This is a genomic window from Rhizobium mayense, assembly GCF_030272705.1.
GTDB lineage: Bacteria > Pseudomonadota > Alphaproteobacteria > Rhizobiales > Rhizobiaceae > Rhizobium > Rhizobium mayense.
This window is the reverse complement of the sequence record NZ_JARFYM010000008.1, coordinates 1-57,671: the sequence shown is the minus strand read 5'-3', so window position 1 is coordinate 57,671 and position 57,671 is coordinate 1. Positions and strand designations below refer to the sequence as shown.

General features: G+C 59.0%; 50 protein-coding genes, 2 tRNA genes and 1 pseudogene (1 of these 53 running past the window's edge). 35 read left to right on the top strand and 18 right to left on the bottom strand.

Annotated elements, in window-relative coordinates; translation table 11 throughout:
• The 3 genes in view from PY649_RS12520 to obgE are tightly spaced (each overlapping or abutting the next) and all read right to left on the bottom strand, a layout consistent with a single transcriptional unit that may run on beyond the window.
• Positions 1-271 carry the 5' portion of a glutamate-5-semialdehyde dehydrogenase gene (locus PY649_RS12520; RefSeq protein WP_285868738.1) on the bottom strand. The gene continues 1,013 nt to the left of window position 1, outside the view, so only the first 271 of its 1,284 coding nucleotides appear in the window; the start codon lies at positions 269-271; its stop codon lies off the left edge, out of view.
• Positions 264-1,433 (bottom strand): glutamate 5-kinase, encoded by a 1,170-nt coding sequence (gene proB, locus PY649_RS12515; protein ID WP_285868737.1) that lies wholly within the window; start codon positions 1,431-1,433, stop codon positions 264-266. The genes PY649_RS12520 and proB overlap by 8 nt, the downstream gene beginning before the upstream one ends.
• The gene (gene obgE / locus PY649_RS12510; protein WP_285868736.1) at positions 1,430-2,551 is read right to left on the bottom strand and encodes a GTPase ObgE; all 1,122 of its coding nucleotides are present in this window, start codon (positions 2,549-2,551) and stop codon (positions 1,430-1,432) included. Before obgE ends, proB begins: the two co-directional genes overlap by 4 nt.
• Before the next feature lie 181 nt (positions 2,552-2,732).
• Between obgE and PY649_RS12505 the strand changes: the two genes are divergently transcribed.
• On the top strand, positions 2,733-3,584 hold the full coding sequence (locus tag PY649_RS12505; protein WP_285868735.1) for an endonuclease/exonuclease/phosphatase family protein: 852 nt from the start codon (positions 2,733-2,735) through the stop codon (positions 3,582-3,584).
• Between the two features lie 46 nt (positions 3,585-3,630).
• On the opposite strand, the gene PY649_RS12500 is transcribed toward PY649_RS12505, so the two are convergent.
• The 4 genes from PY649_RS12500 to rplU form a co-directional block, all read right to left on the bottom strand.
• Complete coding sequence (locus PY649_RS12500; RefSeq protein ID WP_285868734.1) at positions 3,631-4,221, bottom strand: GNAT family N-acetyltransferase; 591 nt, start codon at positions 4,219-4,221, stop codon at positions 3,631-3,633.
• Entirely contained in the window at positions 4,218-4,853 is a 636-nt protein-coding gene (locus PY649_RS12495; protein WP_120706115.1) for a GNAT family N-acetyltransferase, read from the bottom strand. Before PY649_RS12495 ends, PY649_RS12500 begins: the two co-directional genes overlap by 4 nt.
• A gap of 127 nt (positions 4,854-4,980) precedes the next feature.
• The gene (gene rpmA, locus PY649_RS12490) at positions 4,981-5,250 is read right to left on the bottom strand and encodes a 50S ribosomal protein L27 (RefSeq protein WP_283056450.1); all 270 of its coding nucleotides are present in this window, start codon (positions 5,248-5,250) and stop codon (positions 4,981-4,983) included.
• Between the two features lie 32 nt (positions 5,251-5,282).
• On the bottom strand, positions 5,283-5,600 hold the full coding sequence (gene rplU, locus PY649_RS12485) for a 50S ribosomal protein L21 (RefSeq protein WP_285868733.1): 318 nt from the start codon (positions 5,598-5,600) through the stop codon (positions 5,283-5,285).
• 308 nt (positions 5,601-5,908) lie between these two features.
• Between rplU and PY649_RS12480 the strand changes: the two genes are divergently transcribed.
• From PY649_RS12480 to PY649_RS12470, 3 genes are all read left to right on the top strand, one after another.
• Positions 5,909-5,998, top strand: a tRNA-Ser gene (locus PY649_RS12480).
• A 663-nt stretch (positions 5,999-6,661) separates the two neighbouring features.
• Entirely contained in the window at positions 6,662-8,695 is a 2,034-nt protein-coding gene (locus PY649_RS12475) for an STM2767 family DEAD/DEAH box helicase (RefSeq protein ID WP_285868732.1), read from the top strand.
• Positions 8,682-9,311, top strand: coding sequence for an STM2766 family helicase-associated protein (locus PY649_RS12470; RefSeq protein WP_285868731.1), 630 nt, complete (start codon positions 8,682-8,684; stop codon positions 9,309-9,311). The genes PY649_RS12475 and PY649_RS12470 overlap by 14 nt, the downstream gene beginning before the upstream one ends.
• Before the next feature lie 18 nt (positions 9,312-9,329).
• Here PY649_RS12470 and PY649_RS12465 read toward each other — a convergent pair whose 3' ends face one another.
• The 4 genes from PY649_RS12465 to PY649_RS12450 all read right to left on the bottom strand — a co-directional run bounded on the left by PY649_RS12465 (position 9,330) and on the right by PY649_RS12450 (position 15,151).
• On the bottom strand, positions 9,330-10,397 hold the full coding sequence (locus PY649_RS12465) for an acyltransferase family protein (RefSeq protein ID WP_285868730.1): 1,068 nt from the start codon (positions 10,395-10,397) through the stop codon (positions 9,330-9,332).
• Positions 10,398-10,640: 243 nt separating this feature from the next.
• Complete coding sequence (locus PY649_RS12460) at positions 10,641-11,489, bottom strand: galactosyl transferase (protein ID WP_285868728.1); 849 nt, start codon at positions 11,487-11,489, stop codon at positions 10,641-10,643.
• A 106-nt stretch (positions 11,490-11,595) separates the two neighbouring features.
• Positions 11,596-13,107 carry a lipopolysaccharide biosynthesis protein gene (locus tag PY649_RS12455; protein WP_285868727.1) on the bottom strand — a complete coding sequence of 504 codons (1,512 nt, stop codon included), beginning with the start codon at positions 13,105-13,107 and terminating at the stop codon, positions 11,596-11,598.
• A 1,126-nt stretch (positions 13,108-14,233) separates the two neighbouring features.
• Positions 14,234-15,151 (bottom strand): DUF1003 domain-containing protein, encoded by a 918-nt coding sequence (locus PY649_RS12450; RefSeq protein ID WP_285868726.1) that lies wholly within the window; start codon positions 15,149-15,151, stop codon positions 14,234-14,236.
• 391 nt (positions 15,152-15,542) lie between these two features.
• Between PY649_RS12450 and PY649_RS12445 the strand changes: the two genes are divergently transcribed.
• The gene (locus PY649_RS12445) at positions 15,543-16,499 is read left to right on the top strand and encodes a phytanoyl-CoA dioxygenase family protein (protein ID WP_285868725.1); all 957 of its coding nucleotides are present in this window, start codon (positions 15,543-15,545) and stop codon (positions 16,497-16,499) included.
• A gap of 92 nt (positions 16,500-16,591) precedes the next feature.
• Here PY649_RS12445 and PY649_RS12440 read toward each other — a convergent pair whose 3' ends face one another.
• Positions 16,592-16,894, bottom strand: a complete 303-nt coding sequence (locus PY649_RS12440) for a putative quinol monooxygenase (protein ID WP_285868724.1) — start codon at positions 16,892-16,894, stop codon at positions 16,592-16,594.
• A 175-nt stretch (positions 16,895-17,069) separates the two neighbouring features.
• Between PY649_RS12440 and PY649_RS12435 the strand changes: the two genes are divergently transcribed.
• The 10 genes from PY649_RS12435 (at position 17,070) to PY649_RS12390 (ending at position 24,424) form a co-directional block, all read left to right on the top strand.
• Positions 17,070-17,669, top strand: coding sequence for a TetR/AcrR family transcriptional regulator (locus PY649_RS12435; protein ID WP_285868723.1), 600 nt, complete (start codon positions 17,070-17,072; stop codon positions 17,667-17,669).
• 118 nt (positions 17,670-17,787) lie between these two features.
• Entirely contained in the window at positions 17,788-18,354 is a 567-nt protein-coding gene (locus PY649_RS12430; protein WP_285868722.1) for a sigma-70 family RNA polymerase sigma factor, read from the top strand.
• Complete coding sequence (locus PY649_RS12425; protein WP_285868720.1) at positions 18,341-18,976, top strand: NrsF family protein; 636 nt, start codon at positions 18,341-18,343, stop codon at positions 18,974-18,976. The genes PY649_RS12430 and PY649_RS12425 overlap by 14 nt, the downstream gene beginning before the upstream one ends.
• Before the next feature lie 255 nt (positions 18,977-19,231).
• Positions 19,232-19,305: transfer RNA gene (locus PY649_RS12420), tRNA-Gln, on the top strand.
• A gap of 63 nt (positions 19,306-19,368) precedes the next feature.
• The gene (locus tag PY649_RS12415) at positions 19,369-19,590 is read left to right on the top strand and encodes a hypothetical protein (RefSeq protein WP_285868719.1); all 222 of its coding nucleotides are present in this window, start codon (positions 19,369-19,371) and stop codon (positions 19,588-19,590) included.
• A gap of 55 nt (positions 19,591-19,645) precedes the next feature.
• Positions 19,646-20,713: a dTDP-glucose 4,6-dehydratase gene (gene rfbB, locus PY649_RS12410; RefSeq protein ID WP_285868717.1), complete on the top strand. Its 1,068-nt coding sequence runs from the start codon at positions 19,646-19,648 to the stop codon at positions 20,711-20,713.
• Positions 20,710-21,615, top strand: a complete 906-nt coding sequence (gene rfbD / locus PY649_RS12405) for a dTDP-4-dehydrorhamnose reductase (protein ID WP_285868716.1) — start codon at positions 20,710-20,712, stop codon at positions 21,613-21,615. The genes rfbB and rfbD overlap by 4 nt, the downstream gene beginning before the upstream one ends.
• A 78-nt stretch (positions 21,616-21,693) precedes the next feature.
• Entirely contained in the window at positions 21,694-22,581 is an 888-nt protein-coding gene (gene rfbA / locus PY649_RS12400) for a glucose-1-phosphate thymidylyltransferase RfbA (RefSeq protein WP_285868715.1), read from the top strand.
• 48 nt (positions 22,582-22,629) lie between these two features.
• Positions 22,630-23,178 carry a dTDP-4-dehydrorhamnose 3,5-epimerase gene (gene rfbC / locus PY649_RS12395; RefSeq protein WP_285868713.1) on the top strand — a complete coding sequence of 183 codons (549 nt, stop codon included), beginning with the start codon at positions 22,630-22,632 and terminating at the stop codon, positions 23,176-23,178.
• Between the two features lie 136 nt (positions 23,179-23,314).
• The gene (locus PY649_RS12390) at positions 23,315-24,424 is read left to right on the top strand and encodes a glycosyltransferase family 4 protein (protein WP_285868712.1); all 1,110 of its coding nucleotides are present in this window, start codon (positions 23,315-23,317) and stop codon (positions 24,422-24,424) included.
• Positions 24,425-24,499: 75 nt separating this feature from the next.
• Here PY649_RS12390 and PY649_RS12385 read toward each other — a convergent pair whose 3' ends face one another.
• Together PY649_RS12385 and PY649_RS12380 are read right to left on the bottom strand one after the other, a co-directional pair.
• On the bottom strand, positions 24,500-25,891 hold the full coding sequence (locus PY649_RS12385) for an O-antigen ligase family protein (RefSeq protein ID WP_285868711.1): 1,392 nt from the start codon (positions 25,889-25,891) through the stop codon (positions 24,500-24,502).
• Between the two features lie 169 nt (positions 25,892-26,060).
• Complete coding sequence (locus PY649_RS12380) at positions 26,061-26,636, bottom strand: sugar transferase (RefSeq protein WP_285868710.1); 576 nt, start codon at positions 26,634-26,636, stop codon at positions 26,061-26,063.
• A gap of 189 nt (positions 26,637-26,825) precedes the next feature.
• On the opposite strand from PY649_RS12380, the gene PY649_RS12375 reads away from it, so the two are divergent.
• A complete protein-coding gene (locus PY649_RS12375) occupies positions 26,826-27,758 on the top strand; it encodes an NAD-dependent epimerase/dehydratase family protein (protein ID WP_285868708.1) in 933 nt (310 codons plus the stop codon).
• A gap of 4 nt (positions 27,759-27,762) precedes the next feature.
• Here the strand turns inward: PY649_RS12375 and PY649_RS12370 are convergent, their stop codons facing one another.
• Positions 27,763-29,049, bottom strand: a complete 1,287-nt coding sequence (locus PY649_RS12370) for a nucleotide sugar dehydrogenase (protein WP_285868706.1) — start codon at positions 29,047-29,049, stop codon at positions 27,763-27,765.
• A 237-nt stretch (positions 29,050-29,286) separates the two neighbouring features.
• Here PY649_RS12370 and PY649_RS12365 point away from each other — a divergent pair, with 237 nt between their 5' ends.
• The 4 genes from PY649_RS12365 (at position 29,287) to PY649_RS12350 (ending at position 32,812) form a co-directional block, all read left to right on the top strand.
• Positions 29,287-29,853 carry a cytochrome b gene (locus tag PY649_RS12365; RefSeq protein WP_285868704.1) on the top strand — a complete coding sequence of 189 codons (567 nt, stop codon included), beginning with the start codon at positions 29,287-29,289 and terminating at the stop codon, positions 29,851-29,853.
• 129 nt (positions 29,854-29,982) lie between these two features.
• Positions 29,983-30,171: a hypothetical protein gene (locus PY649_RS12360; protein ID WP_285868703.1), complete on the top strand. Its 189-nt coding sequence runs from the start codon at positions 29,983-29,985 to the stop codon at positions 30,169-30,171.
• Between the two features lie 123 nt (positions 30,172-30,294).
• Positions 30,295-31,278: a UDP-glucose 4-epimerase GalE gene (galE, locus tag PY649_RS12355; RefSeq protein WP_285868702.1), complete on the top strand. Its 984-nt coding sequence runs from the start codon at positions 30,295-30,297 to the stop codon at positions 31,276-31,278.
• Complete coding sequence (locus PY649_RS12350; RefSeq protein ID WP_285868701.1) at positions 31,256-32,812, top strand: alkaline phosphatase family protein; 1,557 nt, start codon at positions 31,256-31,258, stop codon at positions 32,810-32,812. Before galE ends, PY649_RS12350 begins: the two co-directional genes overlap by 23 nt.
• Before the next feature lie 26 nt (positions 32,813-32,838).
• On the opposite strand, the gene PY649_RS12345 is transcribed toward PY649_RS12350, so the two are convergent.
• Both PY649_RS12345 and PY649_RS12340 read right to left on the bottom strand, forming a co-directional pair.
• On the bottom strand, positions 32,839-33,345 hold the full coding sequence (locus PY649_RS12345) for a DUF1993 domain-containing protein (RefSeq protein ID WP_285868699.1): 507 nt from the start codon (positions 33,343-33,345) through the stop codon (positions 32,839-32,841).
• A gap of 107 nt (positions 33,346-33,452) precedes the next feature.
• Complete coding sequence (locus tag PY649_RS12340; protein WP_285868698.1) at positions 33,453-33,752, bottom strand: hypothetical protein; 300 nt, start codon at positions 33,750-33,752, stop codon at positions 33,453-33,455.
• On the opposite strand from PY649_RS12340, the gene PY649_RS12335 reads away from it, so the two are divergent.
• The 15 genes from PY649_RS12335 (at position 33,739) to PY649_RS12265 (ending at position 57,236) form a co-directional block, all read left to right on the top strand.
• Positions 33,739-34,668, top strand: a complete 930-nt coding sequence (locus PY649_RS12335; RefSeq protein WP_285868697.1) for a sugar ABC transporter substrate-binding protein — start codon at positions 33,739-33,741, stop codon at positions 34,666-34,668. The two genes, PY649_RS12340 and PY649_RS12335, sit on opposite strands and share 14 nt — an antisense overlap.
• 71 nt (positions 34,669-34,739) lie before the next feature.
• Positions 34,740-36,281 (top strand): sugar ABC transporter ATP-binding protein, encoded by a 1,542-nt coding sequence (locus PY649_RS12330; protein ID WP_285868696.1) that lies wholly within the window; start codon positions 34,740-34,742, stop codon positions 36,279-36,281.
• Between the two features lie 32 nt (positions 36,282-36,313).
• A complete protein-coding gene (locus tag PY649_RS12325; protein ID WP_285868695.1) occupies positions 36,314-37,339 on the top strand; it encodes an ABC transporter permease in 1,026 nt (341 codons plus the stop codon).
• Between the two features lie 177 nt (positions 37,340-37,516).
• Positions 37,517-38,584, top strand: coding sequence for a dipeptidase (locus PY649_RS12320; protein ID WP_285868694.1), 1,068 nt, complete (start codon positions 37,517-37,519; stop codon positions 38,582-38,584).
• Positions 38,585-38,621: 37 nt separating this feature from the next.
• Positions 38,622-40,262, top strand: coding sequence for an ABC transporter substrate-binding protein (locus PY649_RS12315; protein ID WP_285868693.1), 1,641 nt, complete (start codon positions 38,622-38,624; stop codon positions 40,260-40,262).
• Between the two features lie 21 nt (positions 40,263-40,283).
• Complete coding sequence (locus tag PY649_RS12310; protein WP_285868692.1) at positions 40,284-41,351, top strand: ABC transporter permease; 1,068 nt, start codon at positions 40,284-40,286, stop codon at positions 41,349-41,351.
• On the top strand, positions 41,348-42,277 hold the full coding sequence (locus PY649_RS12305; RefSeq protein ID WP_285868691.1) for an ABC transporter permease: 930 nt from the start codon (positions 41,348-41,350) through the stop codon (positions 42,275-42,277). The genes PY649_RS12310 and PY649_RS12305 overlap by 4 nt, the downstream gene beginning before the upstream one ends.
• On the top strand, positions 42,274-43,107 hold the full coding sequence (locus PY649_RS12300) for an ABC transporter ATP-binding protein (RefSeq protein WP_285868690.1): 834 nt from the start codon (positions 42,274-42,276) through the stop codon (positions 43,105-43,107). Before PY649_RS12305 ends, PY649_RS12300 begins: the two co-directional genes overlap by 4 nt.
• Positions 43,104-43,853, top strand: coding sequence for an ABC transporter ATP-binding protein (locus PY649_RS12295; protein WP_285868689.1), 750 nt, complete (start codon positions 43,104-43,106; stop codon positions 43,851-43,853). Before PY649_RS12300 ends, PY649_RS12295 begins: the two co-directional genes overlap by 4 nt.
• A 164-nt stretch (positions 43,854-44,017) precedes the next feature.
• On the top strand, positions 44,018-44,206 hold the full coding sequence (locus PY649_RS12290; RefSeq protein WP_285868688.1) for a hypothetical protein: 189 nt from the start codon (positions 44,018-44,020) through the stop codon (positions 44,204-44,206).
• A 168-nt stretch (positions 44,207-44,374) separates the two neighbouring features.
• On the top strand, positions 44,375-44,533 hold the full coding sequence (locus PY649_RS12285) for a hypothetical protein (protein WP_285868687.1): 159 nt from the start codon (positions 44,375-44,377) through the stop codon (positions 44,531-44,533).
• A gap of 336 nt (positions 44,534-44,869) precedes the next feature.
• On the top strand, positions 44,870-45,550 hold the full coding sequence (locus tag PY649_RS12280; protein ID WP_285868686.1) for a helix-turn-helix domain-containing protein: 681 nt from the start codon (positions 44,870-44,872) through the stop codon (positions 45,548-45,550).
• Between the two features lie 426 nt (positions 45,551-45,976).
• On the top strand, positions 45,977-54,490 hold the full coding sequence (locus tag PY649_RS12275; protein WP_285868685.1) for a glycoside hydrolase family 94 protein: 8,514 nt from the start codon (positions 45,977-45,979) through the stop codon (positions 54,488-54,490).
• 93 nt (positions 54,491-54,583) lie between these two features.
• A complete protein-coding gene (locus tag PY649_RS12270; protein WP_285868684.1) occupies positions 54,584-55,798 on the top strand; it encodes an OpgC family protein in 1,215 nt (404 codons plus the stop codon).
• A gap of 346 nt (positions 55,799-56,144) precedes the next feature.
• Positions 56,145-57,236 (top strand): porin, encoded by a 1,092-nt coding sequence (locus PY649_RS12265; RefSeq protein ID WP_285868683.1) that lies wholly within the window; start codon positions 56,145-56,147, stop codon positions 57,234-57,236.
• A gap of 319 nt (positions 57,237-57,555) precedes the next feature.
• Here the strand turns inward: PY649_RS12265 and PY649_RS12260 are convergent.
• Positions 57,556-57,671 (bottom strand): annotated as a pseudogene (locus tag PY649_RS12260) (IS110 family transposase); the annotation flags it as partial.

Sequence of the window (57,671 nt, the reverse complement as noted above, 5' to 3'; positions counted from 1 at the left end):
CGGCCATCTCAGTGACGCGCTTGTCGTTGAGCGTCAGGCGGTCGACGAAGGAAGCAAGAATATCCGTGCCCTCGACATCTTTCAGATCCTTGGCATTTTCGGCCAGGATATGGTCCTTGCGCGCAAGAATGGCGTCGGCCATGGCGGCGAGTGCCTTATTCTTGCTCTCGGTCGAAGCGAAGGCCAACGGTCGCGACGCAGCCCGGGCCTTGCGGCCGATATCGGTCATCAAGCTGTCGATGTCGGGGCTTTGTGCGACAGTATCAAGCATGAGCTTCATCCCTCTTCAGTTTCTCGGCCTTCGTCTTGACGGGCGCGGTCATGACGAGGTCGTCGCGATGCACCATGGCGGCGCGGCCGGGATAGCCGAGAATGGCCTCGATCTCCGCCGACCTGCGGCCCGTGATCTGGCGGGCCTCCTCGGCATCGTAGCCGACAAGGCCACGGGCAATTTCCCGGCCTGATGGGCCGATGACGGCAACGGTGTCGCCGCGGCCGAAATTGCCGGCAACGTTACGCACGCCGGCGGGCAGCAGGCTCTTGCCGGCGCCGAGCGCGGTGACGGCGCCCTCATCGACATGCAACTCGCCGGCCGGCTGCAACTGCCCGGCAATCCAGGTCTTGCGGGCGGTGACGGGCGTACCCGACGGGGCAAACCAGGAGGAGCGCGCGCCGTTTGCTATGGCGTTCAGCGGCCGGTCCGTCTTGCCCGAGGCGATGATCATGGCGCAGCCGGCGCCCGTGGCGATCTTGCCCGCATCGATCTTGGTGCGCATGCCGCCGCGCGACAGTTCGGATGCCGCGCCGCCGGCCATTGCCTCGATCTCCGGCGTGATCTCGACGATCGTTTCCAGGAATTTCGCTTGCGGGTCGAGATGCGGCGGGGCGGTGTAGAGCCCGTCGATGTCGGACAGCAGGATCAGCAGGTCGGCGCCGGTCATGGTAGCGACGCGGGCGGCCAGCCGGTCATTATCGCCATAACGGATTTCGCTCGTGGCCACTGTATCGTTTTCGTTGATGATCGGCACGGCGCCGATCTTTAGGAGCTGGTTGATGGTGGCGCGCGCGTTGAGATAGCGGCGGCGCTCCTCGGTATCGCCGAGCGTCAGCAGAATCTGGCCGGCGACGATATCGTCATGCGACAGGCTTTCCGACCAGGCGCGCGCCAGCGAAATCTGGCCGACGGCGGCAGCGGCCTGGCTTTCCTCCAGCTTCAGCGCACCGGAGGGCAGGTCGAGCACCGAGCGTCCGAGCGCGATGGCGCCGGAGGAGACGACCAGAACATCGACGCCCTTGGCCTTCAGCCCCGCAATATCGGCGCACATGCCGTCGAGCCAAGCCTTCTTCAACCCGGTCTTGCGGTCGACCAGAAGGGCGGAGCCGATCTTGATGACGATGCGACGGTAGCGGTCGAGCGGCTTACGGGCAGTCATCCCTGATGATCCCCGTCGTCACTACGGCGTTCGTGATCGCCTTCATCTTCGCTTGCTTCGTCGGAGACCAGCATATCGCGATGACGCAGCTTCGGCGCTTTCGCCGGCTTCTCTTCGCTTTCGCCGGCGTTTGCTTCGACAATCACGTCGCGCAAAGCACGCAGCACCTCGGTCATGCCGCTGCCGGTGACGGCGGAAATGCGGAACGGCGTCTTGCCGCAGGCCCGCGCCAGTTCGCGCGTCTTCTTCTTCAGCGTCTCGTCGTCCAGCACGTCGATCTGCGACAGCGCCACGATCTCCGGCTTGTTGGTGATGTCGTTGCCATAGGCTTCGAGCTCGTGCTTGACAGTCTTATAGGCCTTGCCGACCTTCTCTTCCTGCGCGGAAACGAGATGCAGCAGCACACGGGTGCGCTCGACATGGCCGAGGAAACGGTCGCCGATGCCCACGCCTTCATGCGCGCCCTCGATCAGACCGGGAATGTCGGCCAGCACGAATTCCTGGCCGTCGATGGTGGCGACGCCGAGGTTGGGATGCAGCGTCGTGAACGGATAGTTGGCTATCTTCGGTCGAGCGCGGCTGACGGCGGAGAGGAAGGTCGACTTGCCGGCATTCGGCAAGCCGACGAGACCGGCATCGGCGATCAGCTTGAGCCGCAGCCAGATGGTCTTTTCTTCGCCCGGCAGGCCGGGATTGGCCCAATCGGGGGCCTGATTGACCGAGGATTTGAAATAGGCGTTGCCGAAGCCGCCATTGCCGCCGGCCGCGAGACGAAAGCGCTGGCCCTCCTGCGTCAGGTCGCAGATCAGCGTTTCCTCGTCTTCCTCGAAAATCTGCGTGCCGACCGGGACCTTCAGCGTCACGTCGTCGCCCTTGGCGCCGGCGCGGTTCTTGCCCATGCCATGCATGCCTATCTTGGCCTTGAAATGCTGCTGATAGCGAAAATCGATCAGAGTATTCAGCCCGTTGACGGCCTCGACCCAGACGTCGCCGCCGCGGCCGCCATCTCCGCCATCCGGACCGCCGAACTCGATGAATTTCTCACGCCGGAAGGAAACGCTGCCTGCGCCGCCATCACCAGACCGAATATAGACCTTTGCTTCGTCGAGAAATTTCATTTTACTTCCGTCACTCGGTATTGGCGCGTGGTCCCTTGGATCGAATGGGATTCAGGAAAGCCTATGCGCTCTTTTCAATCGTTACCGCGTCCTCTGCATGTCCGCCAGGACAGGCGGCGCGGTCATTTGCCCGTCATGTCGCCTTCGATATAGGCGGTTCAGCCGGAGGTCAAAGATTATCGTGAAGTTGGTCAGCTATAACATCCAGTACGGCTTCGGCCTCGACGGCAGATATAATCTCGAACGCATCGTCGCAAACCTTGCCGGCGCCGATATTATTGCCCTGCAGGAAGTAACCCGCGGTTTCGCGAGCAACGGCCATGTCGACATGGTCGCCGCAGTCGAAGCCCTGCTGCCGGATTATTATTCCATCTACGGGGCTGGGCTGGACGTGCTGCCACCAGGCGCTGGCCCACGGGATCGTCGGTTTCAGTTCGGCAATATGGTGCTGTCGCGCTCGCCGATCCGTGCGGCACGGACGCTGCTTTTGCCGCGGAGCCGCACGCTTTCCAAACTGAATCTGCAGCGCGTTGCCGTGGAAGCGGTGATCGATGCACCGGGTGGCGCTATCCGGGCCTATTCCGTGCATCTCGATCACGTCTCTCCGGACGAGCGTATCCGCCAGATTCACTATCTCAAGGAGCATGCGATCAACTTTGCGCGCGATGGTGGCTCGCTGACGGGCGGCATGGAGATCGGTTACAGCGATCCGCCGCTGCCGGAGGATTTTGTCCTGATGGGCGATTTCAACATGGTGCCGGAATCGCCGGAATATTGCGCGCTTGCCGGCGTGAAGGACGCCTTCTATGGGCGCGTGCCGCGTTTCGACATGCCGATGGACGCGCTCGATGCCGTCGGCTGGCTGACGCCCGAAGCCTACAGCTGGATGGACCCGAAGGATCGTAACAAGCGCATGCATCTCGACTACTGCTTTATCAGTTGCGGGTTGAGTGATCGTCTGCGGTCAGCCCATGTGGTTATCGATGCGGAAGGTTCCGATCATTTTCCAGTCTGGGTCGAGATCGATGGATAAGGGCGTCATCGCCGGCCTTGCCCGGCGATGACTGGTTTTTGGGACCTCACGCGGCCTGCGAGAGCCGCAGCGCGCCCGGCTTCAGCACGGTTTCGATATGCGGAACCATGGTGTTGCGGGCGAAGCTGTAGACCTCCGCGCAGCCGATGATGTCGAAGCCGAGCTTCTGCTGCAGCTTCAACGACGCCGGATTGTCGGCGAAGACACCGGAGAACACAGCGACCTCGGGCATGCGGCGGGCGAAGCGCTCGAGCGCGGCCGTGACTGCCTCGGTCATGATGCCGCGCCGCCAGTAGTAGCGGTTCAGCCAGTAGCCGAGATGCCAGCGGCCGTGCCTGAGGTCGATGCCGACGCAGCCGATATGGACATCGTCTCGCTCGGTGATGGCCAGCATCCAGTCACGGTCGAGATCGCCGCAGCTGCGCGGGACCAGCCAGTCCAGCGCATCCTGCCGGTCGTATGGCACCGGCACGCGGGCCAGCATGCGGGTGACGGCGAAATCCGACAGGGATTCCGTGATCGCGTCGGCATCGCCGAGCCGGTGCGGGCGCAGCGTCAGCCGTTCGGTCCGGATGACCGGCGTCGGCCCGGGCGTCAGGGTCCTGACGTCGCGGCGGTGCAGGATGGCGGCGTTCATCTCAGACCTCCCCAGCTACGCAGTGATATCCAGGTCTTGCGATCGAGCCGGTACCATTCGACCGATACCGTGCTGCCGAGCGCCAGCGATGCGGCAAGGCCGGATCCCTGGAACTGGAAGCCGCACTTCTGCACGACCCGGCGTGAGGCAACGTTCATCACCCGGCAACGGGCATCGATCTGGGCGACGTTCTCGCGCGTACGGAAGACCATGTCGATCAGGGCATGGGCCGCTTCCGTCATATAGCCCTGGTTCCAATAGGGCTCGCCCAGCCAATAGCCGATCTCGACGGTCTGCGGGTCGGCCGTCGGCTCGACCCCGCAGCAACCGAGAAAGGCGCCGTTGTCGGCTTTGGTGATCGCATAGACGCACTTGCCAATCTCGCCAAGCTTCGTGCGTCGCACGAAATCGGCGGCATCGGCGGTCGTATACGGGTGCGGCATACGCGATACCATTGTGGCGACGTTGGCGTTGTTGGCGAGATGGGCAAGGGCGTCGATGTCTTCTTCGTGGGGCGCGCGCAGAACGAGCCTTTCCGACAACAAGACAGGGCAATCGGTCCTTAACCGCTCCGGCCTCAGCCGTTCTTCGGGAGACCTCGATTGGCCTTCCCTTAACAATTCGCCTTGCATGGTTCAGTCCTCCTGGTTGGGGTAAAGAAAAAGGGGAGATGGCGCCCCATCTCCCCTTTTTTCTTGACTGAACCTGATGCGATCAGCCGGGTCGATGAGACGCCGGCTGTTTTTGAGCGCTACCGGCTTATTCCGCTGCTTCCGCTTTCGGCATTACAGATACGTACACGCGGCCATTGGCCTTCGTACGGTAGTCCACATTGCCGGCCGTAAGCGCAAAAATGGTATGATCTTTGCCGAGGCCGACATTGGCGCCCGGATGCCACTGCGTACCGCGCTGACGCACGATAATGTTGCCTGCAACGACGGTTTCGCCGCCGAACTTCTTCACGCCAAGGCGCTTGGATTCGGAATCGCGACCGTTACGCGAGGAACCGCCAGCTTTTTTGTGTGCCATTGGAGTTCTCCTTTAAACCTTGATCCCGTTACTTACTTGGCAGCCACGATGTCCGTGATGCGGACGACCGTGTGATGCTGGCGATGGCCGCGCGAACGCTTCGAGTTCTGACGACGGCGCTTCTTGAAGGCGATGACCTTCTTGCCGCGGTTGTGCTCGACCACTTCGGCCTTGACGGAAGCGCCCTGAACGAAGGGAGCACCAATCGCAGCGTCGGCGCCTTCGCCGATAACGAGGACTTCGGTGAATTCTACGGTGTCGCCGGCGGTGGCTTCCAGCTTCTCGATGGTCAGCACGTCGTCGGCTGCCACACGGTACTGCTTACCGCCGGTCTTGATGACTGCGAACATTTTTTATCCTTTCATGTTCGTTCCGGCTCTCTCGTCCGAAAGGACAAGCGGCCGTCTTTTTATCAGTCTAGGTTTAGCAGGGATTCCAAAGGCTTGCGGCCTCGAAAAAGATCTGCCGGTGAAACCCCGCACAGAGCGGGGCGGCCAAGGCACGGACTTATCCACACCTATTGCGTCGCACGGGATATATAAGGGCCTGTGATCTGTCAAGGCAAAAGGATGAAAACCTTGAATATTCACCCTTGCCATCCCATCCTTCTCTCGCTATGAGAACGCCCGCGCCGAAAAACGCGCCGACCAGCATAACCGGAGAGGTGGCAGAGTGGTCGAATGCACCGCACTCGAAATGCGGCATACCTGCAAGGGTATCGTGGGTTCAAATCCCACCCTCTCCGCCATGCTTCTTTGTGTAAGCGATTGAAACGTCTTGAGTTTTTTAAAAGCTATTGCTATCGCCTCGATTGCGCTGGGAGCAGGTCGCGGGGTAGTTGATCACGCAAACTGTTAACATTGCGACAGCTGCATACGAAAAGCGCAGAGCCTCACAGAGTCCAGCAGATCCGAGCGGCACGCCCTTCAAGCCACCACCCACCTTCGCAAGTTCAACGCCAACTTGCTAAACGAGGTGCGCGCTTCGAAGTCATCGATGATTGCGTTCATTAGTTCGTCTCGTAGGGTCGGCGAATATGGCGAACTGGGCCATAGCGTTCTTCGCAGCCCGCGTCGCCAGAGCCTCGGACTCAAGCATCTTGTCCCGCAAAGTGGTCACGTAGCTTAACTCATCGCCGTTTGTTGCGTCCGCACCGAAGAGGACGTTCACCTGCGCGATGATCGCGGCAAGTGGCGCTTTTTTTCTTTTCCTGGATCGAGTCCGAACCATCTCAGCATTGGTGTGAGCTTCGTCTTCTCCAGGTCTAAGACGTCGAGCCCGCGCCGGTCTTCGTTCTTGAGGCTGTGGTGGTATAGCGATAGATATTGCGCAACCAGCCATGGTGCTTATTGCTCATCTGGTTGCAGATGGATAAGTTTGCCTCCTATCAATTGCTTAGTGGATTCGGCGGATGGCCAGCAGCTTTTTCTTTCTTCAGGTAGAGAAGAACGACACGAACAAAGAACTTATCGAGCAAATCGAGAAATGGTCTGATGAGGAAAAAACTCAAGCTTACGTGATAGATCGGCCACTGGGCGACAGTAAGTATTCTTATGAGCATAACGACTTCATTGTTTTATTGTCGCCGAAATGCAGGATAACTTTTATAGATTTTTCGGGAGACGGAGATTCATTCGATTCCTTAGTCGATGACTTTGTTGAAGACCTGGGATCGATTTCGGACAAATATCGTTACAAGGAGTCGATCGGTCGACCGCGATCTTGGAAAAAAGATCTAATTCACGCAGTATATGATGGATATTCAGTAGAACTCGGCGAACTTCAAAGTGAAATCGCGATTGACGACCCGGCGAAACAGCGGATTGTCGAACTGCTCGTTTCACTTCTGACGGGTAGCATAAATGACATCGAAAGAGTTCGTGCCGATCCGCCCGAGAACCTACTCGATAAAGTGAAGCGAAAAATTCTTCTATTTGACGGCGATCAAACGCGCTTCGTATATCAGAAGCTAAGGAAATCGCCTATCCGCATTCAAGGCTTGTCAGGAACTGGGAAGACTGAGCTTTTGCTTCATAAGCTCAAAGAGCTGTTTATTCAGAGCCCGGACAGCAAAATTGTGATGACGTGTCACAACCGTATCCTCGCTGACAATCTTAAAAGGCGCATTCCCGACTTTTTCAACTTTATGAAAGTAGAGCAGCAGATCAAATGGAATGAGCGTTTATGGTGCGTACATGCTTGGGGTTCTTCTAACGATCGCGACTCCGGCACTTATAGGTACATCTGCGATTTCTACGGTATTCCGTTTCAGCGGTATAGCTACACCTCACCATTCGAAAGAGTATGCGCGACTGCGCTGGCGGCGATAAAGCAGAACAAAGAGCGAAAATATGCTTTCGACTACATATTAATAGATGAAAGTCAGGATTTTCCTGATTCATTCTTCCAGCTCTGCGAGTATGTAGCAAAGGAAGCAGTGTTTGTCGCCGGAGACATATTCCAGAGCATTTTTGACGAAACGATAACGGCATCTATTTCCCCGGACTTTCTGCTGAGCAAGTGCTATCGAACTGATCCCAAAACCCTCATGTTTGCACACTCGGTCGGCATGGGCCTTTTCGAGCCGCAAAAGCTCCGTTGGCTAGAAGACGACGAATGGGTGAAGTGTGGGTACAGTGTCGAAAAAACTGCAGGGGATTCGTTTTACCGACTAAAGCGCGAACCCCTTCGGCGTTTCGAGGATATTGAAAAAGAAAATATCGATTGCGTCGAAATCATCTCTAGCAGTGGTGAATTCATCAGTTCCGCAGCAAATGCGATCGTGGATACTGTACGGAGAATTTCACATGAGAATCCCACTCTCACAGCTGACGACGTGGGGATCATCCTGCTCGATAACAACAATCGCACTTATGCTCTGGCGGATATGTTGGAGCAAATGGTCCCCCGCGCTACTGGCTGGACGGTGAACAAAGCGCACGAGACGAAGCAGAAGATTAACGGCCAACTGTTTGTTAGCAATCGCAACAACGTAAAGGGTCTTGAATTCCCGTTCGTTATATGTGTTACGGAGCAAATTGGTCGCTCGTATGCTTACAGAAATGCACTGTACATGACGATCACACGTTCGTTTATTAAGTCCTTCCTCATCATTTCTGATGCGCTGAACGCCACTGTCTTGGCTAATCTTCGCCAGGGACTTAGAGGCATAAACGAACTCGGATACATTGAGGTACAACCTCCTACAGAGGCTGAAAAGGAAAGAATCCGCACCACGATCAAACATTCAAACGCTAACGAGTCGTTCTACGACTTCGTTCAAAAGGTGTTCGACGACTTAAATGTGCTGCCGCTCTTCAGGAGCAGGTTGCTTGAAGTAGTAAAGAAAACTGTTGGCGAAGATTTTGATAGAGACAATGTATATAGGGTTGCAGAATTCAACTACAAAATGATGCTGGAACGAGGCGATCTTGAAGACTTTTGATTTCGACCTCGATAGGTTTCAAACAGAACAGGTATTTTCTGCAATCCGCACAAAGGAAGACGTAATCAAACTCTGGATGCGTGCAGTTAAGATTGTGTCGGCCTACGTCAAGCCGGAAGCCGGTACAGCCGTCAGCCAGATGCGCCTCCATGTCGACAAGATGAGCCGGTTGTTCTTCATCGACGCAGATAAGGTATTTTCGGTAAACTTTCCTTTCTTCACGCAGGAAAGCGATGGGTGGTTCTATTTTAGCTGTTCCTCTTGCAGTAGCGTGGACAGCAGAGTTACATCTGAAGTGCTATCACTGATCTCGACGCACAATGTTTTGGCGCTTGATGATTTATATCTATTTCTCGATCCTATTGCCGCCGCTGTTGAGATCGACAGCTCGGTATGGTCGCTGTTTAAGTACCTGATGACGTGCGACGATGGGTATCTTCGATTTGATCACGATGTCGCTCGGGAAAACGGCGATCTCCACCCGAAAAATCATATAGACATATTCTATTCGACCGCCACAACTTTCAAGATAGGGTTGTCGGACCGAATGTCCGTGATCGAATTTGCAGACCTGCTCGATGTCGGCACCGATTGCCACTTTCTTCATCGAAAGTAATTTCAGCTAATCCCGAATCTACGGGGTCCGCATTCTTGCAGGTGCAAGTTTCTGCACGACAGCGACGATCTGGGCGGATAGGAGCGATATCACCGTGATCAATGCCAAAAAGCCGCCGATGTAGAGCAGCGGGGGCACCTGGTCGCTATGGACGAAGTGGGCGTAGATTTCCGTGAAGCCGCGGTGGCACATGTAGATCGGGTAGGAGAGGTAACCGAGAAATATGCCAAGTGGCTGAATGCGCTCCGGAATTTCCAGAAACGTGCCGGCAAGGACGACAAGCGGCGAAATGACGATGCAGGAGAACAGGGCGAATTTCAGCGAGTAGACCGGCAGAAACAGCAGGCCGAAAATCAGGACGATCGGCAGGAGTGCGAAATAGGTGGTGACGGGCGGGTTGCCCTTGCGAAGCCTGAATATGATCATTCCGACGACAAAGGAGAAGAAGACCCGCGCCAGTCCGCCGTCGACCGATCGCCATTCCCAGCCGAGGTCGAGGGATCGGTGGATGGAGACGGACGCCACCAGGCCGGCAAGCGCGACGGCGACGATGAGAGCCAGATGTCTCGTTCTCATCCGGAAAAGCACCAGGGCGAACACGAGGTTGACGAGCAGCTCCCAGAACAGCGACCAGGCCGGTCCGTTCAGGGGATAGAGCGGCAAAATATCCGTCGCGGATCTGGTCAGAAAGCTGGGCGAGGGCAGCATGAACAGGGTCGTTATCAGGCTAGCGAAGAGATCGCCGACGGTGTCGTTCGACGATTTCCAATGGGCGAGCAGCTGCACCAGCCCGTAGAGGGTGCCGAGCAGGAACAAGGGATAGAGGCGCGCGTAGCGGGCTCTCATGAAGGCTCTCAGCGGCATGCCGCTGGCGAGCTTTTCGCTGTAGGCTCGCGCGATGACGAAGCCGCTCAAAACAAAGAAGAAATCGACCGCGACATAGGCCAAAGGCGCATAGGGTCGTTGAAGATGATAGACAACCACTGAAAACGCCGCCAGGCCGCGCATGGCGTCCAGCGATGCATATCGATGACCCGTTCGGCTGGCCGGCTGCGAGAGTGACTGCCCCCGGGGAGGGATAGTCACGGGGTCCCTTTCCCTTACCGATATCTCAGATTCGTTGCGCACTGGCCACCATTCTGCTTTGTCTGATGTCGTTAATGCCTAGAGCGGTTCAGCGTTTCACGGAAACGATTTCCCGCTCTATCCCTTTGTTTTCACGTAATTCCGGACGGAAAACCGCTGCGCACTTTTCCTGGAATTGCTCTGGAGCGCCCTGCGTTCGTTCGAACGGACAAGGACGCTCCGGTTTTTTGAGTTCAGCGCATCCTATCCGCTTACAGGTGCTTCCACCTGAAAGCGGGGTTGCTCGACGGCGGCGCCAAAAAATTCGTTGCGCAGGGCGCGATCGAGCGGGCGGACCCGCAGAAGATTGCGGACAAGCTGGCGCGGATGCCGAAGCGCATAGGGGTTCAAGAAATGCGACGTCAGGAGGTTGGAAGACTGGCTGTGCGCGCCGCTGTGCCCGACCCTGTAGATGGCGCCGCGAAATGGCAGCGTCTCCAATGGCGCGCCTCGTCCGGCCAATATCCCCGCGATGCGCACATGGCTGCCTAACATCGACTTCACATAGTCGGCGCTGGCGTCTTCGAAGGTCGCCGGCAGCTCATAGAGACGCGACCGCACGATCAATGACGTGCCGCAGAAATTCGCGAAGTCATCGTGCTGCATGACCAGCCGGCCGCCCTCATTCCAGAGGTAGCCCTTGTCGATCTTCCAGCCATTTGCGTCGGGATGTTCGGCAATATGATCGGCGATGTTGGCGCTGACGAAATCGTCATCGTCCACGATCATGAAAAACCGCGAATCGCGGGCCGCAAGCATGCCGCTCAGCACCCGGCGCCCTTTGTCGAGGCGGAAGGCGTCGTAGACCTTTTCCTTGTCGGCGCTTTGCATATCGTGGTGCTGGTTCGGCGGAAACGTAACCCGCGCGACCGAGAATTGCGCTGGCAGATCGGGCAGGTCCGCCCCCTCATTTGCGACGATCACGCCGCGCCAATCGCGATGGGATTGCCCGGCTATCGACGCGATCGTCTGGGACAGCCGCTCTTTCAGGGCAGGCCAATCCTTTGCATTGGCCTGGTGTCGAACCGGAATGATGAAGGTGATGAGTGACATAAATTCCCTCCTTTGCGATCACACCGGCCTCAGCTGGTCCGATAGAGACATTGGAATGGATATCGTTCGGCGCCTTGCTCACGCGTCGAACGACGTTTCAGGACGGCTATCCGTGGCGGTGCCGCAGCGTTGTCTGCGCCAGGAAGAGCACTCTCTCCCGGCACAGGATGAAGATCAGGCCCGTGTAGACGATCGCGCCAACGGGGATTTCGATCGCCAGTCGCAAGGCCGGGCTCCAGTCCTGCAGCAATGCGGACGTGCCGAGTACGGCGGCCAGCATGCCGAGATAGGCGGCGATCGGTCTCAGAAACTGGGCAAAGTAATTGCCGATGCTGAGCGCGATGAGGCGGGACACCATCCAAAGCGTGACCGGCCAAAGGATGAGCACTTCGAGCATCAGCACGAAGACGATGGTGGTGACGCCGTATCGGTAGAGCAGCAACACGGTGAGGATCGTCACGATGTTTCGCACGAGCTGGTAATAGAACCACCAGTCCGACTTGCCCTGGCTGGTAATCAGGGATGCCTGGACAACGCCAATTCCGCTCATCAATCCGATGACGCAGAAGAAGCGAACCGGCCAGATTGCGGCGGCCCAGTGCTGCCCGAAAATCAATGGGATCGCGTCATCGGCCACGGCCGCCAGACCCATGAAAGCCGGAAACGACACGAGCGAGCAGCCGAAGGTCGCCATGAGGAAGGCCTCGCGGACCTTGTTCTGATCGTGCTGTAGCGATGACAGGAGAACGTGGGTGACCGAGGTCAGTCCGCCGGCGACGACGTTGTTGATCATTTCGAAAAGCCGCCGGGCGAAGTTGTAGATGCCGAGCGCGGCCGGGCTGACGAGTGTGCCGATGATGAGCTGATCGAGGCTCATGGACTGAAGAAAACGGTTGCCGGAGGCAAAGATGCCGTAATGCAGGAGCTCGCGAAGACTGCTCCACCGAATCCGCAGCCCCGGCAGCCACCCAGCGCCCCAGAAGGCGGCTATGCATCCGGCAGCGGGCGCGGCGATCTGCGCGATCGCCAGTGCCCAGAGGCCGAAGCCCGCGAAAATCAAGGCAAGGCATACCAGGCCGGATACGACCGTGGCGATCGCGGTGCGGACGGCGGCAAGATGAAAAGACATCGTGCGGCCGATCAGCGCATTGGGAACGATGATCATCATGTCGAAGAAGATCTTCAAGCCGATGATCATCAGCAGGCCGACGATTTCGTCATGGCCCAGACTATGGGCGATGTAGGATGAGCCGGCGAAAATTGCCGTGTAGAGGATCGCCGCCGACGCGAAGGACAGCCAGAACACCGTGTCAAGGTGGCTGCGTCGGATGGTCTTTTGCTGGATCAGCGCCTCGCCGAACGCCGTCGGCCCAAGGCCGGCGGCAAAGCTGACGATGCTGAAAGCAAGCGCCACAAGTCCGAAATCATGCGGCAGCAGATATCTCGACGTGACAATGAAAACGAGGCTGTTCAACGCCGTCGGTATCAGCGTATCCAGGGCCGACCAGAACGCGCCCTTCACCGCCGCGCGAGATCGGTTTTCACTCAAGTGTTCGAAGACGATTTCATCCGCCTCGGGGATCACGCTTTCGCTTTCCCAGGAGGGCGGCAACTTCAAGCCTTCATTCGATTCGCTAGCGATGTTGCAACTCCGTCTGGTTTGCGCCGAGGCAGTTGTGCATGGTCAAGAATTCGAACGCAGTCGTCTCAAATGGTTCCGAAATGGATTAGGTCAAGCAGCTGATGTTGCCGCCGGTCCGGCGTTAAGACGAAAAAGGGGCGAGTTTTTGACGCGCTGCGATGTAGTTTCCGTTTTTTGTTGCGGTGCACATTTTTAGCGGGTGTTGACCGCGACAACTTTCTTCACAGGCGAGTCCCGCGCGCCGACTTGGTGAACCCTTGCGCTACGCGCTCGTGCCCACAGCCATATCATCGAAAGTGCCAGTTTCTGCGGATTGGTGGCGCGATCGCGGATGAGTTCGTAGGGCGCAAAGGCGCCACGCACCGTGCAAAGGCGGCGGGTTACGCTCGGACGCCGGGGATCAACTGACCGCAATCAATTGATGTGAAGCTTGCTGCGGTTTCGACGAAGATTGCTGCTGCCGGTCATTTAGGACGCTTTTCCATCATCGCGTCATTCGCAGCGCAATGCGCAACGACATGTTGAATTGGCATGGAGAGAGGTCTCCATAAGTATCCGCGTAAGCTAATTCTTGACTCTTCGCCAAGCGCCGGCATCACCCATTCTAGCTACTTTAAGAGTGCTTAATTGACGATAAACAACTTAAGGTTCATTGTTGCTTCCCTAACATAAGGGAGGGAGACATGAGAGCGTTCGTGTGTTTTCTCGTCTTAATTTGGAGTGGTGTGGCCGCAGGCGCAGCGGAAAACGTTATACATGTGTCGTCGTCGATAATACCCGCGGCCCAGATCGCACAAGATGCCCTGTTGCTGCCCGGCAGAGGGGACGCTGCGTCGTGTGACTATAACGGCTATCACAAAAAATATGGTACGGGCGATGTTCGATCATGCTGCCGGCGGGCTTCCGGCTTATCGTCGATCGGGCCCACGTCCGCAGGAGCGCGAATGGCCATTCGTCCGTGACGCCGCTCACATTGCTTGAAATCGGACGCTTTTACGCAATCGGGCAGACTGGCAGCGACAACGGTCCGCACCGTTCGTAGATCTGCCGAGATATGGGCTCGGCCGAAGCCGTGCGCCGCGCCGATGGCGGCCGCTAGACCCTACTCCGTCGAATCGTCCGTCTCTTCTGGCTTGGGCTTCCCGCCGAAGAGGCTCTTCAAGGCATTGGTCTTTGCCTTCGATGCTTTGCTGGCCTTCAGCGCGCGCGTGGCCGCCTTGGCTTGCTCCAGCATCATCTCGATCTGAATTTGCTGAATTTCCGTCAGCCGCTCCCATTGGCGATTGAGGAGATGGTCGACCTTTTCGTGGAGGTGGCGGATTTCCAATTCGGCTTTCAGGTTGACCTTATAGTCGTTGAGGGCGCGCAGCCGGTCCTTCGCTTCCTGCCGGCGCTGGCTCATCATGATGATGGGCGCCTGCAGGGCGGCGATCGTCGAAAGGATCAGATTCAGCAGGATGAACGGATAGACGTCGAAGGCCTTGCCTTCGCCCATGGCAAGATTGATGCCCATCCATACTGTCAGGAACAAGCAGAACGAGATGATGAAGGTCCAGCTGCCGCCGAAAGACGCGACCATATCGGCCATGCGGTCCCCGATGGAGCGACGATCTTCGTAGTCCTCCTCGATGTTCTCGGCCAGGGTATCGTGCGTCTTCAGGCTTTCGACGACCTCATCCTCTAGGTTCGAAAGCTCGCCGCGCTCGTGTGTCAACAATTCGGCGATATATTGGGCGCGATAGTCGTCCATCCCCTTGCGGCTGATGTAGTCGTCGGAGCGAATGCCCGGATGTTTCTGGCGCACGAACTCTGCGAGCGATGGGCGCAGGTCGTCGAAATGCACCGCATCCTTCTTTTTGAGCGTTGCGCCGGTAATGGCATCGACGAGTTTGACGGACTTGGCCTTAGCCTGGGCAAGGCTTTTGGTATAGTCGTCCATCTCCACGGTCGCTGCCTCGCCTTCGCCCGCGTCAAAGTCGACTATTCCTTCGGCCGGATCAAAGGTCTTCGTCTCTGCCATATGTCGCCCCTTTTGCTGGTGCTCGTTCGTCTAGCCAATGATCGGAACAGGATTGTGACTGTAGATTGGCGGCCTCAGCCGGTCATCCGATTATTGCTAATGATTTGTAGCGAACTTCCCCTAAGCAATGGCAAATAAGCTATGCCGAAGACGCGTCGGCGCGCCGGATATTATTGACAACTGATCCGAGAGATCTTGAAAACATTTGCAAAATCGGAGCGTGTCTGCGTCGCAATTTCCCATTTTCATGTCTTGACCATGGGAGACACTCTTCTATTTGCTGCGATGCAACAGATGCCTCGCAGGCCGATTAAGTGATTAGATACAATGAGTTTGTCAACAAGACTCGGTCTGTCGCTGCGGATTCTGTACGCGTGCGGAAAGGAGACCTATGCAAAACCCTTCGGCAAATGACTTGGAGTCCGTCGCCCGACAAGGCGGCCGTCTTAAGCGAATGGCTGTTCGCATACCAACCTATCTGGCAGACGTGAAAGAAAATCCTTCCTGGCTGCCTATGTTCCTGCTGGCCCGGACGATGCCCTTTCGGCGCATCCACTGGTTGGCGACCAGGCGCCCTGTGGCGCGTCCGGAGCCCGGCGAATCGATGTTCTCAGGGATTGAGTGCAATTCGGTCGTCAACGCGCTCCGGACGGATGGGGTTTTTCCCGGCTTGATGCTGCCCGAAAACATTCATCAGGAAATTGCCGGGTTTGCAGGGTCCACAGGCTGCTTCGGCAATTTCAGCAGGAAGCTAGAATTCATTGCGTCCGAACACGCGGATGCTGAAGCGAGATTTGGGCGGCCTCTGCTCAGCGGGCATTTTTTCGAACGTTCGCTCGATTGTGCCTCGGTCCTTGCGGTCCAGCGCGACCCTTTGCTTGCGGACGTCGCCAGGCACTATCTCGGCGGGCAGGCTCAGGTGATCACCACCCGCATCTGGTGGAGTTTTCCGACAAAATCGGCCTCCGAGGCCGATCTAAGCCGTGCCTCGTTCAGATATCATTTCGACCTGGATGACTGGCGGATGCTGAAGTTCTTCTTCAATCTGGTTGATGTGGATGATGGTACCGGGCCGCATGTCTTCGTCAAGGGCAGTCACAGACGGCGGCGGATGAAACATCAGTTGACGCTCCTTGTCGGCCATCCGGAGGAGGAGGTTCTCGGATTTTACGGGAAGGGAAGCGCCGTGACGCTGACGGGCAAAGCCGGTTTCGGCTTCGTCGAGGATCCCTTCGGTTTCCACATGGGCACCGTGCCGACGCAGAAGCCACGGCTAATGATGGAAGTTGGCTTCGGCGTCTCGAAGCCATCGCAACGCCGCTTCCATGGGGAGCCGGTTCTGCGGTAGACGACTATCCGCCCGGCTCTGCCGGGCCTCTGCTCATCCGGCCAACTACCGGTGATGAGTGTTGTACCGCCGTCGCGCGTGTGGAGGCCGGCTCAGCCCGGCAGCCGGTCCGCCAGGACATCCGGCTTCTTGATGGCGAGCGGGCCTTCGAACAATTCGTCGTAACGGGCCATCAGCGCGGCCGCGATCGGCCCGTTGAGGTGGGCCTGGCGGCCGTCCTCGCCGTCGAAGGCGTCGAAGATGGCGAAGGTATTGAGGTCGAAACGGACGGCGAACCAGGCGACAGTCTGCGGTTCCTGCGTCAACAGGCCGACGGCGCTTTTCAAGAAGGCGGCGACCTCTTCCTCCTTGCCCGCTTTGGCTTTCAGTTCGACATAGAGCGCGACCTTAGTCATGGCATGTCTCCTCTTTGGATTGCCGGATCGGCTTCGGATCGTTCGATGCGAAGATGGCAGCACCTTCTCTTAGGCTCCGGCATCGTCTTGCGTTTTAGAACGGTCGTTTTAAATTACGGCAGAAACATTATCCGCGCCATTCGGGCAGGGATCAACTTCTTGGGAGATTTGGGCCATGGCCCGGCCGAGGGAATTCGATGAGGAGGCCGTGCTGCTGCTGGCGGTCGAGCGTTTTTGGGAGCGCGGTTACGAGGCAACCTCGATCCGCGATCTCGCCGAAGTCATGGGGCTGACCAGCGCCAGCATCTACAATACCTTCGGCGACAAACGCTCTCTCTATCGACGCGCGCTCGATTTTTATGTCGACCATAGTTTCGGCGATCGCGTCGGCCGCTTCGAAGGCAATCTGCCGCCGCGCCGGGCGATCGAGGCTTTCTTCAACGAGATCGTTGCCCGTTCGCTGGAGGATGCGAAGCGCAGGGGTTGCATGCTTGTCAACTCGGCGCTGGAGGTCGCGCCGCACGATCCGGAATTTCAGCGGACGGTTGCCAATGTCCTTGTTCAGGTAGAGGCCTTCTTCCGCCGCTCTGTAGAAGCAGGCCAGCGAGACGGCACTATCAGCAACGGACAGTCCGCCGACGACCTGGCTCGGATGTTGCTCGGCATGCTGCTCGGTATCCGCGTCCTGGCGCGCACCCGGCCGGAAAGGCCCCTTCTGGAAGGGCTCATTCGTCCCGCCTTTGTGCTGCTTGATCCGGGGAGCGTCGCGCATTGATGGCCGCCAGTGGTCCGGTTTATACGTTCAGTGTGGCAGCGGGGGGAAAGCTTCTGAAAAAAAGAGGGACCTTTGCCGGTAACGAAATCGTGCTGTCGCGCGTAGGAGGAAGTGTCGAGTGAATTATTCGGCGCGCGAAGAGGAATGGGCAGTCTTGATGCGAGCCGCCGTCGATGGCGATGCGCAGGCCTATCATCGCTTCCTTTCCACCGTCACTCCGCATTTGCGCGCCATGGCGCGCCGGCGTTGCGATCAGTACGGCGCGCCGGCAAGCGAGGCCGAGGACGTGGTCCAGGAAGTATTGCTGACGATGCATCTCAAACGCGGAACCTGGGACATATCCCGTCCCATCGGTCCGTGGATTTCGACCATCGTGCGCAACAAGCTGATCGACAGCCTGAGGCGGCGCGGGCGGCATGTGAGCGTGCCGATCGATGATGTCATCGATATATTGGAGGCGGAAGCGCAGACGGATGCCTTGGATCGTCTCGATGTCGATCATATGTTGGAACAATTGAGAGATCCGCAGCGAACCATCGTACGTTCTATTTCCGTCGAAGGAACCAGCGTGCGTGAGACGGCCGACCGGCTGAAGATGACGGAGGGTGCGGTGCGCGTGGCCCTGCATCGCGCATTGAAGGCGCTTGGCGCCTTATATCGGAGTGAGACAAGTGAAAACCGATGACCTTATCAACCTTCTGGCGCAGGATGCGCCGGTCCGCTCGCGGATCGGGCAGACACTGTCGCTGGCGGTCGTCGTCGGCATACTCATCAGCGGGGCGATCTTTTTTACGGCGATCGGCTTTCGCGCCGATATCGGCACCGCTATGGAAACGGTCCGCTTCCCGTTCAAATTCGTCGTCACCATTGCGCTGGCCGTCACCGCCGGTGCCGTTGTCTTCCGCATCGGTCGCCCAGGCGTATCGCTGCGTCTCTGGGGCTGGATGCTGCTCGCCGCGCCGCTGCTGCTGGCCGCTGCCGCGCTTGTCGAGCTGATGGTCATGCCGACCGATAGCTGGGGTGCGCGCATGATCGGGCACAATGCCCGCTTCTGCCTGACCTTCATCCCGCTGCTGTCGATCGGCCCGCTTGCCTGTTTCCTTTTCGCTCTGCGCCAGGGTGCGCCAGAAAAGCCGGGGGTCGCGGGTGCGGTCGCCGGGCTCGCAGCCAGCGGCATTGCAGCCACCTTCTATGCTTCCAATTGCACGGACGACAGCCCGCTCTTCGTCCTGCTCTGGTATCCGATCGCCATCGCGGTGGTGACGGCGGTCGGATATGTCGTCGGCAAGCGCATGCTGCGCTGGTGATGAATTAGACTCGGCGGACGATCAGAATTGGGCGACGCCGCCGTCGACGAAGAGTTCGATGCCGGTGATGTAGCTGCTGTCGTCCGAGGTCCGCCGGTTTTTAAGATAATGGCTGGAAACGCCGCTATTCAGGGACTATCCTGTCTGTCGCCCAAAAAATCGCATTCGCTGGCGTTAAAGTGTTTGCATCCGCGGCGAATTCCATTATAGAGGCGCTGCTTTCCCCGCGGGGGCGTCTAATCGTCCGGCGGCTGTTGGGAAATAGTTCAATGGTAGAACAGCGGACTCTGACTCCGTTAATCTTGGTTCGAATCCAGGTTTCCCAGCCAATCTAAGCTTTCCTAATCCGCAGACCCTCCTTTCGCAGACATAAGCTGTCCGCGCGCATGCTCATGTCCGAAGACGGCCGTCGACAGCGTAAGCAAAGCTTCGGCATCGTCTGGACGCTTTTCGATTCGGCTGTTTTCGGCAAAGCATCTTTTCACCCATCAAAATTGCTGGATACCTGGACAATTTTTGAGCGAATTCGTGGCGAAAAAGCTTTTCAAGATATCCGCGGACGTTGTAGAAGTCAGGTATTCAGCGTCAAATATTTCCCGGTAATATCGGTCTAATCGCCGTTATCATATTAGAAGTTGTATTATTAGGCTTGGTGAGAACAGAAGCGAAATGACGATATTGGTTTCTGGCGGCGCCGGGTTTATCGGCGGGAATTTCGTTCTCGATTGGCTCAGTCAGTTCGATGAAATGGTGATCAATCTCGATAAGCTGAGCTATGCCGGCAATTTGGGCACGCTCAAAGAATTGGGCGCCGATGATCGCCATGTGTTCGTTCATGGCGATATTGGCGACCGCGAGCTGGTGAGCGACCTACTCGCCACGCATAAACCGCGTGCCGTGATCAACTTCGCCGCCGAAAGCCATGTCGACCGCTCCATTCATGGACCTGGCGAATTCATTCAGACCAACGTCGTCGGCACCTTCAATTTGCTCGAAGCGGTTAGCGGTTATTGGGACGGCTTGCCGAGTGACGAGAAACAAACATTTCGCTTCCTTCACGTCTCGACGGACGAAGTCTACGGCACGCTTTCGCAGGATGATGCGCCGTTCACCGAGCTCAATCGATATGAGCCGAACAGCCCCTATTCCGCGAGCAAGGCTGCGTCGGACCATCTGGTGCGCGCCTGGCATCATACTTATGGCCTGCCGGTGTTGACGACAAATTGCAGCAATAATTATGGCCCCTACCATTTTCCGGAGAAGCTGATCCCTCTGGTGATCCTGAATGCCTTGGCGGGCAAGAACCTTCCCATCTATGGCGACGGTCAGCAGATTCGCGATTGGCTCTATGTTCGGGACCACTGCAGCGCTATCCGACGCGTGCTTCGATCCGGCAGGGTCGGGGAGACCTACAATGTCGGCGGCTGGAACGAGAAGCCCAATCTCGACGTGGTCCATACGATCTGCAGCATTCTCGACGAGCTGCGGCCCAAGTCTGGCGGCGGTCGCTACAAGGACCAGATCGCCTTCGTGAAGGACAGGCCCGGTCACGATCGCCGCTACGCGATCGATGCCCGCAAACTCGAACGCGAACTGGGCTGGAAGCCCAAAGAGACCTTCGAGACTGGCATTCGCAAGACAATCGAATGGTATCTGGCCAATCAGGATTGGGTGGGGAACGTCACCAGCGGCGCTTACCGCGAATGGGTCGGCAAGCTATATGAGGTCCAGACGTGAGCGGGCTTCTGCTCACCGGCGCCAATGGGCAGGTCGGCTTCGAATTGCAGCGTTCTCTTGCGCCTCTGGGCAAAACAATTGCCCTTACACGTGCCGAGATGGACCTTTCGGATGAGGGGAGCATTCTCTCGGTGCTCAAGGAATATAAGCCGCGTGTCGTCATAAATCCCGCCGCCTATACGGCCGTCGATCGCGCCGGGAGCGAAAGGGAGCAGGCGATGGCCGTCAATGCCATCGCACCCGGCGTGCTGGCGCGCTGGGCCGCCGATAACGGCGCCTATCTCGTGCACTATTCGACGGACTATGTCTTCGATGGCACGAAAGCCGATCCCTATGTGGAAAGCGATCCCGTCAACCCGCAGTCAGTCTATGGCGAAAGCAAGTGGCTTGGCGAAGAGGCCGTGCGCTCTGCCGGCGCAAATCATGTCATCTTGCGGACGAGCTGGGTTTTTGGCCATCACGGCAACAATTTCCTCAAGACCATTCTGCGTCTCGCGCAGGAGCGCAGTGCGTTGAATGTCGTCGCGGACCAGATCGGCGCACCGACTTCGGCGGCACTGATTGCGGATGTCACGCGCAGGGTTGTCGAGGCCGTGGCCGGTTCGGATGTACCGGATGTTTCCGGCACCTATCACCTGAGCGCGCAGGGCAATACCTCGTGGCACGGCTATGCGGCGCATATCGTCCGCGAAGCATCGGCGAGGCACTTCAATCTTGCCCTGGAGCTCGATGCTCTCAAGCCGATCTCGACTGCCGAATATCCGACAGCGGCGAAGCGACCGCAAAATTCAAGGTTGAATTGCGGGAAACTCATGGGTCGTTTTTCGTTGCCCCTTCCCGCGTGGCAGGAGGACGTAAATGACGTGATTGAGAAACTTGCGCCTGCCAGAAATTGCAAATAACAATAGCTTATTAAATTGTAAGTTGCTTTCAGTGAGTTGATTGGCTGTAAATCGCATTTGGTACGAGACGTTTCTACAATGAATAGAGCACGTAAAGGCATCATACTCGCTGGCGGATCTGGAACTCGCCTGTACCCCGCCACCCTTGCCGTCAGCAAACAGCTCCTGCCGATCTACGACAAGCCGATGATCTATTATCCGCTGACCACTTTGATGTTGGCCAGCATTCGCGAAATCCTCATCATATCGACACCGCAGGATACGCCTCGTTTCGAACAGTTGCTGGGGGACGGAAGCCAGTGGGGCATCCAGCTTGACTATGCGGTTCAGCCGAGTCCGGATGGCCTTGCGCAAGCGTTTCTCATTGGCGAGACCTTTCTCGATGGTGCTCCGTCCGCCCTGGTGCTCGGAGACAACATCTTCTACGGGCACGATTTCACCAAGCTTCTTCATCAAGCAAACGACAAGCAGGATGGTGCCACCGTTTTTGCGTATCACGTGCAGGATCCGCAGCGTTACGGCGTAGTCGATTTCGATTCGCAGGGCCGCGCGATCAGCCTCGAAGAAAAGCCGAAGTTCCCCAAGAGCAACTATGCCGTTACCGGGCTCTATTTTTACGGCACTGATGTCGTCGATGTGGCGAAATCCATACGTCCCTCGCCGCGCGGCGAATTGGAAATAACTGATGTCAATGCGCATTACCTCAGGGCAGGGCAGCTCGATGTCCAGACGATGGGTCGCGGCTACGCCTGGCTCGATACCGGCACGCATGAATCGATGCTGGAGGCGAGCCACTATATCGCCACCATCGAAAGCCGGCAGGGTCTGAAGGTCGCCTGCCCCGAGGAAATCGCTTACCGGAGCCGCTGGATCGACGCCTCCCAGGTGGAGACCCTCGCCGATCCCCTGAAGAAGAACGCCTACGGGCAGTATCTTCTCGGAATTCTGCGGGAACGGGTATTTTAACAACGCGCCTGGTGATGTCGCACGCCGAAGATCAAGCAGGAAAGACAGATGAAAGCCATCGATACCGCCATACCCGACGTCAAGATCATCGAGCCTACCGTGTTTGGCGACGATCGCGGCTTTTTCTTTGAGAGCTTCAGCCAGGTCAAGTTCGAGGCGGCGATCGGGCAGAGCCCGACATTCGTGCAGGATAATCATAGCCGGTCCGGCAAAGGCGTCCTTCGCGGTCTGCACTATCAATTGCCGCCGCATGCTCAGGCCAAGCTCGTCCGGGTCGTCATCGGGGAAGTATACGACGTGGCCGTCGACATCAGGAGATCTTCTCCGACCTTCGGCCAGTGGGTCGGCGTCCTCCTGTCGGAGGAAAACAAGCGTCAGCTTTGGATCCCGGAAGGATTTGCGCACGGATTCCTGACGCTGAGCGACCGTGTCGAATTCCTTTACAAGACCACCAACTATTATGCTCCGGAAAGCGACCGTGGGATTCGCTGGGACGATCCGAGGCTCGCAATCGACTGGAAAACTGCCGCCCCCCTGACGCTGTCCGCCAAGGATCAGCGGCAACCACTGCTGGCGGATGCCGAGATATTCGACTGATCCGGATTTGCCGGGAGGTCGCGCGACCGGCCGCAGAAGGCTGGATTGTCTGCGGCATGAAGGATTGATCTGACATCCGGATCAGCGAACGACACTGGTTATGGACCTGCGCAACTTCTCTCGCTACAGGAGGGACATGCGCGTTCTACACTTTTTCAAAACATATTGGCCGGATACGTTCGGCGGAGTCGAGCGGACAATCCACGCGATCGTCAAGGGCGTCGCAAGACACGATATGCAGTCCGATGTCCTCTCGCTCAGCAAGACGCCTGAGAAAAACACTGTCGAATTTCATGGCCATATGGCTCATAAGGCGAAGCTCGACTTTGAATTTGCGTCCACCGGCTTTTCGCGCGAGGCATTCGGACGTTTCCGGGAGCTGAGCCGGAAGGCCGACATCGTCCATTACCACTTTCCCTGGCCGATGATGGATATCGTCCATCTTGCAACCCCGCCCGGCAAGCCGACGGTCGTGACCTACCATTCCGATATCGTGAAGCAGAAGTTTCTGCTGAAACTCTACGGCCCCGTCATGCACCGCTTTCTTAGGAGTGTTGACACGATCGTCGCTACCTCTCCGAACTATCTGGCGACGAGCGAAGTCTTGCAGCGATACAAGGATAAGACCACCGTCATCCCGCTCGGTCTGGATGAGGCGGATTATCCCAAGGCAAGCGAACAGGACAAAACGCGCTGGCGCGCACGGTTTGCCAAACCGTTTTTCCTTTTTGTCGGCGTGCTGCGCTACTACAAGGGCGTTCACATCCTTCTCGAGGCCGCGCGGCAGACTGCCAGCGAAATTGTCATCGTAGGCGAGGGTCCGATGGAGGCTTCGCTGAAGAAATGCGCGCAGGAGCACGGCCTCAACAACGTATCCTTCCTAGGTGCTTTGCCGGATACGGATAAGGCCGCGCTCCTTGAATTATGCACCGGAGTCGTATTCCCCTCCAATCTCCGTTCGGAGGCATTCGGCCTTTCGCTCGTCGAAGCCGCGATGTTCGGCAAGCCGATGATTTCCTGCGAAATCGGGACCGGCACCAGCTTCGTCAATCAGCATGGCAAAACCGGCTATGTCGTGCAGCCAGACGATCCGTCGGCGCTTGCGAAAGCAATGGAACGTCTTGTGGCTGACGGTGAAACAGCAGGGTCTTTGGGCACGGCAGCCCGCCTGCGATACGAGGAATGCTTCACCGCAGAGCGAATGGGTGATGCCTATGCGGCGCTTTACAAAAGACTGCGCAATTAAGCGCCTTCCGCCACCATGAAGGAAGGCGCTAGAGGAAGGTGCCGCGCGCAATATTGCCGCGTTACCCGCCTGTGATCAGGCGCTGACAGCCTCCGCCTGTTGTTTCTTCGCCGGCACCAGCAGCTGTCCCCCGCTCAAGCGCATGCTGCACCAGCAGGCGAATGCGGAGCTTGTCAAAGCAAGGCTTTCCCCGATCGCGAGGCGATTGTTGGAGTTGCTGAGCAGCGTCAAAGCAAAGAAGAACAGACAGACGGCGTAGGCGTGCCAGGCGGTGCGCGGTATGAGGCCAGCCTTGCGGGCACGCCAGACATTGGCGATGAGCCCGACGAGAATGACCGTCATCACAAGGCCGCCGAACAAGCCGTGACGCACCAGCATTTCGAGATAACCGTTGTGCAGCAGCGTATATTGGACGTCGGCATAGCGCGTGTGCTTCCAGCGCTCCACCCATTCGCCGCCCCAGCCGAAGACTGGCGCGGAGGAGAACAGCTCCCAACCGTTCGACCAGAGCTGTAACCGCGCGTCCATGGCAAAAGGCGTGGTATTGGAGGTGATAGTGCTTGTCACGGCGTCATTCAGGTCGTGGCTTTTGGTGATGTCGTCGAACATCTCGATGGTGGAAGACACCGTTGGGCCAGCGGTCCTTTCGATATTGTGCCGTACCGCATAGGCGCCGGCCAGCAGAAGCACTGCGGCGCAGGCGACGACGACGAGACCGGTTCGCAAGCGCAGATAGGTCAAGGTTACCAGCCCCAGCACCGGCAGCGTGGCACCGAGCGCCAGCCAGACGCCTTTCGACTTGGCGCCGTAGATTGCGATCAGACAGAGAACGGCGATCAATGGCGAAACGATGTAGGCAAAGCGGGCGATCAATCGATTGCTGGATTTCTCCGTCAGATAGTGCAGCAGCCAGAAGGCGGTGAGGATGAGGATCAGCCCGCAGGCGACTGCGCCGTGAATCTGATTGTTCATGATCAGCGGGCGTACGGTCTCGCCGGCAAAGATGTCGCGGAAATGCTGCGTGGCGACCAACATGATGAGCGCGACGCCGAAAACCGCGGCGATGATTTTCTCCAGCACCGGTTCATGGAGCAAAAAGGCAACGCCAAGGATCGGGAAGAAGAAGGGATAGGCATAGAGCCAGTCGGACGCACCGATCGTATGCTCCGGCGAAGTCACGAAGATGAAGACAAAGCGGATAAGCACATAGGCGCCCCATCCCATGCACAGCCAGCCGAGCCAGTTGGTGCGTGGACGCACCGATGCCGTCCTGTAGTAATGAAGGGCGATGAGAGCGAGGAACGGGGCGACATACCGATAGGCGGCGCTTTCGACAAATAGCGGCGATACGACCACGAGCCACATCAGGCTACCCAGGATGATCAGGCGTTGCGGCAGGACAACGGGCACAGGTTCGCCGTCATTGTTTCCAGACGCGAGATCGACCGGTGGTCTATTTATCTGCAATTGAGCCAATATCGTCGTCCGCCTTCATCCACATTCGGCCATTCCAGAAAGCCTGAGCCTTTGTCTGCCGGCCAGTAAGGTCGCAAGGAGGCAGTAATACGGCATTTTGGTGACCGACGTTTTGCGTCGTCCGTTTATGGTATCAAAACCTTATAATATTGCCGCCGCGTTAATGAGTGACACCGTCACTGCGCAGAACTTTCAGCGCCGTCAGGACGATGATCTTCAGATCGAAGATAAACGAGCGGCGCCGCAGATATTCCTCGTCCAGCGCGACTTTTTCCGGGATCGGCAGCTCGTCGCGACCGTTGACCTGCGCCCAGCCGGTCAGGCCCGGCAGCAGGGCTTCGACGCCGCGCTTGGTCCTCAGGGCGATCAGGTCATGCTGGTTGTAGAGGGCCGGGCGGGGGCCGACGATACTCATTTCGCCCTTCAGGATGCACCAAAGCTGCGGCAGCTCATCCAGGCTGGATTTGCGCAGGAAGGAGCCGATCGGCGTCAGATAGGCGCCGGGATCTTTCAGAAGATGCGTCGCAACCGCCGGGGTATCGGTCTGCATGCTGCGGAATTTAGGCATGCGGAAAATCCTGTTTTCGCGGCCGACACGGTCCGACCAGTAGAGAACTGGGCCGGGGGAGGTCAATCGGACGGCGGCAGCGACGATCAGGATCGGAATGGAAAAGATGACGGCGGCCGCAAGGGCGGCAAGGAAATCGAAAAGGCGCTTGGCGATCGTATAGGGCATTGTCTCTGATGGTTCTGCCGGGCTCGTGTCTTGTTGCGCCAGTGACGGCTTTGTGCGGAGTGCATCTCATATCATGGACTTGTTCACAATCGCCCTGCTCGCGAATTTTGTCGGGCTTGTTCCCTGCGGAGGGAATGTGCAAAGCATGACGCGAGTGTAAACCTGGGCGGAACAAGAGGTAGCAGACGCATGATCCTGGTAACGGGCGCGACGGGTTTTGTCGGGCAGGCGCTTTGTGCCGAGCTTTCGCGGCGACAGATGGCCCATCGGCCGATCAGCCGCAGCCCGAAGCCGGGATTTTTGGCCATAGGCAGCTTCGATGGCGAGACGGATTGGTCTGGCGCGCTTAACGGCGTCGAAACGGTCGTGCATCTGGCGGCGCGGGTCCATGTCATGAACGACACATCGGCCGACCCGCTTGCCGCCTTTCGTGCCGTCAACGTCGACGCCACGGTCAATCTGGCGCGGCAGGCGGCGCAAGCTGGTGTCAAGCGCTTCATTTTCCTGAGTTCGATCAAGGTCAATGGCGAGGCGACCATACCGGGCAAACCGTTTACCGTGTTCGATAGACCGCATCCGGAAGATCCCTATGGGCAGTCGAAGCGGGAAGCAGAGGAGGCGCTTCTCGCCATCGGCAAAGAAGCGGACATGGATGTCGTCATCATCCGACCGCCTCTCGTCTATGGCCCGGAGGTGAAAGCGAATTTTGCGAGCCTGATGAAGTGGGCAAAGCGGCCGTTTCCATGGCCCTTCGGCCTCATTGCCAACCGCAGATCGCTGGTGTTCGTCGGCAATCTCGTCGATTTCATCTTGCTCTGCGTCAGCCATGCCGATGTGGGAAATCGAGTTTTCCTGATCAGCGACGGCAGAGATCTTTCCATCGGCGAATTGATCGGCAAACTCTCTTCGGCAATGGGGCGCAGGGCACTGCTGCTACCCGTGCCGCCGCGCCTGCTGGAAGGGCTTGCGGCCCTGCTCGGGCGTCGCGCGGCGGCGCGACGGCTTCTGGGTTCGTTGCAGGTCGATATCGGCGAGACGGTAGCGATCACCGGCTGGTCGCCGCCCTTTTCAGTCGAAGACGGCCTGCGGCTGACGGCTGCGGCATCCGACAGGGATCGCTGACTGCCTACAGGCTCCAGACTGCGTGCCCCTTGAGAAGAGGATTGCCCTGCTCCAGCGCTGCCTTCACGTCGACCACCACGCTGCTTTCGCCGAGCAGTTCAAGGATCTGCGCGGCACCGTTGGTCAGGTAGGATTTGTGCGGCACGGCAAGCACGATAGCGTCGAGCTTGCCGAAGTCTTCGAGCGCCGTCAGTCGCACGCCGTATTCCTCTTCCGCCTCGTGATGGCTGGCCATGGGGTCATGTACAAGCGGCTCAAGGCCGAATTGATGCAGTTCGCGGATGATGTCGGGCACGCGGCTGTTGCGCAGATCGGGTACGTTCTCCTTGAAGGTCAGGCCGAAGATACCGATCCGGGCGCCGTTGATCGGCTTTTGCGCCGTCACCAGCATCTTGATGAGTTTTTGCGCGATGAAGGCGCCCATGCCGTCATTGATGCGGCGGCCGGAGAGGATGACTTCGGGATGATAGCCGAGTTCCTCGGCCTTGGCGGTGAGGTAATAGGGGTCGACGCCAATGCAGTGGCCGCCGACCAGACCGGGCGTGAAGGGCAGGAAATTCCATTTCGTCCTGGCCGCCTTCAGCACGTCGGCCGTGCGGATGTCCATCTTCTCGAAGATGATCGACAGCTCGTTCATCAAGGCGATGTTGAGGTCGCGCTGGGTGTTTTCGATCACCTTCGCGGCTTCCGCCACCTTGATGCTGGGTGCGCGGTGAATGCCGGCCTCGACCACCGCGCCATAAACGGCGGCGATCCTCTCCAGCGTTTCCTCATTGTCGCCGGCGACGACCTTCACGATGCGTTCGAATGTATGTTCCTTGTCGCCGGGATTGATCCGCTCCGGCGAATAGCCGACGTGAAAATCCTCGCCCTGGCGCAGGCCCGAGACCCCGGCAAGCACCGGGCCGCAGACCTCTTCCGTCACGCCGGGATAGACCGTCGATTCATAGACGACGATGCCGCCTTTCTTCAAAGCCTGGCCGACGGTGCGTGAGGCGGAAATCATCGGCCGCAGATCCGGCTGCCGGTTCCGGTCGATCGGCGTCGGTACGGCGACGATGAAGATGTCGCGGTCCTGCAGGTCGTGAATGTCGCTGCTGACGCGAAGGCCGCTTTCCTTCAGGCGCGCTGGCGAAACCTCACGGGTATCGTCTTCTCCTGCTTTCAGGGCAGCGACTCGGGACGTCTTGATATCGAAACCGACCACATCGGAAAATTTCTCGGCCAGGGCGATCGCGACAGGCAATCCGACGTAACCCAGGCCAATGACGGCAATTCTTTCGCTCAACACAATCTACCTCGAACAATCGCCCTGAATTAGCCCAAACCCCACTGGCGTGTCAGCGCAAATCTTTGTTCCGAGACGCCAATTCAGCTGCAAGTCAGATCAATGTGACTATCAGGCCGAGGCTTTGCAATAGGCGTATCGGCGGGGCGCCCTCGCATGCTGCCCATCTTTTTGAGGCAATCGAATAAAGAGGAGGCCTCGCGTGTTTGCTGCCTGTCCCTCCCAAGGAGATCGTAAATCATGAGTAATTTCAATATGACTGCCGCGGATGCGCGGGCAGCCCGTCATGACCATTTCACCATCACGCTCCACTGGCTCACCGCCCTTCTGGTCCTGACGATGTTCGCACTGGCCGAGGCCAGAGGCTTCGTGGCACGTGGAACGCCGCTGCGCGCGGATCTGATCTTCGTGCATATCTCGCTCGGCGTTCTGCTTGCCGCAGTCCTCATTCTGCGCATCATCTGGCGCGTCGCGACCCATCGGCGCACGGCGCCGGCGGTCTCCGGGCTTCACTATGCCGTGTCTACTTTTGTCCACCTTGCTCTCTACGCACTGATGATTTCGCAGGTGTCCTATGGCTTCCTGATGGTCTGGGCTTCGGGCGACGGACCGAGCTTTTTCGGCTTGTTCTCGGTGCCGCCCTTGATCGTCGTCGATCAGCCGACACGGCATCTCATCGGTGAACTGCATGGCTATACCGCCTGGGTGATCATCGCCGTTGCGGGAATTCATGCCCTGGCAGCTCTTATGCACCACTACGTGCTTCGTGACCGCGTGCTCGTCCGGATGATCCCTGTGCGAGGATAGGCGCTGGTAGACCATTTCATTCTCAATCGCCGCGGCAGGTCAAAAGGTCGCGGCGCTGCCTATCGAAACCCTTCGCTGCGAACCTATCTTAGTATTCAGAGACATATTTCTCGGAATGCGTGGTTCGCAATGCGTAACACATATCTTGCCCACTTATATGCCAGGCGCACGGAGCTGGAATCCAAGCTTGAGCTGCATATAGCGCGCTATTGTTTTGGCGAAGGAGAGGTCGACGACGGGACCGAGGCGGATCTGAGGGAAAGGATCCGGGAGGTCTCAGACGAGATCGCCGCCATGGAAACCGAACATAACCATTAGAGTGCTCTTCAAGGCTCCCGTCTTTTTCTGGTCTTGCAACTGATCTAGAGGTCTCTAACTCTACGCATCGGATCGAGCACGGTCCTTTGTGCTTGAGCAGTCAGTTGTTGAGAAGGGATGGCTATGGCAGGAGAAACGGTTCTGGTGGTCGGCGGAGCGGGCTATATCGGCTCGCATACGTGTCTGGATCTGGCAAATAAGGGGTTTCGGCCTGTCGTCTACGACAATTTTTCCAACGGTCATCGCGAATTCGTCAAGTGGGGTCCGGCGGAAGAGGGCGATATCCGGGACCGGGCGCGGCTCGACGAAGTCCTCGCGAAACACAAGCCAGCCGCCATCCTGCATTTCGCAGCGCTGATCGAGGTCGGCGAGTCGGTCAAGGATCCCGTCTCCTTCTATGAGAACAATGTCATCGGCACGCTGACGCTGCTGTCGGCGGCACAGGCGGCCGGCATCGGCGCTTTCGTGTTTTCATCCACCTGCGCGACCTATGGCCTGCCGCAGAGCGTGCCGCTGGACGAGAGCCACCGGCAGGTGCCGATCAATCCCTATGGACGCACCAAATATATCGTCGAGCAGGCGCTGGCCGATTACGATCAGTACAAGGGACTGCGCTCCGTAGTGCTGCGCTATTTCAATGCTGCCGGCGCCGATTTCGAAGGACGCATCGGTGAGTGGCATACGCCGGAAACCCACGCCATCCCGTTGGCGATCGATGCTGCGCTTGGCCGTCGCCAGGGCTTCAAGGTGTTCGGCAGCGACTATGATACGCGCGACGGCACCTGCGTGCGCGACTATATCCACGTTCTCGACCTCGCGGATGCGCATGTCCGGGCAGTGGAATATCTGCTGCGGGGCGGTGAATCGGTCGCGCTCAATCTCGGCACCGGCACGGGCACGACGGTCAAGGAATTGCTGTCGACGATCGAGACGGTGTCGAACCGGCCTTTCCCGGTCGAATATGTCGGCCGCCGCGAGGGCGATTCGACCACGCTGGTTGCCAATAACGACAAGGCCCGCGACATTCTCGGCTGGTCGCCGAAATATGATCTCTCGCGTATCATCGAATCGGCCTGGAATTGGCATGCCAAATCCAACCAGCATTGATCGGCGTGCTTCGGGCAAACGCCCGAATGTTCTGCTGATATCGGCCGATCAATGGCGGGGCGATTGTCTCTCCGCCGTCGGTCATCCCAGTGTGAAGACGCCCAATGTCGATGCTTTGGCGGGTGACGGCGTGCTGTTCCGCCGGCATTTCGCCGGTGCAGCGCCCTGTTCGCCGGCGCGGGCCACACTTTACACCGGTCTTTATCAGATGAACCATCGCGTCTGCCGCAACGGGTCTCCGCTGGATGCCCGCTTCGACAATCTGGCGCTGGCCGCCCGCCGCGCCGGCTACGATCCGACGCTGTTCGGCTATACCGACACGGCACCAGATCCGCGCGGCATCGACCCAAACGATCCGCATCTGGCGACCTATGAGGGCGTGCTTCCCGGCTTCAGCGTGCGTCAGCTTCTGCCGGAGCATGAGAAGCAATGGCTTTCATGGCTGCGCTCGCGTGGTCACGAGGATGCGACGAGCCGTGATATCCATATTCCTGTCGGCGCAAAGCCGGGTGATATTTCCAATGCCGCGCCGGCCTATGCCAAGGATGCGACGCAGACGGCTTTTCTGACGGGCGAATTCATTCGCTGGCTCGGCGAACAGGGCGGGCCTTGGTTCGCGCATGTCTCATTTCTCAGGCCGCATCCGCCGTTTTCCGTGCCTGAACCCTATAACCGCATGTTTGCTCCAAGCGACGGACCGGCTTTTGCGCGCGCTGCCGACCGCGGGGCGGAGCAGGCGGCGCATCCCTTTCTTGCCTACGCCATACCGCTGATCGGCAAGGGCGGCTTCATCCATGGCGGCGAGGGGCCAGCGAGCGACTGGATGGCTGAGGATTTCTCGGCGATCCGCGCCATCTATTATGGCATGATTGCCGAAGTGGACGCGCAGCTCGGGCGGATCTGGCAGGCGCTCAAGGATGCCGGTGCCTGGGGCGATACGCTGATCGTCTTCACATCGGACCATGCGGAAATGATGGGTGATCACTGGATCCTCGGCAAGGGCGGCTTTTTCGATGGCAGCTATCACATCCCGCTGGTCATCCGCGATCCGGGGCAGGCCGGCGGCCGGGGCGGGGAAGTGCAGCGCTTCACCAGCGCCGCCGATATCTTTCCGACTCTCTGCGATCGCCTGGATCTCGTGCCTGACAATCATCTCGACGGCGAGACGCTCATACCGTTCCTGCAAGGCGCAGAGCCGGAGGATTGGCGCGATGCGGCGTTCTGGGAATTCGATTTCCGCGATATCGCCAAGGGCGAGGCGGAACGGCATTTCGGTCTGAGGTCGAATGCCTGCAATCTCGCCGTCATCAGGGACGAGCGTTTCAAATACGTCCACTTCGCCGGCCTGCCGCCTTTGCTGTTCGACCTGGCAAATGATCCGATGGAGCTCACCAATCTTGCCGACGACCAGGATTATGTCGCTACTCGGCTTGCCTATGCCGAAAAACTGCTGTCGCTCAGGGCGCGGCATCTCGATCAGACACTCGCCTATACCGAGCTGACGGAAAAAGGGCCGGTATCGCGCCGGCCCTAATCGGGTTTCAATAGCGGGCTATCATATCAGGCAAACGAGCCGAGATAGGTCATTTTGCCGACCGGCAGCCCACGACTGCGCAGGATGTCGTGCGCGGTGGTGACGTGGAAGAAGAAATTCGGCAGCGCGAAGCTTGCCAAATAGTCCACACCGCTGAAAACGGTCTTGTTGCCACCGGGCGAGATCGTTACCTCGCGGTTTTCGCTGCCTTCCATCGCCTCGGGCGTCACCGTCGCCAGGAAATCCACCGTCTTCTTCAGGCGTTCTCGCAGCTCGGCAACGGTGGTTTCGTTGTCTTCGAAGCGTGGCGCGTCGATGCCCATCAGCCGGGCGATCGCAAGCTTGGCGCTGTCGGTGGCGCGCTGAAATTGGCCGGAGAGCGGCAGCATGTCGTCAATGAGGCGCGCGCTGACAAGCTCGTTCGGATCGGTGCCTTTTTCCGCAGCATACGCCTCGATCTTGTCGAGATAGGTCGAAAGATTTGCGAGGCCGCGTTGAAAGACGGGGACTGAGAAGCGGTACATCGAGGGCATGCTGGTTCTCCATTTTCGGCCGGTGGGGGTTGGTTTCGGCCTGATGTCAACGGCATTTTACGCCATTCAAATGTCGATGGAATGTCCGTTCCATCGGATTGGGCGGCTCACATGTAGGCCCGATCGTCGCCTTTTGCAGCCTTTTTCCACTGAAACTTCTCCTGTCGCGCGCTGATCGCCCATTCCGCCGGCGCGGCTACAAAATAGTGTTGACGTTTTAGCTGATAAATGGAATAAATATTCCGCATATGAAGTTTAACGGTCTGTTTGTTCCGTTTTAGGGTTGCCGTTGTGGGAGTGACGGCGGACCGGATTATTGGCCCTGCGGTGTAGACCGGGGGTTCCGGCGTTGAGGAGGGGTGTGGCCGGACACCGTAGTTGGGAGGAAAAATCATGAAAAAACTCATTCTAGGCTCCGCCATGGCGCTCATGCTGTCGACGGCCGCCCATGCCGAAAATATTGGTGTGTCGATGGCGCTGTTCGACGACAATTTTCTGACCGTTCTGCGCAACGGCATGCAGGATTATGCCAAGTCGATGAAGGGCGTGACGCTGCAGGTCGAGGACGCACAGAACGACGTCGCCAAGCAGCAGAGCCAAATCCAGAACTTCATTGCCAGCCACGTCGATGCCATCATCGTCAATCCGGTCGATACGGATGCCACGGCCGCCATATCGAAGCTGGCGGCGGACGCGAAAATCCCGCTGATTTACGTCAATCGCGAGCCCGCAAACGTCGATAGCCTGCCGGACAAACAGGCTTTCGTCGCGTCCAACGAACAGGAATCCGGCACCTTGGAAACCAAGGAAATCTGCCGTCTGCTGAAGGGCAAGGGCAAAGCCGTGGTCATGATGGGCGAGCTCTCGAACCAGGCGGCCCGCATGCGCACCAAGGACGTGCACGACGTGCTCGCCACCGACGACTGCAAGGGCATCCAGATCGTTCAGGAGCAGACCGCCAACTGGCAGCGCACCCAGGGTTCCGACCTGATGACCAACTGGCTCTCCAGCGGTCTCGATTTTGATGCTGTCATTTCCAACAATGACGAAATGGCGATCGGCGCGATCCAGGCGCTGAAGGCGGCCGGCAAATCGATGGATAAAATCGTCGTCGGTGGTGTCGACGCGACGCAGGATGCCTTGGCCGCCATGCAGGCCGGCGACCTCAAAGTCACCGTTTTCCAGGACGCTGCCGGCCAGGGCAAGGGCGCGGTCGATGCCGCGCTGAAGCTTGCCAAGGGCGATAAGGTGGAGAAGAAGGTCTATATCCCCTTCCAGCTCGTGACGCCGGCAAACGCCAAGGACTTCGTCAAGAAGAACTGACGGCTGTTGTCGACGGATGCGGGCGCCAGCGCCCGCATCCTCAAATTCCGCCAGCCCTCGGGAGGGAAAAGATGGTTGTGAGCCCATCCACCATGGCTGCCGTGCGCGCCAGCGGCGCGGTCCCCAATGCCGCCTATCTGCTGAGTGCCGAGGGCATTCGCAAGGAATTTCCGGGCGTGCTTGCCCTCGATGATGTTTCCTTCCGTCTGAAGCGGGGCACCGTGCATGCGCTTATGGGTGAAAACGGCGCCGGCAAGTCGACGCTGATGAAAATCCTGGCCGGCATCTACACGCCGGATCAAGGCGAGGTGCGCCTGAAGGGCGTCGAGATCCGCCTGAAATCGCCGCTGGATGCGCTGGAGAACGGTATTGCGATGATCCATCAGGAGCTTAACCTGATGCCGTTCATGACCGTTGCGGAGAATATCTGGATCCGCCGCGAGCCGAAGAACCGTCTGGGCTTCGTCGATCATGCCGCGATGAACAGGAAGACCGAGGAACTGTTTCGCCGGCTGAACATCACCATCGATCCGGAAATTCAGGTGCGGGAGCTTTCGGTCGCCAACCGCCAGATGGTCGAGATCGCCAAGGCGGTATCCTATGATTCCGATGTGCTGATCATGGACGAGCCGACTTCCGCGCTCACCGAACGCGAAGTGGCGCATCTCTTCGAGATCATCCGCGATCTGCGTTCGCAGGGCATCGGCATCGTCTACATTACCCACAAAATGAACGAGCTGTTCGAGATCGCCGATGAATTCTCGGTGTTCCGCGACGGAAAATATATCGGCACGCACACCTCCACCGACGTCACCCGCGACGACATCATCCGCATGATGGTCGGCCGCGAGATCACGCAGATGTTCCCGAAGGAAGAGGTGCCGATCGGCGAGACGGTTCTTGCCGTCAAGGATCTCAGCCTCAACGGCGTCTTCTCCAATGTCTCCTTCGAGGTGAAGGCGGGCGAAATTCTGGGCGTTGCGGGGCTGGTCGGCTCGGGTCGCTCTAATGTCGCCGAAACGCTGTTCGGCGTGACGCCGGCCTCATCCGGCACGATCGAGCTTTTCGGCAAGAAGGTCGATATCGCCTCGCCGGCGGCGGCGATCCGGCACGGCATGGCGTTTTTGACGGAAGACCGGAAAGACACCGGCTGTCTGCTGATCCTCAGCGTGCTCGAGAACATGCAGGTCGCCGTGCTGCACGACAAGTTCGTGAAGGCCGGTTTCGTGCAGGAGGGCTCGATCGAGGAGACTTGCGACGACATGGCGCGCAAGCTGCGCATCAAGACGCCGAATCTGGATGAGCGTGTCGAAAATCTATCCGGCGGCAATCAGCAGAAGGTGCTGATCGGCCGCTGGCTGCTCACCAATCCGCGTATTCTGATCCTGGACGAACCGACCCGCGGCATCGATGTCGGCGCCAAGGCGGAAATACACCGTCTGGTCACGGAAATGGCGCGCAACGGCGTCGCCATCATCATGATCTCATCGGAGATGCCCGAAGTGCTCGGCATGAGCGACCGCATCATGGTGATGCATGAGGGACGGGTGACCGGTTTTCTCGATCGTGCGGATGCAACCCAAGTCAAGGTGATGGAGCTGGCGGCGCAATGATCGCGCCGGCCGTCGCAAAGGAGGATTGAACCATGGTTAGCAAAGTTGCAGAGGCGACCGCACCGTCCGTGACGCGCCCCAGACGCCGCCGCGTGCCGCCGGAACTCGGCATCTTCCTCGTGCTGATCGGCATTGCGCTCGTCTGCGAAGTCCTCGGCTGGATTTTCGTAGGCCAGAGCTTTCTGCTCAATGTGCAGCGCCTGAAGATCATGATCCTGCAGGTCTCCGTCATCGGCATCATCTCGGTCGGGGTGACGCAGGTCATCATCACCGGCGGCATCGATCTTTCATCGGGCTCCGTCGTCGGCCTGACTGCCATGGTGGCGGCGAGCTTCGCGCAGTCCTCCACCTGGAGCCGTGCGCTTTATCCGGCGCTGACCGATATGCCGTTTTTCGTTCCGATCGGCATCGGTCTGCTGATCGGCCTTGCCGCTGGTTATGTCAACGGCCAGCTCATCACGAAAACCCAGATTCCGCCGTTCATCGCGACGCTCGGAATGATGGTGTCTGCACGCGGCCTGTCGAAATTGTACACGAAGGGGCAACCGGTCTCCGGCCTCACCGATCAGTTCAATTTCATCGGCACCGGCATCTGGCCCGTCGTGGTGTTTCTCCTCGTCGCGCTGATCTTCCACATCGTGCTGCGCTACACCCGCTACGGCAAGTTCACCTATGCGATCGGCGCAAATGTGCAGGCGGCGCGCGTCTCCGGCATCAATGTCGAGGCGCATCTGGTCAAGGTCTACGCGATCGCCGGACTGCTGGCCGGTCTTGCTGGCATCATCACCGCCGCCCGCGTCCAGACGGCGCAGGCCGGCATGGGCGTGACATACGAGCTAGACGCGATCGCTGCGGCTGTTATCGGCGGCACCTCGCTCACCGGCGGTGTTGGCCGAATCACCGGCACGATCATCGGCACCGTCATTCTCGGTGTGATGATCTCGGGTTTCACCTTCCTGAACGTCGACGCCTACTACCAGGAAATCGCCAAGGGCATCATCATCGTCGCCGCTGTCGCGATCGACGTCTACCGCCAGAAGAAGCGGGTCAAACACTGAAACAGCCGCGGTTTTGTCTGATGCCTCAGGGCGGGAGTTTTGCTCCCGCCTTTTCCGTTTTCTGCGACATTCTATGCTAATGCAGATTTTTTTCATTTAGGTATGGCGAATCCCGCCATCTTTTCTATTCTGACCGCTTCCACTCCGCTCGTTCGAGCGCTTTATCCAGGATAGACAATGCAATCCGTATTCGATGGCCATAACGACGTACTGTTGAGACTCTGGAATCATGCACGCGAAGGAGCCGATCCGGTTGCTGAATTCAGGGATGGGATATCGACCGGCCATATCGATGCGCCGCGCGCCAAGGCCGGCGGGCTGGCCGGGGGTCTCTGCGCCATCTATATCCCCTCCGGCAATCTCGTCTTCGCCGATCCCGACCGCAACGGCCATTACGCGACGCCGCTCTCGCCGCCGCTGGAGCGCGCGCCCTCGCTCGATACCGCTCTTGAAATGGCAGCCATCGCTCTCCGGCTCGATCGTGCCGGTGTCTGGAAGCTCTGCCGCTCGACCGCCGAAATCCGCGATTGCATGGAAAAGGGCGTCTTCGCTGCGGTGATGCATATGGAAGGCTGCGAGGCCATTGGCGCCGACCTCGTCGCGCTCGAGACCTTTTATGCGGCCGGCCTGCGCTCGCTCGGCCCTGTCTGGAGCCGCAACAATGTCTTTGCCCATGGCGTACCCTTCGCCTATCCGAGTTCGCCGGATACCGGCCCGGGTCTGACGGATGCCGGTTTTGCGCTGGTGCGCGAGTGCAACCGCCTCGGCATCCTGATCGATCTCGCTCACATTACGGAGAAGGGCTTCTGGGATGTGGCGAAAACATCGGACCAGCCGCTGGTTGCCAGCCATTCCAATGCGCATGCGCTGACCCCTGTCGCTCGCAATCTGACCGACAAGCAGCTCGACGCCATCAAGGAAAGTCGTGGCATCGTCGGCCTGAATTATGCGACCGCCATGCTGCGCGAGGACGGTCGCTCGGATGCCAACACCGCGATCGAGGCGATGGTTCGCCATGTCGACCACCTCGTCAGACGTGTCGGCATCGATTGCGTCGGTCTCGGATCGGACTTCGACGGGGCAACGATTCCGGAGGAAATTGGCGATGCTGCAGGCAATCAAAAGCTGATTGCTGCGCTCAGGAACGTTGGCTATGGTGAAGCGGATCTGGTGAAGCTATGCAGGGAGAACTGGCTTCGGATTCTCGCGTCTGCTTGGGGAGAAAGCAGCGCGTCGCGTGCATAACATACAGTAACAAAAGCTAAAATAAGGGAACGAAAACATGATGATGACCAAGATGAACCGCAACTTCCGCGCCCTTTCGGCCGGTGCGGCTCTGACATTCCTGTTGATGGCGGCGCCGAACGCATACGCTGTGACGCCCAAGGATACGCTGGTTGAAGGTTTCGCCTTCGACGACATCCTGAGCATGGATCCTGCCGAAGCCTACGAACTGTCCGCTGCCGAAATCACCGGCAATACCTACAGCCTGCTCGTCCGCCTCGACATCAACGACACCTCGAAGATCAAGGCCGACATCGCCGACAGCTGGTCGGTCTCCGACGATCACCTGACCTATACGTTCAAGCTGAAGCCCGGCCTGAAGTTCGCATCCGGCAATCCGATCACCGCCGACGACGTTGCATGGTCCTTCGAGCGCGTCGTCAAGCTCGACAAGAGCCCCGCCTTCATCCTCACCCAGTTCGGTCTCAACGGCAGCAACGTGACGGAAAAGGCCAAGGCGACCGATCCGAACACCTTCGTCTTCACCGTCGACAAGCCCTATGCGCCGAGCTTCGTGCTCAACTGCCTGACGGCGACCGTCGCCGAAGTGGTCGACAAGAAGCTGGTCTTGCAGCATGTGAAGCCGGTAACGCCGTCTGCTGACTACAAGTATGACAACGACTTCGGCAATGGCTTCCTGAAGACCGGCTTTGCCGGTTCCGGACCGTTCAAGCTGCGCGAATGGCGCGCAAACGAAGCCGTCGTGCTGGAGCGCAACGACAATTACTATGGCGAAAAGGCGAAGCTGAACCGCGTCATCTATCGCTTCATGAAGGAAAGCTCGGCACAGCGCCTGGCGCTTGAGAACGGCGATATCGATATTGCCCGCAATCTCTCGCCGACCGATCTGACGGCTATCGAGAAGAACGCGAAGCTCGCTTCGACCAGCGCGCCCAAGGGCACGATCTACTACATGAGTCTCAACCAGAAGAATCCGAACCTTGCCAAGCCGGAAGTGCAGCAAGCGTTCAAGTCCCTGGTCGACTACGATGCCATCGGCAAGACGCTGATCAAGGGCATCGGCGAGATCCACCAGACCTTCGAGCCGAAGGGTATGCTCGGCTCGCTGGATGAGAACCCGTTCAAGCTCGACGTCGCCAAGGCCAAGGAATTGCTGGCCAAGGCAGGTCTGCCGAACGGCTTCTCGGTGACGATGGACGTGCGCAGCATCGAGCCGGACACGGGCATTGCTACGGCGATCCAGCAGACGCTCGGCCAGGCTGGCATCAAGGTGGAGATCATCCCCGGCGACGGCAAGCAGAAGCTGACCAAGTATCGCGCCCGCAATCACGACATCTATTTCGGCAACTGGGGGCCGGACTATTGGGATCCCCATTCCAACGCCGATACCTTCACGACCAACGACGACAACTCCGATGCCAGCACGAACAAGACGCTCGTCTGGCGCAACACCTGGACGACGCCCGAGCTGGAGAAGCTGGCCAAGGCTGCTCTCTTCGAAGGCGATGCAGCCAAGCGCGGCGCCATGTATCAGGACATCGAGAAGAAGTTCCTGGAAGCGAGCCCCTTCGTCATCCTGTTTCAGCAGACGGAAGTCGCCGGCTATCGTAAGGACGTGAAGGATTTCAAGCTCGGCCCGAGCTTCGACAACAACTTCGTCTGGCCGATCTCGAAGTGATGATCCGGCAGGATTAGTCTTTTGAGCACTGTCGAGCGTAAAATGCAGGTGCGGCCCAAGAAGGGCCGTGCCGCTCCATTTTTGATGGGGCTGCTGCGATTCTTGGTCGTGGCAGCCACCACCTATCTTGGCCTTCTCGCTGTTACCTTCTTCATCGGGCGCGTCATTCCGATCGATCCGGCGCTCGCGATTGCCGGCGATCACGCGCCGCAGCAAGTGCTGGAGCGTCTGCGGCGCGAGATGCATCTCGATCAGCCGCTCTATCTGCAGTTCTATTTTTATCTGCTGAGTGCCTTGAGCGGCGATTTCGGCACCTCCGTGCTGACCACCAATCCGGTGATGGACGATATCCGGCGCGTCTTTCCAGCGACGATGGAGCTCGCGACAGTCGGCACGATCATAGGCGCGGTCTTCGGCGTTCCCTTTGGCGTGCTTGCCGCCGTGCGCCGCAACAGTTTCATCGATCAGGTCGTCCGCGTCATCGGCCTTGTCGGCTATTCGGTGCCGGTTTTCTGGCTGGCGATGGTGTCGCTCCTCATCTTCTATGCAAAGCTCGGCTGGGTTGCCTATCCGGGCCGCATCGATATCGCCTTCGAATATACATTCACGCCGATCACCGGTTTCTATCTGCTCGACAGCGCCATGCAGGGGCAATGGGATGTGTTCTGGGATGCATTCCGCCACATCATTCTGCCTGCCTCGCTGCTCGGCTATTTCTCGCTTGCCTATATCAGCCGCATGACACGCAGTTTCATGCTGAACGAACTAGGTCAGGAATATATCGTCGCCGCCCGCGCCAAGGGACTTTCGGAGACGCGGGTGATCTGGGGCCATGCGCTACGCAGCGCCGTCGTGCCACTGATCACGGTGATCGCGCTCTCCTATGCCGGGTTGCTGGAAGGCTCGGTGCTGACGGAGATCGTGTTCTCGTGGCCGGGCATCGGTTTCTATATCACCAGCTCGCTGCAGAACGCCGATATGAACGCCGTGCTCGGCGGCACTGTGGTCGTCGGCACGGTCTTCGTCGGGATCAACCTGCTCTCCGACCTGCTCTACCGCACTCTTGATCCAAGGACGCGACGTAAATGACGGCTGAGACCGCCACGCAAATTTCCTGGCGTGACTGGCTGCTGTCAGATCGGCCGCAGTCGCGCCGGCAAGCAAGCCTCGGGCGCGCCTATGTCACATGGCGGCAATTTTCCGCCAATCGGCTGGCCGTTCTCGGATTGCTGATCATCATTGCTCTCGTCATTGTGGCGGCGCTTGCCGATGTTATCGCCCCCTATCCGCCAAGCATCGGGGATCTTACCAATGCCTATTTGAAACCGCCCGGTACTGACGGTTATCTCCTCGGCACCGACAATCTTGGGCGCGATATACTGTCCCGTCTGATCTATGGATCGCGATGGACCCTCTATATCGTTGTGCTCGTCGCGATCATCTCCGCGCCGCTCGGGCTGTTTATCGGTATGATAGCTGGCTATGCAGGCGGCTGGACCGATACCGTGCTGATGCGCATCACCGATATCTTCCTCGCCTTCCCGAAGTTGGTGCTGGCACTCGCTTTTGCAGGCGCGCTCGGCCCAGGCATCGAGAACGCCATCATCGCAATCGCCATCACCTCCTGGCCACCCTATGCGCGCCTGGCGCGGGCCGAGACGATGACCGTGCGGCGCTCGGACTACATTGCCGCAGTGCAGCTGATGGGGGCATCGCCGATCCGTATTGTCTTCCGCCATATCATGCCGCTTTGCATCTCCTCGGTGATCGTGCGTGTCACGCTCGATATGGCCGGCGTCATTCTGACGGCGGCAGGTCTCGGTTTCCTGGGCCTCGGCGCACAGCCGCCTCTGCCGGAATGGGGCGCGATGATCGCCACCGGGTTCAAATACTATCTCGACCAATGGTGGGTCGCGGCTATGCCCGGCATCGCTATCTTGATCGTCAGCCTCGGCTTCAACCTGCTCGGCGACGGTTTGCGCGATGCGCTCGATCCGAAGGAGAGCGGCCAATGACTACGCTATTGACGGTCGAGAATCTCAGGGTTCGCTACCCCACCCGCACCGGCGTGATAGAAGCGGTGCGCGGCGTGTCTTTCACGCTTGGGCGCGAGCGGCTCGGCATCGTAGGAGAAAGCGGTTCCGGCAAGTCGCAGACCGGCCGTGCGATCATGGGCCTCACGTCGTCGCATGGCATCGTCACCGCCGACCGGCTGAATTTTAGCGGTATAGACTTGCTGTCGATTTCAGCCAAGGAGCGCCGGTCGCTGCGCGGCAAACGCATCGCGATGGTGCTGCAGGATCCGAAATATTCGCTCGACCCGGTGATGACCATCGGCCGGCAGATCACCGAGACGCTGCGCACGCATGAGAAGGTCGGCAAGGCAGAAGCGCGCGACCGTGCGCTTGCCATGCTGGAAGCGGTGCAGATCCGCGATCCCAAGCGCGTCTACGACCTGCATCCGCATGAGGTCTCCGGCGGCATGGGGCAGCGCGCGATGATCGCGATGATGCTGATCGCCGGGCCGGAACTGCTGATCGCCGACGAGCCGACCTCGGCGCTCGACGTCACCGTGCAGCTCGATGTGCTGAGGATCATGGATAAATTGGTGTCGGAGCGCGGCATGGGGCTGATTTTCGTGTCGCACGATCTGAGGCTGGTATCTTCCTTCTGCGACCGGGTCATCGTCATGTATGCGGGCAAGATCGTCGAGGAGCTGAAGGCTTCCGAGCTCAACAATGCCCAGCACCCCTATACGCGCGGCCTGTTGAACTGCATGCCTGTGATTGGCGAGGACCGCCATCCGCTGCCGGTTCTCGACCGCAAACCGGAGTGGGCGGCATGACGGCGGCGCTTGCGGTCGACGGCCTCAGCGTCGTCTATAATGGTTATTATGCCCTTGATGCCGTCAGCATCGATGTCGACAGGGGTGAATCCTTCGGCCTAGTCGGCGAGTCCGGTTCCGGCAAATCGACCTTGTTGCGCGCTGTCGCCGGTCTTGCGCCGGTCAGCGACGGCGCGATCCGCATCGACGGCGAGGCGCTGGCGGGTTCGAAACGCAGCAAGACTTTCTATCGCCAGGTGCAGATGGTGTTCCAGGACCCCTACGGCTCCCTGCATCCGCGTCAAACCATCGATCGGCTGCTGCTGGAGCCCTTAGCGATCCATGGCATCGGCGACAGCGAGACGCGCATCACGCGGGCGCTCGACGAGGTTGGCCTCGGCACCGGATTCCGCTTTCGCTATCCGCATCAGCTTTCCGGTGGCCAGCGTCAGCGCGTTGCCATCGCCCGCGCGCTGATCGTCGAGCCGTCCATTCTGTTGCTCGACGAGCCGACCTCGGCGCTGGACGCTTCCGTGCAGGCGGAAGTGCTCAATCTGCTGGAGCAGGTGCGCAGGGATCGTCATCTGACATTCGTTATGGTGAGCCACGATCTGGGCGTCGTCACCCACATGTGCGAACGGCTTGTGGTGATGCAGAACGGAGCCATCGTCGAGCGGCTGAGCGCAAAAGAATTGGCAGCCGGCGATGTCAAGCAGGACTACACGCGCAATCTGATGGTTGCGAGCAAGGGTTTTGTCCGCGACTAACCAACTGTAATTGTTAGGTCTTCAGCGCCCCTTTTGTTAAGGGGCGCTTAAAAGACGACCAATCGTATAGACTATTGACTCGTGCCGCAATTCTGTCATGATCCCGTTAATGGCGGTTAACTTTCGTGATCCCTGTTTCGGGTCATACACGAGTGGAGGCAGGCATGTTTTTCATGGGTGGCATGACCATGGGTTATCTTCATCCGCCGATGCCGGCGAAAGAGGAGGACGTGCTGACCGTCACTCTGCCGGAAGAAAGCAGCCGCCGTCAGATCGGTCCGACCGAAACTCCGGCTCCTGAAGCAAGCGCCGTAGAGCGCACCTTGATCTGGGCTCGCCGCATTCTCTGCTGAGTTCAGCGTTGCTGATCTTGCGGGCCTGACCATAGTCCAGTGGTTTATTTTTTCCGTTGTTGGCCTCTGGACAAAAAATCATGTCTACCTAATTGATAGGGATTATATGAATGTCAGCCACGGGCTCGTCCCGTGAGACACCAACAAAAAAACGAACGGAGGCAACACATGACGAATTTGGGTATGTCGAATACGCATGTGAATCAGTTCGACGGTTCGAAGCGCGTCGCGGCGACGCGGCATAAGATTCAGACCGCGATTCATGTTGCATTGTTTTCCGCCGCATTCCTTTTCGTTGCTGCCATCGTCATCGGCGTCGTGGTCTGAACCCGCCGCAAGGATGACGTGACGGCCATTGGCCGATCATGATCATCGACGGATGGCCGCCGGTGTGGAGTGCGCCACACGGTTGCGGCTGAGGTCTCATCCCATCTTTTGTTTCTCAATGGCGGCAGCGGCTGATCGGGCGAATATCCAGATAGGCCCGATTTGGCGCCGCGTCGCCCCTTCCCATTCCAAGTTGAAACCTTCCCTTACGGCAACTCTTCTTTTCCCGGCGCTGCCAAAACTTCGCCGGGCAAAGAAAATTTCTTGTGCCCGATAGAATGCGCTTCATGAAAACAGTAAGCTCCGCCAAAATACTAAATAGAGCGGGGCGGGAGCATGACCAAGGCGGAGGCTGGGCAGAGCAGGCGGAACGGCGCTCACGGAGCGAGGGCGATTCTGAAACAGAATCCGCATGCCCCACGCGACCCGAAGGAGAACAATCTCGAAGTGGCGATCGGCCACGAGGTCCGTGCCTTTCGCAAGAAGCTCGGCATCACCGGTGCCGATCTTGCCTCGGCCACCGGCATTTCGCTCGGCATGCTCTCGAAGATCGAAAACGGCAACACGTCTCCGTCACTCACCACATTGCAAGCCTTGGCGCGGGCGCTCGGCGTGCCCGTCACGTCGTTTTTTCGGCGTTTCGAGGAAAAGCGCAATGCGGTCTTTGTCAAGGCGGGCGAGGGTTTGGAGATGGAGCGGCGTGGTACGCGCGCCGGTCATCAGTATAATCTGCTCGGCCACATCGGCAATGGATCTAGCGGACTGCAGGTCGAGCCCTATCTTATCACGCTGACTGCCGATTCCGATGTTTTTCCGGCTTTTCAACACGAAGGGTTGGAACTGATCTATATGCTGGAAGGCGAGGTCGAATACCGTCATGCCGACAAGCTCTATGCGATGCGGCCGGGCGACAGCTTGTTCTTCGACGCCGACGCGCCGCATGGTCCAGAGGTGCTCGTGAGCCTGCCGATCCGCTTCCTGTCGATCATTTCCTACCCTGAGAAAAACGGCTCTTGAGAGGAATTCGCGAATCTTTTGAGGGAGTTCAGTTTAAGTTCATCTTCTGCGGGATATGGAGGGTTCAACCTGCCAAGCCCTGCTGAATTTCCGATCGCAAGAAATCAGCCTAAGGAGAATGCCTCATGATCTTGATCGATTGTCTTTGACACGTGCGGACTGCTGCCGGAACCATCCGGCCGCGTCTCAAGTTTCACGGAAGCCTGCTTCGAATGGTGGCGCAAAATTGCCACGAATTCTGAAGAAGAGGCCGTGAAAATCTTCGCCTGAATACGTTTGTTCTAAGCCGTCACTTCGAATTCATCCCCTTCGCACGCCGGGAAGCGAAGCTAAGGGTCCAAATGTGTGAATAGTTGTGTCGGGCAGGGCAAAAGACGTTGATGGCGACAATGCCAGTCACTCTGTTTGGACCCAGAACCCGAATCCATGACATCTCAAAATCTCTCCACTGTTGTTCCGCCGCGCGATTCTGAAGCCAAGCAGATCGATCATAACGATTCGATCCGTGCTGCCTATTTCTCCAACGATCAGATCCGGGAATGCGGTTCGGCCTTCGCCCGCAACGGCGCCAGCACGAAGCTGCCGGGCTTTGCGCCCTTCGATTTCTTCGCGCGGCACAAGGAGAACGAGAAGGAGATCCTGCGCGTCTACCGTTCGGCCAATGCCGATGTCGATGCAGGCGAATCGATCACGCCGGCCGCCGAATGGCTGCTCGACAACCACTACATCATCGAAGAGGCGATCCAGGAAGTCCGTCGCGATTTTCCGAAGAAATTCTACGATCAGCTGCAGACGATCACCATCGATGGCATGGTGATGCCGCGCACGCTTGCGCTCGCCTGGCTCTATGTCGCCCACACGCACAGCACCGTATCCAACCAGGGGCTGCTAGCGCTCGTCGAAGGGTTCCAGTCGCACGAGATGCTGAAGATCGGCGAGCTCTGGGCGGTTCCATCGCTCGTGCGCTATGTGCTCGTCGACAATCTGCGCCGCATCTCCAGCCGCGTCGAACAGAGCCGCCTGACGCGCAAGAAGGCCAATGCCGCCGTCGATGAGCTAATCCGTATCAATGACGACGCCAAGGTCACCGAGTTCCTGAAGACGCTCGAACCCTATACGTCAGACAATACCTTTGCGACGCAGTTCCTCTATCGACTGCGCGACGGTTCGCATACGTCGGGCCTTGCCGTCACCTGGCTGGAGAGGCGCCTGACGGACGCCGGCACCGACGCCGAAACCGTCATGATGGCCGAGCACAATCGTCTGTCGTCCGGCAATGTGACGATGGGCAATATCATCAAGAGCCTGCGACTGATCGACGACACCGATTGGTCGGGCTGGGTCGAAGAGGTCAGCGCGGTCGACAAGCTGCTCTGGGACGAGACCGATTATGCAAAGCTCGATCCCGGCTCCCGCAACAGCTATCGCCGCGCGATCGAAAAGCTGGCGCGCCGTTCCGACAAGACGGAAATGGAGATCGCCCAGGTCGCCATGGCGATGACCGACGCGGCCAAGGCCTCGGGCGAGCCGCAGCCGCATGAACCCAATATCGGCGATTTCATCGTCGGCCAGCAGATCGAGAAGCTGGAAAAGGCGATCGGTTTCCGGCCGAAGCTGTCGCAGCGTTTCGTCCGCGAGTGGCGCAAGTTCAACTGGCTGGCGATCGCCGCACCTGTTCTTCTGTTGACTGTCATCGCTCTTTGGATCGTGGGTTATTTCATGATCCAGGCCGGCATGGGCTGGGCCGAAACCATCATCCTGCTGTTGATGTTCTCGCTGCCCGCATCGGAAGGCGCGACGGGTCTGTTCAACTTCGTGGTCACCATGTTCCTCACGCCGGTGCGTCTCGTCGGCTATGAGTTCAAGGAGGGCATTCCGGAAGACGCCCGCACGCTGGTCGTCGTGCCGACGCTGATTGGCAATCGCGACAGCGTCGACGAGCTGGTGCGCAATCTCGAAGTTCATTACCTCGCCAATCCGCGCGGTGAGGTCTATTACGCGCTGCTCAGCGACTGGCCGGACAGCAAGGAAGAAGAGAGCGAGCGCGATCTGGAAATTCTGGATTACGCCCGCCGCGAAGTCGCCAGTCTCTCCGCCCGCTATGCCGAGGACGGCACGCAGCGCTTCTATCTGCTCCACCGCCGCCGCCTCTACAATCCGGCCGAAGGCGCCTGGATGGGCTGGGAACGCAAGCGCGGCAAGCTGCATGAGCTGAACCTGCTGTTGCGCGGTGATCGCGATACGACCTTCCTGCCCGGCGCCAATACCGTGCCGAAGGACGTGAAATACGTCATGACGCTCGATTCCGACACGCGCCTGGTACGCGACACGGTCACCAAGCTCGTGGGAAAGCTGCATCATCCGATCAACCGGCCGGTGTTCGATCCCGAAAGCAAGCGTGTTGTGCGCGGTTACGGCGTGCTGCAGCCGCGCGTCACCCCGTCGCTGACGACAGGCAAGGACGCCTCGGTGTTCCAGCGCGTCTTCTCCGTCAATCGCGGTCTCGACCCCTATGTCTTCGCCGTCTCCGACGTTTATCAGGACCTGGTCGAAGAAGGCACATTCACCGGCAAGGGCCTTTATCATGTCGACGCCTTCGAGGCCTCGCTGAAGGGCAAGATCGAAGAGAACGCGGTTCTCAGCCACGATCTGCTCGAAGGCTCGATGGCACGCTGCGCACTGGTCACCGACTGCGAGCTCGTGGAAGATTTCCCGATCCGCTACGAAGTGGAAGTCTCGCGCCAGCATCGTTGGGCTCGCGGCGACTGGCAGTTGCTTCCCTATCTCTTCAATCCGATGCGCGGCGTCACCGGCCTCGGCCGCTGGAAGATGATGGACAATCTGCGCCGCTCGCTGACGCCGATCGCCTGGTTCTTCGCCTCGGTTCTCGGCTGGTATTTCATGGAGCCGTTCGCCGCCCTGATCTGGCAGATCCTGCTGATCTTCTGCCTGTTTGTCGCGCCGACGCTGTCGCTGATCAACGGCATCATTCCGCGCACCAGCGATATCGTCGCCCGGGCCCATCTTTATACGGTCTGGTCGGATATCCGCGCTGCCAATGCGCAAGTGGCGCTGCGCATCGTCTTCATCGCCGACAGCGCCTGCATCATGGCCGACGCCATCGGCCGCTCGCTCTACCGTGCGTTCGTGAGCCGCAAGCTGATGCTGCAGTGGCGTACGGCTGCCAGCGCCCAGGCTGCGGCGCAGACGACGATTCTCGGCCATTACCGCGTCATGTGGCACGCGCCAGTGCTGGCGCTGCTGGCATTGGCTTTCGCATCGGTATCCGGCGATAATGCCTTTTTTGTCGGCATTCCCTTCGCGCTGCTGTGGGTTCTGTCGCCGGCGATCGCCTGGTATGTCAGCCAGACGGCGGAAACCGAAGACAAGCTCGAAGTGCCGGAAAGCGTTTCGGCGGAGCTGCGGAAGATCGCGCGGCGCACCTGGCGCTATTTCGACACCTTCGTGGTCGAGCAGCAAAACCATCTGCCGCCGGACAATGTTCAGCAGACGCCGCATGCGGTGGTCGCTTCGCGCACCTCGCCGACGAATATCGGCGTCTACCTGCTCTCGGTGATTTCGGCCCGCAATTTCGGCTGGATTTCCTTCGAAGAAACCATCGATCGCATGGAAAAGACCATGGCGACCGTCGAGAAGCTCGAGAAGTTCCGCGGGCATCTCTGCAACTGGTATCATACGGACACATTGAAGCCGATGGGCGCGCGCTATGTCTCGGCGGTCGATAGCGGCAATTTTGCCGGCCACCTGATCGCCGTGTCTTCGGCCTGCCGTATCTGGGCGGAAGCGCCTTCCGCGCATATGCAGGGCAATCTCGACGGTATCGGCGATGTCGCCGGCATTCTCGGCGAAATGCTTGCCGAACTGCCGGATGACCGCAAGACCGTCCGTCCGCTGCGTCATCGACTGGAAGAACGCATCATCGGCTTCCGGAACGCGTTGGCGGCCGTCAAGCGCGAGCATGAGTTCGCCTCGATCCGCATCATCAACCTCTCGGTCCTGGCACATGATATCCAGAAGCTCGCCGCCAACCTCGACTACGAGGTCAAGTCGCCGCAGAGCGGCGAGGTCCTGCTTTGGTCGGAATCACTGGTGAAGGTCTGCGAAGGCCATATCGCCGACAGCGTTTTCGATCTCGCCAATGTCGATGCGCTGCGTCAACGCCTGGCAAAGCTGCGCGACCGCATGCGTGAAATTGCCTTCGGGATGAATTTCAGTTTCCTCTACCGTCCGGAACGGCGCCTGCTCTCCATCGGCTTCCGTGTGGAAACCAACGAACTCGATGCCGCCTGCTACGACTTGCTGGCGTCCGAAGCCCGCCTCACCAGCCTCTTCGCGATCGCCAAGGGCGACCTGCCGACGGAACATTGGTACCGCCTCGGCCGCCAGGTCGTGCCGATCGGCTCGCGCGGCGCGCTGGTTTCCTGGTCCGGCTCGATGTTCGAATATCTTATGCCGCCGCTCGTCATGCAGGAGCGCCAGGGCGGTATCCTCAACCAGACCAACAATCTGATCGTTCAGGAGCAGATGAACTATGCCAAGCGCCTGGGCGCCGGCATTCCCTGGGGCATTTCGGAAGCGGCCTTCAATGCCCGCGACCATTATATGCACTACCAGTACACCAATTTCGGCGTGCCCTCGCTCGGCCTGAAGCGTGGCCTCGGCCAGAATGCCGTCATCGCGCCCTATGCCTCGATCCTGGCCAGCCAGTATCGTCCGGAAGCGGCGCTCGAAAATCTGCAGAAGCTGCGAAAGGTCGGCGCGCTCGGCACCTATGGCTTCCACGACGCCGTCGACTTCACGCCGACCCGCGTTCCGGAAGGCAAGAAGTGCGCGGTGGTCTACAACTACTATGCCCACCATCATGGCATGTCGATTGCGGCTATCGCCAACGTCGCCTTCAACGGTCGCCTGCGTGAGCTGTTCCACGCCGATCCGGTGATCGAAGCGGCCGAATTGCTGCTGCAGGAAAAGGCGCCGCGCGATATCCCCGTCATGGCTGCCAAGCATGAGAGCGATCAGCCGGCCAATATCCAGGAAGATATGCTGCGTCCGGAAATCCGGAAGATCGCCGATCCGGCCACGCAGGATCGCGAACTCGCCTTCCTCTCCAACGGTCATTACTCCGCCATGCTGACGGCGACCGGCGCCGGCTATTCGCGCTGGAACGGCTTGTCCGTCTCGCGCTGGCGGCCCGATCCGACGGAAGATCGCTGGGGCACCTTCATCTTCCTGCGCGATACCGTTTCCGGCCAATGGTGGTCCACCACCTCTGAGCCGCGCAGCATTGAAGGCGAGAAGGTCAAAGTCTCCTTCAGCGACGAAAAGGTGGAATACACCAAGATCATCGGTGATCTCACCAGCGAGGTCGAGTGCATCGTCGCAACGGAAAACGATGCCGAAGGCCGTCGCGTCACGCTGCTCAACATGGGCGCGGAGGACCGCTTCATCGAAGTGACCTCCTATCTCGAGCCAGCGCTCGCCAGCGACGATGTCGATTCAGGCCATCCGGTCTTTGCGCGCATGTTCGTGCGCACGGAGATCGGCGGCAGCGGCGACGTGATCCGCGCCGAGCGCAACAAGCGCGATTACAACGAACCCGATATGTCGGTCGCCCATCTGGTCGTCGACAATGCCGGCGCGGAGCGTCCGACCGAATTCGAGACGGACCGCCGTAAGTTCCTCGGCCGGGGCCGCACCCTTGCGGAGGCTGCCGCATTCGATCCCGGCGCGACCTTGTCCGGTACGGACGGTTTCACGATGGACGCTTGCCTGTCGCTGCGCCGGGTCGTCCGCGTTCCTGCCGGCAAGAAGGTCAGCGTCATCTTCTGGACCATCGCCGCGCCGAACCGCGAGGATGTCGACAAGGCTGTCGAACGCTACCGCAACCCCGATACTTTCGGGATTGAGCTCACGCAGGCCTGGACGCGCACGCAGATGCAGATGCGCCATGTCGGCGTCACCTCGCAGCAGGCGGCAGCCTTCCAGAAGCTCGCCCGCTACCTCGTCTATCCGGATATGCACCTGCGCGCCGACGGAGCTACCGTTCAGGCCGGCCTGCATTCCCAGTCGGCACTCTGGCCGGTGACCATTTCGGGTGATTTCCCGATCTTCACCTTGCGCATCAACGACGACATCGATCTCGAAATCGCCAGGGAAGCGCTAAGCGCGGCGGAATACATGCGTTCGCGCGGCATTAATGCGGATCTCGTGATCGTCAACGAGCGCGCCGTGGACCTCGCCCAGGACATGCAGCGCGAGCTGGACAAGCTCGTCGAGCACGTCCGCCACAACCAAGGCGACGGGCTGCGGCAGAACATCTTCTCGGTACGCAAGGACCTGATCGAGAACGAGACCTATCAGCAGATTCTCGCCGCCTCGCGGGTGATCTTCCATGCGCGCAACGGTAAGCTCGTCGACCAGATCGCACGTGCGGCGACGCTGTTCGCTTCGGCACAGTCCGATGGTCCGGCGCCTGCCAATCGCCTTGCCGTGCCGATGGTGCCGCAAGAGTCGGTCTTTGCTGCCGACTCTTTGGAAGCACAGGACGATCTCGATTTCTGGAACGGCTACGGTGGTTTTGCCGACAATGGGCGCGAATATGTCGTCCGGCTTGCCGGCGGTCAGTCGACGCCGCATCCGTGGGTCAACATCATTTCCAACGAGCGCTTCGGCTTCCATGTGCCTGCGGAAGGCGGCGGCTTCACCTGGAGCCACAATTCCCGCGACTATCAGTTGACCCCGTGGACCAACGACATGGTCATCAACCGTCCGGGCGAGGCGCTTTACCTGACCGACCTCGACAGCAATATGGTGATGACTCCCTATGCAGGCCTGTCGCGCAGCCCGAAGGTCAAATTTGAGGCCCGTCACGGTCTCGGCTATTCGGTGTTCTCGAGCGAACAGAACGGCATAGCGCTGGAACTGACGCAAACCGTCGACCGCGAGCGTCCGATCAAGCTCTTCCGCCTGCGCATCCGCAACACGGGCGCCGGCGTCCGCCGGCTGCGGCTCTACAATTATGCGGAATGGGTGCTTGGCACCAATCCGCATAAGACGAGGCCGTTTATTCTGTCGTCGCTGGACGAAGAAACGGGTGCGTTGTTTGCCAACAATCCTTACAGCATCGACTATTCCAAGCGTGTCGCCTTCATGGCGGCGAGCGAGGCGCATTCGAGCTTCTCGGCCAGCCGCCGCGAATTCATCGGCCGCTACGGCACGGTGCAGATGCCGGAGGCCGTCGTTTCCGGCGCAGTCCTCTCCAACTCCACCGATCTCGACGGGGACCCCTGCGCGGCGCTTGCCTTCGACCTGACGGTCGCGGCCGGTGAGCAGAAGGATATCTGCCTCTATATGGGCGATACCGCTTCTCTCGAGGAAGCGCGTGCCTTGGTTGCCGATATCCGCAAGGCCGATTTCGAGGCTGTGCTTTCAGCCAGCCGCGGCTTCTGGGATGGCTTCACCGGCCGCCTGCAGATTTCGACGCCGGACAAGGCGATGAACAACATGATCAACGCCTGGCTCCCCTATCAGAGCCTTGGCTGCCGCATCATGGCGCGAACCGCTTTCTACCAGTCGTCGGGCGCCTTCGGCTTCCGCGACCAGCTTCAGGATACGCTGGCCTTCCTCATGCATGCGCCGGAGCTTGCCCGCAAGCAGATCCTGAACGCGGCGCAACGCCAGTTCCGCGAAGGCGACGTTCAGCATTGGTGGCTGCCGGGCAACGGTGCCGGCGTACGCACGAGTATCTCGGACGACGTCGTCTGGCTCGCCTACGCCATCGACCAATATTGCAGCGTGACCGGCGACAAGTCGCTGCTCGACGAAGAGCTTGCCTTCGTCGAAGGGGCCGCGCTGATGCCTGGCACGCACGACGTCTTCTATCAGCCTACGGTCTCGCAGGATAAGGTCAGCGTCTACGAGCATGCGGCCATGGCCCTCGATCTCGCGATCAAGCGCAAGGGCGGCAACGGCCTGCCACTGATCCTCGGCGGCGACTGGAACGACGGCATGAACCGAGTCGGCATCCAGGGTCGTGGCGAAAGCGTCTGGCTCGGCTGGTTCCTGGCGGGCACCCTCAGCGCCTTCCTGCCCTATGCGGCGGCGCGCGGCGACAAGGAGCGCGTCGAGCGCTGGACCAAGCATTTGCCGGAATTGCGCAAAGCGCTGGAAACGGCGGGTTGGGATGGCAGTCACTATCGCCGCGGCTATTTCGACGACGGTAGCCCGCTCGGCTCGGACGAAAATTTCGAATGCCAGATCGATTCGATCGCGCAGTCCTGGAATATTCTCTCCGGCGAAGGCGACCGCGAGCGCGGCGAGATGGCGATGAACGCCGTTCTCGAAAAACTCGTCGACGACGACAACCGCATCATCCGGCTGTTCACGCCACCCTTCGCCAAGTCGGCGCGTGATCCCGGCTACATCAAGTCCTATCCGCCAGGCGTGCGCGAAAATGGCGGCCAGTATACCCATGCCGCGACCTGGGTCGTGATGGCATTGGCGGAGATGAATCGCGGAGACGATGCGTGGCATTGCTTCGACATGCTCAACCCCGTCAACCATGCACGCGATCGTGATCAGGCCGATACGTATCGTGTAGAGCCCTATGTCGTCGCGGCTGATATTTACGGTGAAGGACAATTGACCGGCCGTGGCGGCTGGACCTGGTACACAGGATCTGCCGGCTGGCTGTATCGTGTCGCTGTCGAAGGCATTCTCGGTATCCGTGTGAAAAACGGACGACTTTTCGTCAAGCCGGCCTTGCCTTCGAAGTGGGATAGCTTCGCGGCGGACCTGGAGTTGCCGAGCGGAAATTACCGTATTTCCGTCTCAAAAGCGCCCGATGCTAAGGGATACTTGGTGACCGTTAATGACAGGGCGATCGCCCATCCCGAAGAGGGCTACCCGATCGGACAGTAGCGTTTTCCTACGCTGTTTTCGCTTCGACGGTCGGGGCCAAAGGGGGAACTCTTTGGCCCCGATCGCATTTGATTGTCGGAACAGGAGAAGTCCATGAATTCCAGGGCTAATATCGACGTGACTTCGGCAACCCGAATCAGCTTGCCGAAGGCGGCGACACAGCGGGATACGAGACTGGATGTTCTAAGGGCCTTGGCCCTGATCACGATTTTCATCAATCACGTGCCCGGTCAGTTCCTCGAAGGGCTGACCACCAAGAATTTCGGCTTCTCCGACGGTGCGGAGGCGTTCGTGCTGATCTCCGGCATTTCCGTCGGTCTCGCCTACGGCACGCGATTCAAGCCCGGCAATAAGCTTTCCATGGCCTGGAAGGCGATCAAGCGCGCCTTTACACTTTATGCGGCGCACATGATTACCACCTTCATCACGCTGGTGCTGTTCATCTCCGGCGCCTGGATATTCCGCCAGCCAGGCCTGCTCTGCGAGGTGAACATCCTTGCCGTGTTGATGGATCCGGCTCGCGGCATTTCGGCCCTGCTGCTGCTCGGGCACCAGATCGGGTACAACAATATCCTGCCAATGTATGGCGCATTGTTCCTGATGTTGCCGTTGATCCTGGTGCTGGAGGCGCGAAGCCCGCTGCTTTTGCTTTTGGTTTCCGCCAGTGTCTGGCTGATCGCCGGCGTCTATCACATCGCGCCGCACACGACGCTGCTGGACGGCTTCTGGTTTCTCAACCCGCTCTCCTGGCAGCTCCTGTTCGTCATCGGCTTCGCCGCCATCATGCATGTGAAGCGTGGCGGCCGGATACCCTATAATCCGGTTCTGTTTGCGCTGTCGCTCGCCTATGTCGTGCTGTCCTTCATCTGGGTCACCGACAAGCTCTGGGTTCTGGGCGATCACCTCGCTGCGTTCGGCCTGCCCACGGTCGTTACCGGTTTCGACAAGACCTTTCTGTCGCTGCCGCGATTGCTGCATGTGCTGGCGCTTGCCTATCTCATCATCAGTATGCCGACCGTTTCGCGATTGCTGCGCCGGCCCGCCGATCATCCGTTGGCGATCCTCGGGCGGCATTCCCTCAACATCTTCGTTGCGGGCACGATCCTTGCCATGGCCGGCCAGGTCATCCTCTACGTCACCAACAAGGACCCGGCTGTCGGCGGCGCTTATGTCCTTGTCGGCATCGTCGCACAGTTCGCCTATGCCTATTATCTCGAGCATAAGCGGCTGAATGCAGCCGCGCAGCCGCCCGTGGCTACATCCGTGGGTGGGCTCCCTTTGCCGGTGCGCATCGAAAAACGCCGGTAGCCGGCTCTGCGGCCATCGGATACCACCACAAGTAATCCATTGAATTATAGTGGCATTTCGTTTTGTGACGTTTATATGAACGAAGTGTGACGTGATTTTTCTGCAACGCACCGGTGATCCGGTGCGTTGCAGCAAAGATTCTATTGCTCAAAATCTTGTTGTGCAAAATTGAATTTCCTACATCGGCGTCGTGACGGTGCTCGGGGAGTGCCGCCACCCCGGCGCCATACGCGCCCGAACGGGTGCATGACGCAATCGTGGGGATTGTCAAAACGGGAATGGGGTAGGGAACGTCGAGTTTTCGGCGCGACAACTCATGCCCAATCGATACTAGATTGGAGTATTTATGAATATCAGAAGTCTTCTTCTCGGTTCGGCCGCCGCCCTGGCAGGCGCGTCGGGAGCACAGGCGGCTGACGCCATTGTGGCCGCCGAGCCGGAACCGCTTGAATATGTTCGCATTTGCGACGCCTATGGCGCCGGTTACTTCTTTATTCCGGGCACCGAAACCTGCCTTAAGATCGGCGGTCGCGTCCGTACCGAGGGCGAATGGTACGATGCCTACAACGCCAACAGCAAGAACGGTACGCTCTGGCACACCCGCGCCGAACTCAGCATCGACACGGCGACCGACACCGAATACGGCCCGCTGAAGACCAACACGGTCTACCGTTGGGACTGGCAGGAGGGCGGCTCCACCACCACCAAGCTGCTTTGGGCCAATATCAGCCTCGCCGGCTTTACCGTCGGCAAGCTCGATTCGCAGTATAATCTTTTCATGGGCTATGCCGGCAACGTCATCAACGACGACGTCGTCTATGACGGCCCGAAGGAACTCAACCAGTTCACCTACAAGTATGACGCCGGCAACGGCTTCACGGCGGTGATCTCGCTGGAAGATTCCAACTCGTCAGCCGATACCTCGTCCTACGGCGGCGCGTGGCAGACCGGCAAGGCCAACCACTATGCTCCTGACGTCGTTGCCGGCGCCGGCTACAAGGCGGGTGCATGGACGCTGCGGGTCATCGGCGGCTATGACAGCATTGTCGAGGAAGGCGCCATCAAGGCGCGCATCGACGCCGATTTCGGCGACTTCAAGGCCTTCCTCATGGGCGGCTGGAACACGGACGGCGACAAGCTCAACAAGTATGCCGGTTCCTACCTCAACACCAACCGCGCAGCTTGCCCGACGAATGGCGCGAATTGCGGCTGGGGTGACTGGGCCTTCTGGACGGGCGCCAGCTATCAACTGATGCCGAAGTTGCAGGCCAACGCGCAGATCGCCTACACCGACTCGAAAATCTTCGCCGCCACCGCCAACGTCGCCTGGCGTCCGGTCAAGGACCTGCTGATCGAGCCGGAAGTGTCCTATACGGATTGGGACGCTGCCGACAAAGACCAGTGGGCCGGCGTGCTCCGCTTCGAGCGCAAGTTCTGATCTGATCCCGGTTTGACGCCAGTCATAACCGGTTTGACGTTGGCCTTGACTCCAGCTTGACGCCAAAACCGATTTGACCTCCGATCAGAGAAGGAGAAAGGCCCGGTTTTCCCTACCGGGCCTTTCTTGTTTTTGGTGCAGCCGTGTATTCGGCGGGAACGCATCTTGCGGGTGTGGCCCCTCACCCTAACCCTCTTCCGCAGGCGAGGAGAGGGGACTTGTTCCGTGTTTGCGCCGCCGCTTCGCCACGGACTGAAGGTGCTCTTTTGCGCGATAAGCTCGATCTCCCCGCTTGCGGGGAGAGCGACTGTCTTTTTGGTCAAGCTGGTTGCCATGGTTTTTGATCCCGGATGATGGCATTGAGGATGGTTAGCAGCTTTCGCATGGTGGCGACGATAGCAACGATCTTTGGCTTGCCGGCAGCGACCAGTTTGT

What these genes read in the sequence shown, in the direction of transcription:
- proB (WP_285868737.1), bottom strand. Translation starts at nt 1,433, where the DNA reads ATGACTGCCCGTAAGCCGCTCGACCGCTACCGTCGCATCGTCATCAAG.
- obgE (WP_285868736.1), bottom strand. Translation starts at nt 2,551, where the DNA reads ATGAAATTTCTCGACGAAGCAAAGGTCTATATTCGGTCTGGTGATGGC.
- PY649_RS12500 (WP_285868734.1), bottom strand. Translation starts at nt 4,221, where the DNA reads ATGAACGCCGCCATCCTGCACCGCCGCGACGTCAGGACCCTGACGCCC.
- PY649_RS12495 (WP_120706115.1), bottom strand. Translation starts at nt 4,853, where the DNA reads ATGCAAGGCGAATTGTTAAGGGAAGGCCAATCGAGGTCTCCCGAAGAA.
- rpmA (WP_283056450.1), bottom strand. Translation starts at nt 5,250, where the DNA reads ATGGCACACAAAAAAGCTGGCGGTTCCTCGCGTAACGGTCGCGATTCC.
- rplU (WP_285868733.1), bottom strand. Translation starts at nt 5,600, where the DNA reads ATGTTCGCAGTCATCAAGACCGGCGGTAAGCAGTACCGTGTGGCAGCC.
- PY649_RS12475 (WP_285868732.1), top strand. Translation starts at nt 6,662, where the DNA reads ATGGCCAGCAGCTTTTTCTTTCTTCAGGTAGAGAAGAACGACACGAAC.
- PY649_RS12460 (WP_285868728.1), bottom strand. Translation starts at nt 11,489, where the DNA reads ATGTCACTCATCACCTTCATCATTCCGGTTCGACACCAGGCCAATGCA.
- PY649_RS12450 (WP_285868726.1), bottom strand. Translation starts at nt 15,151, where the DNA reads ATGGCAGAGACGAAGACCTTTGATCCGGCCGAAGGAATAGTCGACTTT.
- PY649_RS12445 (WP_285868725.1), top strand. Translation starts at nt 15,543, where the DNA reads ATGCAAAACCCTTCGGCAAATGACTTGGAGTCCGTCGCCCGACAAGGC.
- PY649_RS12440 (WP_285868724.1), bottom strand. Translation starts at nt 16,894, where the DNA reads ATGACTAAGGTCGCGCTCTATGTCGAACTGAAAGCCAAAGCGGGCAAG.
- PY649_RS12435 (WP_285868723.1), top strand. Translation starts at nt 17,070, where the DNA reads ATGGCCCGGCCGAGGGAATTCGATGAGGAGGCCGTGCTGCTGCTGGCG.
- PY649_RS12415 (WP_285868719.1), top strand. Translation starts at nt 19,369, where the DNA reads ATGTCCGAAGACGGCCGTCGACAGCGTAAGCAAAGCTTCGGCATCGTC.
- rfbB (WP_285868717.1), top strand. Translation starts at nt 19,646, where the DNA reads ATGACGATATTGGTTTCTGGCGGCGCCGGGTTTATCGGCGGGAATTTC.
- rfbA (WP_285868715.1), top strand. Translation starts at nt 21,694, where the DNA reads ATGAATAGAGCACGTAAAGGCATCATACTCGCTGGCGGATCTGGAACT.
- rfbC (WP_285868713.1), top strand. Translation starts at nt 22,630, where the DNA reads ATGAAAGCCATCGATACCGCCATACCCGACGTCAAGATCATCGAGCCT.
- PY649_RS12390 (WP_285868712.1), top strand. Translation starts at nt 23,315, where the DNA reads ATGCGCGTTCTACACTTTTTCAAAACATATTGGCCGGATACGTTCGGC.
- PY649_RS12380 (WP_285868710.1), bottom strand. Translation starts at nt 26,636, where the DNA reads ATGCCCTATACGATCGCCAAGCGCCTTTTCGATTTCCTTGCCGCCCTT.
- PY649_RS12375 (WP_285868708.1), top strand. Translation starts at nt 26,826, where the DNA reads ATGATCCTGGTAACGGGCGCGACGGGTTTTGTCGGGCAGGCGCTTTGT.
- PY649_RS12365 (WP_285868704.1), top strand. Translation starts at nt 29,287, where the DNA reads ATGAGTAATTTCAATATGACTGCCGCGGATGCGCGGGCAGCCCGTCAT.
- PY649_RS12360 (WP_285868703.1), top strand. Translation starts at nt 29,983, where the DNA reads ATGCGTAACACATATCTTGCCCACTTATATGCCAGGCGCACGGAGCTG.
- galE (WP_285868702.1), top strand. Translation starts at nt 30,295, where the DNA reads ATGGCAGGAGAAACGGTTCTGGTGGTCGGCGGAGCGGGCTATATCGGC.
- PY649_RS12350 (WP_285868701.1), top strand. Translation starts at nt 31,256, where the DNA reads ATGCCAAATCCAACCAGCATTGATCGGCGTGCTTCGGGCAAACGCCCG.
- PY649_RS12345 (WP_285868699.1), bottom strand. Translation starts at nt 33,345, where the DNA reads ATGCCCTCGATGTACCGCTTCTCAGTCCCCGTCTTTCAACGCGGCCTC.
- PY649_RS12335 (WP_285868697.1), top strand. Translation starts at nt 33,739, where the DNA reads ATGAAAAAACTCATTCTAGGCTCCGCCATGGCGCTCATGCTGTCGACG.
- PY649_RS12340 (WP_285868698.1), bottom strand. Translation starts at nt 33,752, where the DNA reads ATGAGTTTTTTCATGATTTTTCCTCCCAACTACGGTGTCCGGCCACAC.
- PY649_RS12330 (WP_285868696.1), top strand. Translation starts at nt 34,740, where the DNA reads ATGGTTGTGAGCCCATCCACCATGGCTGCCGTGCGCGCCAGCGGCGCG.
- PY649_RS12325 (WP_285868695.1), top strand. Translation starts at nt 36,314, where the DNA reads ATGGTTAGCAAAGTTGCAGAGGCGACCGCACCGTCCGTGACGCGCCCC.
- PY649_RS12320 (WP_285868694.1), top strand. Translation starts at nt 37,517, where the DNA reads ATGCAATCCGTATTCGATGGCCATAACGACGTACTGTTGAGACTCTGG.
- PY649_RS12315 (WP_285868693.1), top strand. Translation starts at nt 38,622, where the DNA reads ATGATGATGACCAAGATGAACCGCAACTTCCGCGCCCTTTCGGCCGGT.
- PY649_RS12305 (WP_285868691.1), top strand. Translation starts at nt 41,348, where the DNA reads ATGACGGCTGAGACCGCCACGCAAATTTCCTGGCGTGACTGGCTGCTG.
- PY649_RS12300 (WP_285868690.1), top strand. Translation starts at nt 42,274, where the DNA reads ATGACTACGCTATTGACGGTCGAGAATCTCAGGGTTCGCTACCCCACC.
- PY649_RS12295 (WP_285868689.1), top strand. Translation starts at nt 43,104, where the DNA reads ATGACGGCGGCGCTTGCGGTCGACGGCCTCAGCGTCGTCTATAATGGT.
- PY649_RS12290 (WP_285868688.1), top strand. Translation starts at nt 44,018, where the DNA reads ATGTTTTTCATGGGTGGCATGACCATGGGTTATCTTCATCCGCCGATG.
- PY649_RS12285 (WP_285868687.1), top strand. Translation starts at nt 44,375, where the DNA reads ATGACGAATTTGGGTATGTCGAATACGCATGTGAATCAGTTCGACGGT.
- PY649_RS12280 (WP_285868686.1), top strand. Translation starts at nt 44,870, where the DNA reads ATGACCAAGGCGGAGGCTGGGCAGAGCAGGCGGAACGGCGCTCACGGA.
- PY649_RS12275 (WP_285868685.1), top strand. Translation starts at nt 45,977, where the DNA reads ATGACATCTCAAAATCTCTCCACTGTTGTTCCGCCGCGCGATTCTGAA.
- PY649_RS12270 (WP_285868684.1), top strand. Translation starts at nt 54,584, where the DNA reads ATGAATTCCAGGGCTAATATCGACGTGACTTCGGCAACCCGAATCAGC.
- PY649_RS12265 (WP_285868683.1), top strand. Translation starts at nt 56,145, where the DNA reads ATGAATATCAGAAGTCTTCTTCTCGGTTCGGCCGCCGCCCTGGCAGGC.